The organism is Pseudomonas sp. GXM4 (assembly GCF_008923895.1).
Classification (GTDB): domain Bacteria; phylum Pseudomonadota; class Gammaproteobacteria; order Pseudomonadales; family Pseudomonadaceae; genus Aquipseudomonas; species Aquipseudomonas atacamensis.
Map to the genome: position 1 here is coordinate 56,783 of NZ_WBRZ01000001.1, position 45,117 is coordinate 101,899.

Sequence of the window (45,117 nt, forward strand, 5' to 3'; positions counted from 1 at the left end):
AGATTCCATTCTGTTGGCTCATGGCGTCAGTACCCCACAAATGAATGTCCTACAAACGCACTTACGATTATTCACGCATCGTGCACAACGCCTTCACCTTATCGCTATTGATAGAGAATCAGCGGCAAAAATAAGCTGTTGACATACCGCACACATATTCATGCTTAGCCCGGAAAAGAGCCCATTCAATGAATAAGCCAAGAACGCTCTACCAGAAACACATCGACAGCCACACTGTTTGTGTTCTCGATGATCAGGGCCATGTCCTTTTATACATTGACCGCCAAGTTGCCAATGAATACACAAGTCCACAGGCTTTTAGCGGTATGCGTGAAGCAGGTCGCCAGGTCTGGCGCCCGAGCGCGACTTTGGCGGTGGTGGACCACGTTAACCCGACTGCTCCAATTCGTACTTCCACAATGCCAGATGCAGGTGGCGCACAGCAGGTCTCTTACTTCGAAGAAAACTGCCGAGACTTCGGAATTGAACTGTTCGATATTCTCGATAAACGTCAGGGTATTGAGCACGTCGTAGCGCCCGAGCAAGGCTTCATACTGCCGGGCATGATCGTTGCTGCCGGTGACAGTCATACCACGACCTATGGTGCATTGGGCGCGTTTGGTTTCGGCATCGGTACCTCCGAAATAGAACACTTGCTGGCATCACAGACACTGGTCTACAAACGCTTGAAGACCATGCGTGTAACGGTGAACGGTTCACTCGCAACCGGCGTCACCTCCAAGGACATCATCATGGCTCTGATCGAAAAGATCGGAGCTTCGGGCGCCACAGGTTACGCAATTGAGTTCGCGGGGCCGACGATCGATGACCTCAGCGTTGAAGCCAGGATGACCATCTGCAACATGGCTGTAGAAGCGGGTGCGAGAGGCGCCTTCATGGCACCGGACGAAAAAGTTTTTGCCTACCTGCAATCCAGGCCCCGCGCACCTCAAGGCGAGATGTGGGAGCAGGCAGTCGCGAAATGGAGAGGACTGCATAGCGACGAAGGTGCTCTGTTTGATTGTGAAGTCACTCTCGATGTTGGTGCGCTGGAACCCATGGTCACCTGGGGGACGAGCCCCGATCAGGCGGCGCCGGTTGGAAGTCGTGTACCAGATCCCGCCAGTCAGACAGACCTCATATTGCGTCAGGGCATGCAACGAGCCTTGGACTACATGGGCCTGGTACCCGGAATGCCGCTCAGCGACGTGATGATCAGCCATGCGTTCATTGGTTCCTGCACCAATGCCAGGATTGAAGACTTGCGTGATGTTGCACGAGTGGTGCGCGGTAAACGAGTCGCTGCCCATGTGCGAGCAATGATCGTCCCGGGATCGACCTTGGTGCGTAGCCAGGCGGAAGAGGAGGGGCTCGCGCAGATTTTCCTGGATGCGGGTTTTGAGTGGCGGCAATCAGGCTGCTCGATGTGCCTGGCCATGAATGATGACGTGCTCGCACCCGGTGACCGGTGTGCATCCAGTACCAATCGCAATTTTGAAGGCCGTCAGGGCGCCGGTGCGCGCACCCATCTGATGAGCCCCGCGATGGTCGCTGCGGCGGCGATTACCGGGCATTTGACTGACGTTCGATCTTTCGCTCTGGAGGCGTGAACATGCAGCCTTTCACCACGGTAATCGGCAGTGCAGCACCGTTTTTGGCTTCCAACATCGACACCGACGTCATCATGCCCAAGCAGTTCCTCAAGGGGATCGATCGCAAGGGGCTGGACCAAGGCCTGTTCTTCGATCTGCGATTCCTTGAGTCCGGCGAACCCAATCCAGCTTTCATTCTCAATCAGCCCGCCTGGAACGATGCCGCTTTTCTAGTAGTCGGGCCAAACTTTGGTTGTGGATCAAGCCGCGAGCATGCCGTCTGGGGCTTGAAGCAAGTCGGTATCAGAGCACTCATTGGCACAAGCTTCGCTGGTATTTTTTATGACAACTGCCAGCGAAATGGCGTGCTGGCCATCCAGGTGTCCGAAGCGCAGCTGAAACAAATTGCAGGCGTTATCAGCAACGCAGCAACAGCGAAGATCAACGTGAATCTGCCAGAACAAACGATCGAATTAGCTGACGGTGCAGTTATTCACTTTGAGATTGATCTATTGCGTAAGCAGTCGCTGTTACTCGGCCTGGATGCCATTGGCACCACGCTTCAGCGTACCGAACAGATTCGCAGCTTTGAAACTCGGTATCTGTCGGAGAATCCCTGGTTGTGAACCAGATGGAAACACCGTGGACGGTAGATCGCATGCTGAGATCTACCGCCAGGGCATCACTCAACCGATAGATGGCGAAAATACTCTTCGAGAAACTCGACACAAACCCTCAATTTCGCCGACTCGCTAAGTCTGGTGGGGTACACAGCCCATACGTTCGCACTTTGAGTGTATTCGTGAAGGACTTGCACCAGTCGTCCTTGTTCCAGCATCGGTTTAACGTCCCACATCGACCGCAACAAGATCCCTCCACCGCTCAATGCCCACTCCAGAACAATCTCACCGTTGTTGGAGGACAAAGGGCCGCTTACGCGCACCGACTCTTCGTGTCCGTCCTTTGTCAGGTTCCAGACGCCGAATGCGTTATTTCGCTCTTTCAGTACCAAGCAATCATGGGTGGTCAGGTCATCTAATGAGTGTGGCATGCCTCGCCGCTCCAGATACTCCGTAGTTGCACACAGCACTCGTCGATTGCTCACAAGTTTTCGGCCCAGGTGCTGACCAGGCAGGTCATCCCCGACACGTATCTCAAGGTCAAACCCTTCGCCGACGATATCGACTACACGATCAAACACGTCCAGACGGATATCGAGTTTCGGGTACGTCTGCGATAGTTTGCAGATCGCTGGTGCTACGTGGTTACGTCCAAAACCGAAGCTGCTGCAAATATGCAGCGACCCTGTAGGTTGATGCCGCGCTTCGGATATTTCACCAAGAAATTCCTGGAGGTCCCCCAGCAGTTTTTCTGCCCATTGCCGGGCTCGTTCGCCGTCGTCGGTCAGCGCAATACGTCTTGTTGTGCGGTGCAGCAGCTTTGTGGCTAGAGTCGACTCAAGTACGGAAATGCGTTTGCTTATGTAGGCAGGTGAATAACCCAACTCTTCAGCGGCATTCGCGAAGCCATTTTTTCGGATAACAGTCAGGAAGACCTTTAAATCTTCCGGCAACGGAAACTGCTCACGATTCGTGTTCATATACCGAATAAAGCCGCCATTTACCTGTAGTGCGGGAATAATAACAGCGATTCAGGTTATCAGCGTTCTATGGCTCTGAGTCTCTATATGCGATACCCACAGCATGATGAAAATACGAAATGAATGAGGATCTGCATGTGGGGGGTGGTCGCAGCGGCGGAGATTTAGTGGGCGAGGCCGGGGGCACGCCGGCGCGGCTTGAGCAGTACGGTGCCTGGAATTGGCCCAGAGCGAGCTGAGCCAAGCACATCAGCATGCCGCGGCGCAGCTAGCCCAGTCTGAAACACGTCACCAGCAACAGCAGCGAGGCATCCGCGAAATGGTGCTCTCCGGCCTGGGTATTTCCCTCTCACCGCAATGGCTATTCACAGCTGACGTCGAACAGGGCAGGGTGAGTACCGTACTCGACAACTATCAGACCAGCGCGCTGCCTGTCAGCGCCGTACTCAGCCGCGAGCGGCGACGTTCAGCGCGGACGATGGCGTTCATCGATTTTCTACGCGAGCAATTGTTGTAGAAGCGCCTTGTGATACGCCGTCCGCTGCTTTCTTCTCCGGGACCCTGAAACTGTCTGATGACAGTCCCAAGTCGATTACTGCCGTATTTTTCCATCTACCAGACATTTGATGCGGCCGAGTATTGGCACGGCAGCACGTGCCGGGAGATCAGCTCATGAGCGTACGCCTGCGGCCTGCTGCAACCGCCGCACCGCGTCTCGGGCCTGGGCGCCGAGTTCGGCCAGGTCGAAGTCAGGCAACTGGTCGTCGTGTACGGTCAACCGGCCACCGACCAGCAAGGCGCGCAAGGTCGGGCGTCCTCCGCCCACCACCGGCCCGATCGCCGGGTCATGCAGGCCGAAGTATCGCGGCTGGTCCAGGCGATAGATCGCCAAGTCGGCCGCCATGCCCACTTGCACGCTGCCCACGGCGTCCAGCCCCAGCACCCGAGCCCCGCCAGACGTACCCCAGCGCACCACGTCTTCCACGGTGGCCGCGCTGGCACCGCCTTCCTCGTCACCGCCGGCATAACGCGGGCGGGCCCGTTCGCCAAGTCTGGCCCGTTGCATCAGCCAGGCGGCGTGGGTTTCGCTGATCATGTCGCAGGCCTCGTTGGAGGCGGCGCCATCCACGCCAATCGACACCGGCATTCCCGCAGCCTCCATGGCCACCACATCGGCAATGCCACTGCCCAGGCGGCCATTGCTTTGCGGGCAATGGGCAATGCCCGTACCGCTGGCCCCGAGCATGTGGATTTCCTCGGCGTCGAGTTTCACCAAATGCGCGAACCACACGTCCGGCCCCAGCCACTCGTGCTCGGCACAGAACGCCACTGGCGACATGCCGTGGCGTTGCTGCACCTCATTTTGATATTCGACGGTTTCGCTCAGATGGCTGTGCAGGCGAATGCCCAGTCGCCGGGCGACCCGGGCGGTTTCGCGCAGGTGTTCGCCAGGCATGGAGTAGGGCGGGCTGGTGGGCGCCATCACCACCCGCCGCCAGGCATCGGCGGCCGGGTCGTGGTAGCGCCGCACCAGACGCTCGACGTCGTCCAGGTATTGCTCCAGGGTCTCCGGCCCGGCCACGGACTTGCCTTCGGCTTGCCGTGCTTGCGTGGCGCCGCCACGGCAGAGGACAAACCGTAGCCCCAGCCGTTCGGCTTCCTCGAACAGCACCTCGGCACTGTCAAAGTCCATGCCCGGCAGGTACAGGTAATGATGGTCTGCGACGGTGGCGCAGCCGGATCGTGCCAATTCGACCAGGCCAATGCGCGCGGCGAGGCGAAAGCTTTGCTCGTCAAACGCGCCGCGATAGCGATAGGGCACGGCACCCAGCCAGGCTCCCAGACTCTGGTCGATACCTGCGGGAATGCCTTTGAGCAGCGACTGAAACAGGTGATGGTGGGTATTGACCCACGCCGGGTAGACCACGCAATCGGTGGCATCCAGCACTCGCTCGCCGGGCTGGGGTTGCAGGGCGCCGATGGCGCTGATGCGGCCGTCGACGATACGGATATCAGGCCCGGCGCGCCGCGCCGCCGCGCCGGACAAACCGGTGAGGATGGCGCTGGCGTTACGTACCAGCCAGCTGTTTTGAAACTTCATGTGAGGCTCCATACGCCGCGCCTGCGGCGAATTCAAAGGGTCAGCCGAGTTCGCTTTCGTGCCAGTTGCGCAGGCTCAACCGGGCCAGCACGGCCATCAGGCTGAATAACGCGACACCGGTCAAGGCGATCAGCAGCAGAGCAGCGAACAGCCTTGGAATATTCAGTTGAAAGCCGGCCTGGAGGATCTGATACGCCAGCCCTGCACCGGTGCCCCCGGTGCCGGCAACGAACTCCGCCACCACCGCGCCGATCAACGCCAGCCCGCTGGCAATGCGCAGCCCCGCAAAAAAACACGGCAGGGCGCTGGGAATGCGCAGGCGCAACAGCACCTGCCAGCGGCTGGCGCGGTTCAGGCGGAACAGATTGAGCAGGCCGGGGTTGACGCTGCGCAAGCCGAGTACGGTGTTGGCGATGATCGGGAAAATCGCCACCAGGGTCGCGCAAATAATCAACGCCAGCGTGGTGTTGCTGCACCAGATGATGATCAGCGGTGCCACGGCCACCACCGGCGTCACCTGCAACAGAATGGCGTAGGGAAACAGGCTGGCTTCCAGCACGCGGCTCTGCACAAACACAAACGCCGCCAGGGTGCCGATAAGCACCGCCAGGGCAAACGAGAAAAAAGTGATCTTCAAGGTCATCCACAACGCACCGAACAGCATCGGGCCATCGCTGACCAGGGTGCGGCCGATATCGACCGGGGAAGGCACCAGATACACCGGCACCTTCCAGGCCACGCATGCCAGTTGCCACAGACCCAGCAACACCGCGCCGAGCAGCAGCGGCGAGACGATGCGCAACACCGTGGGGTGACGTAACCAGGGAGTAAAGGACGGGTTCATGAGCGGGCTCTCAATAAAGTCAGCAAGGATCGCCATTGGCCTCGGCCAGCAGCCGGGACAGGCGTGCGCACTGCGCGATAAAGGCCGGGGAGGTGCGGTAGGCCTCGTCTCGTTCCAAGGGGCCGTCGATTTCGATGTCGGCGATTACTCGGCCCGGGCGCGCACCCATCACCACCACCCGCGATGACAGGTAAACGGCCTCGAAAATGCTGTGAGTGACGAACACCACGGTCAGGTCGCGGCTAGCCCACAGCTGACGCAGGTCGCTGTCGAGCTTGTTGCGGGTGAACTCATCCAGGGCGCCGAAGGGCTCGTCCATCAGCAGCAGATTGGGCTCGGTGGCCAAGGCCCGGGCGATGGACGCGCGCATTTGCATGCCGCCGGACAGTTCCCGCGGGTACACCTGGCTGAAGCGGTCCAAGCCGACAAGAGCAAGGGCAGCGTCGACTTTTGGCTGGCTATGGGCTTTGGGCACATTGGCCAGATCCAGCGGCAGGCGCACGTTGTCGCTGACCTTCGCCCAAGGCATCAGGGTCGCCTCCTGGAACACCATCGCCAGGCTTTGCCCTTGGGTCGGGCTGGCCGGGCTGTCCTTGCCCCACCAACGCACGTGGCCGGCGGAGGGTTTTTCGAGGCCGGCAAACATTTTCAGCAGAGTGCTCTTGCCGCAGCCCGAAGGGCCGAGCAATGAAACGAACTCGCCGCGCTGAATGGCCAGCTTCACCCGGCTCAAGGCCTGGGTGCCGTTGCTGTAGGTTTTTTCCACCTGATTGGCGAACAGTGGCGTTTGCACGCCGACGCTGTCGCCCCGTGGCAACGCCTGTGGCAGGGCGTTGGCCCCAGTTATGGTTTGCATCAACATAGCGCTCTCCCCTTGGGTCATGAGCGTCCGGTAAAGCCCCGGCACACCGGGGCGCTGACTTCAATGGCTGAGGAACACTTCACTTTCACCGTGAGCTTCGAGCAGGCCCAGCAATTGCCGGCGAATCACCAGGCCAGGCTTGTCCGACGGCATGTGCAGTTCCACTCGCCGGCGGGTGTCGACACAGGCGTCGTAATCGGTGGCTTCGAGGATGTCGCGGTCTTCGGCGGTGATCGCTGCGTCCCAGTCGATCAGTTCCTGGGTCGAGCATTGCTCTTCGCTGTCATTGCGGTACAGCCACTGGACCAGCATCAGTCGCCCGTCTTCCATGGGTGTCGCGCAGTTGTAGATGATGTGGTGGATGCCGCTGTCCGGGTACATGCAGCCAAAGCGCCGGGAGAAGGGCAGGTAATAGCGGTTGATCAAATGGCGCTGGGTGATCGGCTCGCGAGTGCCGGTGATGCGATAGCTTTCCTCAGGATTGCGGATCGGCACACGGGTCTCCGCCTCGAAGCCGTAGTCGGTTTCGCGAAACTCGTAGCCCGCCGGCGCGGGCTGGTCGAAAAGGCCGAAATTGGCTTTGTGGACGAAGGAAAAATGCGAGTTGTCAAAGGAGTTTTCCATGACCCGCAGCGGGCTGGTTTTCCACTCTTCATAAAACTGGAAGATGCGCCGGTAGCCCGGGGCGCCATCCTCGGGAAACTCAGGGATTGGTTGCAGAGGATCGTCGAGGGCAACCCAGGCGTAGCCGTATTTTTCCTGGCAGTGAAAGGCCTGGACCGAGGCGCCCGGCGGAATCATGCCAGCGGGGTTTTGCGGGATCTTCACGCAGGTGCCGGTGCAGTCGTATTCCCAGCCGTGATAGCCGCAGGCGATGTTGCCGTCCTCGCTGACAAAACCTTTCGAGAGCTTGGCGGTGCGGTGACAGCAACGGTCGCGCATGGCCACCGGGGTGCCGTCGGGGCGCTTCCACAGCACCAGCGCCTCACCGAGTAAAGTGAAGGGCTGCGGGCCGGCATCCAGCGCGGTCATGGGCAGCAGGGCATACCAGAAACGGCGCAATACGGGTTGTTTGGTGACCAACATAACAAGTGTCCTCACGGTATTCGTTCAGCCGGCTCTTGGGCTCGGGCTCTGGGTTCAGCAGTCTTGCAATCAGGCTCAGCGGCTGGCGGACTGTTCGGCGCCAGGCAGTACCTTCAAGTCCTCGACGAAGCGCGTGGTGTAGGCCTTCTGCCAAGGCGCATCGGCACCGAGCAGGCCGGCGTCGACCATGAAATTGCGCGTGGCCTGCCAGCGCGCATCGCTCATCACGCCGATGCCTTGGGTGGCGGCATCACCGCCGGTGACCAGGCGATATTGCTTGAGCGTCGACAAGCCCCAGGCGAGCAATTCATCGCTCATGTTCGGGTTGTCGGCCTTGATCAGGCGGTTGGCGCTCGGGTTGTCGAGGTAGCGCTTCCAGCCCTCCATCGAGGCGCGAACAAAGCGCTGGACCCGATCCGGATGTTGATCGATCACATCCTGGCGAGTGGCCAGGGTCGAGCCGTAGGGCGGGTAACCGGCGTCGGCAAACAGGAAGAAGTTGGCTTTCTCCCCGGCCTTCAACGCCTGGAACAACTCGGAGCTGGCATAGGCCTGCTGCGTGGTGTTGGCGTTCGCGAGGAAGGGTTGCAGGTTGAAGGTGTAGGGGCGGGCCTGGCTGTCCTTCAGCTGATATTTGCCCTTGAGCCACGGCCACCAGGTTTGCTGGCCGGAGGTGGACACCAGCACCTGTTTGTTCTGCAACGCATCCAGGCCGCTCACATCGGCATGGGTCAGCAGACCCTGAGGATCACCTTGAAAGGGTGCGGCCACGGCCACCACCGGCAGGCCTTGCTCCACACTTTTGAGAATCTGCAAGTCGTAGTTGACGATGAAATCGGCCTGCTTGTTGAGCAGCAGCTGCATGCCATTGACCTGCGGCCCACCCATGCGGATGGTCACGTCCAGGCCTTCTTTTTCATACAGTCCATCCGCCAGGGCTTGGTAGAAACCGCCCTGTTCGGCTTGGGCATACCAGGAAGTAAGCAGCACCACCTTGTCATTGGCCAAAGCCAGTGGAGACGCGATCAGGGCGGCGGGCACAAGCGCCATGGCCAGTAGCGAGCGAAGCGGTTGACCCAAGGCAAAGCGAATTTTCATGATGTGTTCTCCACAACGATTCGAAAACCGCCGCGCGCCAATCGGCACGCCAGCGAGGGACCGATTGGAGAGAACAAGGAGAGAGGGCGTATATGCGTAGTTACACGGCTGACACTTCTCTCTTGCCCGGGCGATGGCGCCGCGTTCAAGCATCCAATCGGACGTACGCCCACAGGGAGGGGCGCAAGAGCAATGCCCGGTGCCATCGCTGGCACTGACCGCTTCTACTCGAAAGTGGTAATAGCCAAAAGTGTGCCAAGCCGTCGCAGGCCCGCCCTCACAGGATCCGGCGGGCGAGGCAATCAGCAGGAGGTGGGCAGGCGATTCGCAACGGTGCGAATTCAAGTGGGCGCGCCTCAATCTGGTGCGCAACAGATGGCTGCAAAGTATTCAGTTTTACAAGGGATTGTGCTGAATGTGGGTTTAAGATTGTATTCGCTCAGTTGGCACAACCCCTGCTTAGTCCGGAATCGAGTAGAAGCGGTCAGCACAGAGGGCTCTCAACAGAACCCGAGGTGCAGGGCATTGCTCTGGCGGCATTACGCCGCGCACCCGGCAAGGGTCGCCCCTCGTTAATTTGAGGGCCAGAGCAGCTGCTTGATCCGCAGCTCGGGCATGCCTTGCCGGTGATATCCGCCAATCACCTGACAAGGGCAGCCCATGAAAGCATCGCGTACTCCATTACATGCACCTTCACTGCTGCGTCGCAGCCTGGCGCCGCTGTTAGCTCTGGCCAGCGCCGGCGCCGAAGCTGGCCCTCTGTTGTGGAACGACAACAGCTTGAGCTACCTCTACGGCGAGCATTTCAAAGTCGACGGCACTGGCGACGATACTCAGCAAACGCTCAGCTTCGAACACGCCAGCGGCTGGACGTGGGGCGATATCTTCATGTTCGTCGACAACAAATGGTCCAGCGGACTCTCGGGTGCCGACGGCCATTCCTACTACGGTGAATTCTCCCCACGGCTGTCGCTGGGCAAAATCAGTGACCGCTCCCTGAGCTATGCCATCGTCAAGGACGTCCTCATCGCCGCCACCTACGAGCGCGGTGAAAACCGCAATCGCAAATACCTGCTGGGTCCTGCTGTAGACCTCATGCTTCCAGGCTTCGATCGCTTTTCCCTGAATACCTACTACCGCAAACCCGACGGCATCACCGGTAAGGCCTCAGGTCAATGGCAGATCAACCCGACCTGGTCCATGACCCTCCCGGTGGGTCGCTCCGACATTCTTTTCGACGGCTATCTGGAGTGGTACGTCAACGACGTCGGCAGCAAAGGCACCTCCAACTATGTGGCCAGGAGCTTTCACTTCAACCCACAAGTCAAATACGACGTGGGCAAGGCGCTGGGGCAACAGCAAAAACGTTTTTATGCGGGACTTGAGTGGGATTACTGGTCGAATAAATACGGGATTGAAGACACGAGCGGATTCCCTACCGACCAGAACGCGTTGAGTCTCTTGCTCAAGGTGCATTTTTGACGGGGGCCGATCGCCCATTGCAAAAAGCGGCCTTGACGCACCACCTCGGCAAACTGGCGAAATCGGTGTTCATCGCCGCTACTCCTGCGCTGCCAGCGCCTCAATCAATTCCTGGGTGGTGACGATTGAGTGAGCGAAAGTCGGCCCGTTCAACTCGTGGGCGGCGTGCATCATTTCCGCACGGAATGCGGCGGTCGCATCGCGCACCAGCGTGACGTGGTAGCCCAATTCCGAGGCGTAGCGGGCGGGCGCTTCGATGCAGGTGTTGGCGAGCAGGCCGACGATGATCACGTGGGTGATGCCTTTCTGCTTCAGGCGAAAATCAAGGTCGGTATTGGCAAAGCCGCTGGAGCCCCAATGTTCCTGCACGACGATGTCGCCGTCCTTCGGCGCGAAATCGGGATGCCATTCGCCGCCCCATTCACCGCGTGCGAAGTGGTGCATGTGCATGATTTTGCACTGGGTCGGTGTTGGATGATCCCAGCCTTCGTAGTCGCCATGTTCCCAACGGTGGTGCGGCACGATGACCACCGGAATGTTCTGCGCTCGTACGGCGCGATCCAGGGCTCGCAGGTTGTCGAGCAGCCCGACCTGTTCGGCAATCGGCTTGATCAAGGGGAAGACCTTGCCGTTTTCCGAGAGAAAATCGTTGTACGGGTCGACCAGCAGGTAAGCGGTGCGGTTCAGCGGATAAGGGGCGTTCGACATGACGATGTACTCCACGCAAGTTGAGTGACCGATGCCGTGGGCTCGCCCGGGCATCGTGCTGGTAAATCGCTTTGTCAGGCTACGGCGGACTCTCGTGCCACTTGCCTGAGAATTTGTTCGTACTCCTTGACGGATAGCGATCCGGACACCAACTGACGACCGTTCAGTACCATGGCCGGGACCGAGTTGATCCCGCGTTCAAGGTAAAAACTCTCAAGTTCACGGACTTCGAGAGCGAACGCCTCGCTGGCCAGAATCTCGCGGGCGCGGGTGGTTGAAAGTCCCGCTTCACCGGCCAGGCGCACCAGTGTTTCGTGGTCGCTGGGGTTCTCCCCATTGGTGAAATAAGCCTCGATCAGGATTTTCTTCAGCGCGACCTGGCGGCCTTCCTGCACGGCCCAGAGCAGAAGGCGATGGGCATCGAAGGTGTTGTAGAAATGACTGCGCTTGTCCAGGTCGAACTGAAAACCGATGGCTTTGCCACGCGCAACGATCATTTCATTGCGCGAGGCGACTTCTTCGGCGCTGCGCGCGTATTTGCGCATCATGTGCTTGATGGCGTGCTCGCCCTCGGCCGGCATGTCCGGGTTCAGTTCGAAGGGCTTGAAGGTCAGCTCCACGGCAACTTCGCCGGCAACGTTCGCGATTGCTTGTTCCAGCGCCGTGGCGCCGAGTGCGCACCAGGGGCACACCACATCCGACACAAAGTCGATACGGACGGCAAAGGTCATTTCTTCGACTCCGTCAATTGTTGGCGGTACTCAGTGGTGGTAATTCCGGCATAGCCCCAGTTATCGGTGTCGACCTCTTCAATGACGATATGGGTGAGGTGCGGGTCCTTGTTGAGGACTGTTTGCATGGTTTTGGTGATCTCGGCGATGACTTGAGATTTCTGTTCTTTGGTAACGCCGTCGCGAGTGATACGAACGCTGATGAAAGGCATGGGATAAGTCTCCAGTTGGCGCCCCATCGACATGATGAGGGGAGCATTGGGATGGACTTTAGAGTGTTGCGTTCAGGGGATAAATCAGGGGCGGAGAACATCACTTATAACGCGGTGTAATCAATACAACGGGGGGCTTTGCAGAAGGTAAATCGCCCTCCCTGGCTGCAGGCGCGGGGAGGGCGAATGCTACGGCGGGAGGAATCAGTTTTGCGCTTTGCTCATGCGGGTAAATAGCTCGGTGGGTACTTTTTTGCCGTTGGAAAGGTACTGGTTGGTTCTGAACTTGTAGACCTCACCTTCCGAAAGAAAACCATCGTGGTTGGTGTCCATCGCTTTGAATTCTTCACCGCCCTGAGGTGCCACAGTCAGCAGTTCTTTTTGAGAGACGAGGCCATCATGGTCGGTGTCTGTGCGAGCGAAAGAGTCGTCCCCACATTTGCCTTCACCGCACTTGCCTTCGGCAGTAGCGGACTTGTCGCTGGCTTCGCTGGCCCCGCATTTGCCTTCGCCACACTTGCCTTCGCCGGTTTTATCGGCCGATGCCAGTTGGTAGCCTTGGGGCAATGGCTCAACAGCAAAAGCGGCAGACGATGCCAGGCTCATGCCACCGGCTAAAGCAATTGCGGCCAGGCCAAGACTGGTTTTGTTCGACATTGGTTTACGGTACATAGTGCTTCTCCAGATGCGTTGCGCGGCCAGGCCGCGGTTCATGCCAAAGGGCGGATAGACCCTCAAGGAAGTTCGAGGCGAAAGGCGCAAGCGTCTTTCACTTCGATACAGCGTCCTTGTTCGGGTAGGCCTATTTAGCGGGAGTCATGTATCGGCGATGTATCGGCGAGCGGAGCATTTGTAAGCCAGTCCCAAGACTTAGCGTTTGGGTACATAGAGATACAAAAACTGACCTCAGCCTTTGCGCGTCAGTCAGGACAACAGCTTTAAAACGGGTGTCGCGGCTACGCCGACGGCAGCTTGCTCATGCAGCTGGCGCAGCAGCACCAGTGCGTCAGCAACGAAGCCAGTCACGTCTGTTGCACCAGCCTCCGCAGCCAAAGCGTGCAACTGCGCTCGACCATCCATGTCAGGAAACTGCTCGATCCGCTGCAACAAACGGAACGCGAGAGGGCTGACCTGGGAGAATTGCACTTGGCCACTCGGCACACGGCTGATCAGCAGCAACGTCGGTTGTTCTGGCGGTTCAGAAGGCAGGTAGCCTGGCCCAAGACGATGTACGGCCCAGGTGTAAGCCAGCGGCCAGACGAGCGGGGAAAGCCTGAGGGGACGATCGAGTAAATGCGCCGCATCACTGGGCTTTAAAGGCGCAGCGTCCAACTGTTGCAGCGCCATCTCCACCCACTCGTAATGAGCCAATTCAGGCAAGAACGGGTACCAGGGGTGTTCGTGGCCGGGCGAGTCTTCCAGGCTCGCTACGAAGTCTACAAACTCACGGGCAATTTCTCCGAAGCGTGGCGTTTGCGCGCGGTAATCACGCAAAAAACGTCGTACCAGTGCACGCCAACCGTCATCACCCAGCACGGCAACCAGCACCGGAAACGTCCCACCCAGCAACCCCAACAGATTGTTCAACACCAGGTTGAGATAGACCTGTGCTCTCTCGGGATTCATCTGCGCAGGCGGCGCATAACTGTCCGGGTCACGCAGGTACCGGGTCAGCGCGAGCTGCTGACTGTGCAAACTTGAAGGGGAGTCAGCCATCGACGGTCACCCGCACCAAAGCATTGGCGTCGCGTTGCAAGCGCCTGATGGTGTTCAGCTCAGCCACCAGTTCGTCGTAGGACGGAAAGTTGAAATCGCGCTCCAGCAGGGTTGGCTTCACGCCGAAAAGGTCATAAGCCTGTCCCAGCAATGACCAGACTACCGGTTTGACCGACGCCCCATGGGTGTCGATGATCAGGTCCTCGGCTTCGTCATGATGCCCAGCCACATGCATGGCGACTACGCGTTCGGGTTCCAGGCCGGCGAGGAAAACCGCTGGATCGAAGCGGTGGTTCACTGAGTTGACGTACACATTGTTTACGTCGAGCAACAGGTCGCAATCGGCCTCGCGGAGCACTGCATTGGTGAACGTCAGTTCGTCCATGTCCTGATGAGCAGCGGCGTAGTAAGAGACGTTTTCTACAGCAAGACGACGACCGAGAATGTCCTGTGCACGGCGGATGCGCGCCGCAACGTGATGAACGGCCTCCTCAGTGAATGGCAACGGCAGCAGATCGTATAAATGGCCATCGTCACTGCAGTAACTCAGGTGTTCGCTATAGAACGGCACGTTGAAACGATCGAGAAACCCGCGGACTTGCTCAAGAAAAGGTTCGTCCAGCGGTGCACTGCCACCCAGCGAAAGTGACAGGCCATGGCATGACAGCGGATAGCGTTCAGCTAGCAACTGCAGGGCCGCTCCATGCGCGCCGCCGATGCCGATCCAGTTCTCTGGAGCAACCTCTAGAAAATCGAAATCACCGACCGGAGCGTCACGAAGCGTGTTGAGCAGCGCACGGCGCAACCCGAGCCCGACGGTCGCCGCAGGGGGAAGCTGTGGATCTAAATGCGTTGATGATGAAGTGTTCGTTTGCATGAGCTCAATACTCCGATTCGACGTCTGAAACCCCCGATCCACAGCACCTCCACGGTCACCGTTGGCAGCCGAGGGTGTGAATCGGGCGATTGAAACCCGCCACGGTTCTGCTCAAACGAGGTTGATAACCACGTTGATGTTGTTCCGCGTCGCTTTGGAGTACGGGCATGTCTGGTGTGCGGTGTCGATCAGCTCTTGAGCGACGTGGCGATCCAGCCTGGGAAGGGAGACGTTGAGGCGAGCCTGGAGGAAATACGCACCATCGGTTGTGCCTAGATCGACTTCGGCGTCGACCGCAAGGTCAACCGGGAGGTTGACTTTCAGCTTGCTCGCCGCAAGCCCCATCGCGCCGATAAAACAGGCCGACCAACCTGCGGCGAACAACTGCTCTGGGTTGGTACCGGCGCCAGAGGTGCCAGGCGACGACAGTTTTATATCCAGTCGGCCGTCGTCACTGACGGCGGTGCCATTGCGACCACCCGAGGAGGTATGGACTTTGCCGGTGTACAGCACTTTATCAATATGGGACATGGTGAAACTCCTGATTACTAGTGGGGTTGAGAGCGATAACCTTGGTGACGCGATAGCACTCAGCGCGCATTCAAACGCTTGAGATACCGACCGATGAATGTATCCAGGCTCAGCTTGCCGGCGCCTGTGAATACCAGTGGCAGAAGTGCGACGAGATAGATCAACGGCAGCTTGAAATTGCCGTAGCCTTTGTTGCTGATGGAGTACCCCATAGCCAGTTCACTCAACGTTGACCACTCTGCTGGCCAGTGAACTGCGGCAGTTGCCACGACGGTGACCACTATGAGGATCAGTGCCGAAAGACGTGTTCCCAGGCCTACAAGCAAAGCAATGGAACAGAGCAGTTCTGCCCACATGGATAACTGCCAATTGAACGTAGCCGGCAGATGATTAAAGGGAAAAGGAAAGGCCCCTTGAATGCTCGGGAACCAGTTCTCACCGTTCCACTTTTCCCATCCCGCTTCAAAAAACTCCCAGGCCAGAAACACGCGCAGGCTCAAAGGGGCGATCCAGTCTCCAGCGCGATCAAGATTAAGGTGCAGCCGATTCAAGACCGATGACGCGTTTGTTTGCATGTGTTTAATCCTCCGACTTGTCGTCAAGAAAGTGGAAGCAGTACAGGTGCTTCCAATGACAGGTGTCAGGCACAGGAGCACTGCGCTGGCCGTGAGCGCAGTTCATCTTGTTGGTGTATCTCGCTTGTGTCTGAGGGGGCGGGAAGATCAATGTTGTGTAACGCGTTTGCGTCCGTACACACTTGGATACAGAGCGATACCTGTCGAAGGCGCTATTTTGGAGTTGGGATATACGATCGGCTGCGTTCTGCCGGTGACTGGCAGGAGGATTTCACAGGGCGAATGAAAGTCGCAGATGTGGGGGGCGAGGGCGTCGAAATTACTGTTGAATGAGGGGGCACGCCAGGTGCCCACCTTATCTGTCTGGAACCGCCTAAGGTGTCAAGCGCATCTCCCGCAGCCTGTCGAACACGTCGAAAAATGCCTGATCACTCGCCTGGTAGGCAGTGAAGCCCATCAGGCGGCTTTTCGACATATCCGTGACCACTTCGATGGGCCGGCCAAGGTCGGCATCGGTATGCCATGGGGAAATCAGACGCCCAATGTCGGAATCTTTCAAACCGTGCTCGGCGACTATCTTCGTCCATACGGCTTGATCGTCCGCCATCTGCTTCTCTAGAGGCGAGGGTGACGCAGGATAGTCAGCAGCAGGCAGGTCGAAGTATTCGGCAATTCGGCTCCACATCCATTTCCAGCGGAATACATCGCCATTGGTGATATTGAATGCCTGATTTGCCGCAGCCGGCGTGGTGGCCGCCCACAGTTGTTGTTTCGCCAACTGCCGCGCATCCGTCATATCGGTGAGGCTGTCCCACTGCACTCTGGATCCGGGAAACACAAACGGGCGATTGGTGTGTTTGCAAATCGAGGCATAGACGGCGAGGGTGGTTGCCATGTTCATCGCATTGCCCACGGCCACCCCGGTGACGGTATGCGGGCGATGCACGCTCCAGGTGAAGCCGTCCTTTTCAGCTGCGGCGAAGAGTTCGTCTTCCTGAGCGTAATAGAAATTCTCGACATCCAGACGACCCTGTTCTTCGCGAAACGGTGTCTGCGGCAGGCTGCCTTTACCATAGGCTTCGAACGGGCCGAGGTAGTGCTTCAGGCCAGTAACCAGTGCTACGTGTTTGACGCTTTTGGCTGGGCGAATGGCGGCGAGGACGTTGCGCACCATGGCGGCATTGACGCGAATGTTTTCGGCCTCCGTGGCTTGCCGCGACCATGTGGTAATGAACACATGCGTGGGTTTCACATCCCTCAGCGCCTGTTCCAGAGAAGCAGGATCCTGAAGGTCTGCCGCGACAGGGATCACGCCTTGCGCTGGTGATGGATGCCTCGACAGCGCGGCGACCTGCCACTGGTTGTCGATGAGTAACTGGGTGATGGCGCTGCCGACAATGCCGCTGGCGCCCACGACTAGAGCTGTCTGGGTCATAGGTTTCTCCTGGATTTGAGTTTGGGAGTCCGTCTGAGCAGCAGAGGTTCAACCTGAAAATCCGTTAGAGTGCGCGCTACTCCCCGTTAAAGCCTGTGAGAAAAATGACTCGTCCGCTGTTTGTCGCTCTGGATGGCCCCAAAGGCGTCGGCAAAACCTCGCTGTTGGAGGCCATCACTGAAGTCCTGAGGGCAGACAACCAGAAAGTCATCCGACTGTGCGAGAAAAAAAGCGACCCTTTCAGGGGCGAGACAATGCATCTGGTGAATCGACTCGTCCGACATCCCGACCGGAATCTGGAGCTGGAAGTTTGCCAACGCCTGGCTGATAGCCGCAGTTGGATTTCCCGAAACGTGCTGACCAAACAACCCGCCGATAGCATCATCCTGATCGATCGCTGGTACCCGTCCGATGCCGCGTTTCGCCGGATAGTACCTTTCGCTGAAATCCTGCAATTGAACATTGACCGCAACGTACAGGTGCCGGACCTGCATGTTGGGGTGGTGACGACGGCGGAGATTTCGTGGGAGAGGGCAGGTTCACGCCGGCGTGGCTTGAGCAGTACTGTGCTTCGCGGTCTGGAGGAGCATGTCGCTTGTACTGAGGCGTTTGAGGTGGCCGCTGCCGATCAGGGTTGGTTTTTGTGTCGGAATGAGGGAACGATCGAGGAGGCGACGGGGCGGGTGGTAGGGGAGATTAATCGGGTGATTAGACGCCTCCATGTCGGAAGTGTCAGTCCGCCATGCTGAGCGGCGCGGATCGGATCTAAAACCGCTCTCCTGTCACTTGATCGCACGCTCGACGGCGTTGAGGATCGGTTCGCCGCGAGATAGGTCGGGCCTGGTAGGAGGTGACGTTTCCTGGTTCTGGATCGCAGTAACCGTAGCGATTTCAGGCGGGGGGATCCAGCAGGGAAATCAGGCGCGGCTCGATGCTGTCGGGTTGTATCTCGAGAATTGCCAGCGTGACCGGCAGTTTGAAACGCCGAGGGCCGGCGCTACCAGGGTTCACGTATAGACGATCGCCGCGCCATTCTATGCGCGGTTTGTGGGAATGGCCGGTGATGATGAGCTTTATGTCTGGATCTAGATCGGCGGGGACGTCGGCGATGTCGTGGATAAGGAGAGTGTGCCAGCCGTTGAGAGTGCAGGTCAGGAAGTCGGGGAGGTCTTTGGCCCATGGGCTGCTGAGATCATTGTTGCCGCGCACGGCGTGGACGGGAGCAATTTCGGACAGTTGGGCGAGGATGTCCGGGTTGCCGATGTCGCCGGCGTGGATGATCAGGTCACAGCCTTGGAGCGCGCTGATGGCTTCGGTGCGGAGGAGATTGTGAGTGTCGGATATTAGGGCGGTTTTCATGGGTCAAATCTCCGTGGACGTTTCGGGTAGGAGTGACTGTTTTCGACCCAAAGCTGACCTTCAGATGGGTAAATTTTTTTCATCTCGTGAATGGCATTTTCAAGGACTTTGCGATCCCAGCTAAAATTTTTATGCATTTTTCAGAAACAACGAGCGGTGGTTCGTTGTTCGAACGCTACTCCAGCCTCGTTGTGATCGACATAATCCAGAACTATTTCACCACCATTCTCTAAACCTGCCTGAGCTAATGCATGGTTTTCCGGTACAGGGCCGAGCTGGTCGTATGCAATGGACATCAGCGTCGAAATCTCCTCAAGTGCCTCAACGAAATCGGCCCTCAAGTCGTTGTTAAGGTGGCTCATAACAAACATCCCTTCGATTATGGTGACCTGCGTTCCGTTCCCGTCTTGTCGATTGTTGCCAAAGACCTGGTCTTTGCACACGCGCCTTGATCGGCTCGATCTGTGTGAGTCGTTTGCCAAACATCCGACTGCAGCAAATTTCCTGCTTCGGTGGGTCAGCTTCCCCAGTTCCAAACATGGCGTAACGGCCAGCTCACGAGCAGCATTCTCGATCACCACGCTGAATTTCTGGTGAAGCATCCATGGATCGGCTTTCGCCAAGTCCATGGCGGTCTTGATGCCCATTGTTTCCAGATGAGCCTTCATGCGCTTGCCCATGCCCCAGACTTAGCCGACTTCGTTGTTGCGCAGCGTCCAGTCGTAGCGATTGCCGCATTAGGAGTGGTGGATCTGATATCTAAAGCCTGAGCCATTCACATACATGATTTAACATAATATACATTACACGTAACAAGATATTACGACGTTCGCGTGTAGTCCATGGGATTCGAATCGCTTGTCACGCAACAGCTTCGTTCTTTCCTCAATCTGGCCTCGAATCCTCACCTCGATCCTGTCGATGACCCGATATATGCGCTTGGCGAAATCCCACTAACGCGAACGTTACTGGGATTTCCATTCTTTGGAATGGGTTAGACCGCTTTATGAGGATCTACAAGTCCTCAGTTGGCAGTACACTAACAATTGGGTTGTAAACCTTCCGCTGTACGTTCCTTTTCTCTTCAATCAGTATGTTTCGTCGTATCAGCTGTTCAGGCGTCAATTGCTTCAATTGCTCTGGAGTCAGTTCTATAAGTTCGGCATCGCTGAAGTCTGTCATGGTCGATTCTCTATCAGGGAATGGGATTCGTCACACAACACCTATCATTCGATCCTTGAGGCTTTTTTAAAACTGTAAGAAGTAACAGTTTCTTATGCTCTTTTGCTTTAACCGAAATTACCTGAACGCATAACTCTAAAAAAATTGGCTTAGGTTCTGATTACGCTGGCAAGCCATCTCGATATTCTTAGATGTTTTTGTTAGCTCAACTAAACGGTCATTTAGTGTAGTTAACGTATTTTCGAAGACGATCGATGCACTTACCCCGCTCCATCAGAAGTCTATCGTCGCCGACAGCAGATACGCTCGCGGCGTAGAAAGCGTCAACCCCGGCTCACTATCATCCGAAGCACCCGCCGAGCTCCAATAGCGTTTATCCAGCACGTTTTCGACATTGGCGCGCAAGGTGATCGTCTTCTTGTCCAGCTTGAAAGCATAGCGTGTACCTACGTCGAACCGCTCCCAGGAGTCGATTTCCTTGTCGTTCGCCTGATCCAGATACTGCGAACTCGAATAGATTCCACGACTGGTCAGTGTCAAACCCTGCACAGTCGGTACGTCCCACTCCGCGCCGAGATTGACGTTGTATTTCGGTGTCGCAGGCGCACGGTTGCCGTCGAATGTGCCGTTGGTGGTGTGGGTCAGTTCGCTGTCGATGTACATTACCCCGCCGAGCAACCGGAAGCCTTTGAGCGGTTCGCCAAACACGCTCAGTTCTACGCCGTTGTTTTCGCGTTTGCCGTTCGGGCCGAAGACTCGTGTGGTCGCATTGGTTTCGTAGGCAGGTTGTTTGATGCGGAACACCGCTGCCGTCAGCGCGTATGAGCCGGCGTCGTACTTGGCGCCGACTTCGACCTGGCGGCTGATGAATGGCGGGAAGATTTCGTCTTCGTTGATAGATGTCGATGGCGCGATCTTGCCTTGGCTCAGACCTTCCATGTAGTTGGCGTACAGCGAAAGTTTGTCCGTCGCCTTGAACAGAATCCCGCCCGACGGCGAGACCTTTTCTTCATCGTAGGCCGTGTCGCCCTTGATGCCGTCGCTCCAGTCATCGACTTTGACCCGCTGCCAGCGCGCCCCCAAAGTCAGCAGCAGTCGATCATCGAAGAAACCGAGCGTGTCGGACAAGGCCACGCCGCTGAAGCGATTTTCGGTGTAGACCTTGGCGTCATTGCGGGTCGGCGTGCCGGGTCTGGCTATTTCCACCGGGTCGTAGAGATTGCTGCGCCCGGCCGCGTAACGGGCGCCGCCGTTTTCGAAGTCCATATAAAAGTAATTGGCCGCCAGGTTCACTTCATGGCTGACCGGTCCGGTCTGGAACCAGTTACGAACGCCAGCGGTAGCGGTACGAACGTTCTCGTCGCGAGTGAAGTCGCGCGGCTGAACGCTGAAATCACCGGCGTCGTTGCTCACCGAAACTGCATGGCGCAAGAAGTCATGATTGCTTTTGCGTGCGCCGACGCCGCCATACAGCATGACCGAGTCGCTGACATCGAACTCGCCGTTGAGCGTGCCGAAAGTGTCTTCGGTTCGCGCCCGGCTCCAGGGTTGCGCATAGTTATCGCGCACATCATTGGCGTTCGGCACCTTGGTATTGGCCGCGACTTGCACGCGTTCCTGCGGTGCGTCGGTGTCGCGTTCGGTGTGGCCAATATCGGTGGAAAGTCGCAAGCGTTCACCACGGAAATCCAGACCAAGGACCGCCATGTCGCGATCGACACTCTGATGATCCCATTCGGTATCACCGGACTGTTTGACCCCGTTGAAGCGCAGACCGAATTGGTTTTCGTCACCAAAACGCCGTCCGACATCCACCGCGCCGCCGACTTGATTGTTCGAGGCGTAATTGGCTGTCAGCGAGGTGATCGGCTTGTCGGTCGCGCGTTTCGGCACGACGTTGATCCCCCCTCCTACACTGCCCCGTGGCGAAATCCCGTTGATCAATTGGCTCGGGCCTTTGAGGATGTCGACGCGATCGGCCATTTCCATGTCGATGGTGTACGTCGGCAGGATTCCGTAGAGGCCATTGTAGGAAACGTCGCTGTTGAACAAGCTGAAACCACGAATGGTGAATTGCTCATAGCGGCCACCGGCCGGGTTGGTGGCGCGTACCGAAGGGTCGGTACTGATCAGATCGCCGAGCGTGCGCGCCTGTTGGTTTTTCACCGCTTCGCGGGTGTAGGTGGTCATGCTGAACGGGGTTTCCATGAAATCCCTGGAACCCAACAGCCCTTGCGAGCCCCGCCGCCCGACCTGACCGCCGGCGAATACATCGGCATCCGCTGAACCGCTCGCGCCGAGTATGGATGTCGGCGCAAGTTGCAAGGTGCTGCCTTGCGCTGCGGGCACCAGCGTATAAGCCTGATCGCCGACCGGTTGCAGCTGCAAACCGGAACCCAGCAACAACCGGCTGAACCCCTCCTCCACGCCATATTCACCGGACAAACCATTGCTGTTGCGGCCGCTGACCAGTGCCGGATCCACCGAAAGATTGACGCCGGCCAGACCGGCGAAGCGCGTCAGCGCTGTACTCAGACTACCGGCCGGCACCTGATAACTGCGGCGACTGCCATCGTCGGCCCAGCTCGATTGGATCAACACGGGGCTGGCACTCAGGCTCAGCAAAAGGCTCAACTGCAACAACGGACGCAAACGACCTGGAAATACTGCGGGCATTGGAAGAAGCTCTCGATTTTGTTCACTTGCCTGGAATGACCAGCGAGGCGAAAAAAAGGGACAGGCTTCAGCCGGTTTTTTCTGCGCGCGGTACCAGTGACACCCAAAATCGCGTTCGCGTATGCACATCAACGGGCAAACTGGCTGCCAGCAGTGCCAGCACTTGATCGGTATCGTCGAGGCGAAAGCTGCCAGTGACGCGTAGCGATTCCAGCGCCGGGTCCCAGCGCAGCACGCCCGAGCGGTAGCGACTCAGCTCGCGGAGGAAATTACCCAGTGGCTGGTTCTGCGCCATCAGCACGCCATCGCGCCAACCGGGCATCAACGCATCGAACGCCGTCACCGCCCCGGCGCCCGAAGCTTGCAGGCTGACTTGCTGGCCTTGCTGCAATACCAGCGTCGGGCCGTGCAGTGGCTGCAATTGCACCGAACCACGGAGCACGCAGACCTGGCAATCGCGCGCATTGAGACGCACCGAGATGTCGCTGTGATTGACGATCATCCGCCCATAAGGCGCGTTGACGATAAAAGCCGAATCGCCCGCCACGTTGAGCGCCATTTCACCACGAATGAGTGTCAGCTGACGTGCAGGCAGATCGACATTCACCGCGCTGTCGGTGTTGAGTTGCAATGAAGAATCCTGGGCCAACTGCACTTTGCGCCGCTCGCCAGTGCTGGTGTGCAAATCGGCACGCCAGACCTCCAGCGGCAGCTCGCGTCCGATCAACCACACCGCCGGCACCAGCGCCGCTACGCCCAGGGCACGCTTGAGTGCCGCGCGCCGCGCCGGATCCGGCCGATCCAGGGTGGCCATGGCCAGTGTCGGCGGCAAACCTGCAAAGCGCTGACGCAGTTGCTGGATTTTCTGCCAAGCGTTCTCGTGGCGACTGTCACTGGCGCGCCAATGCTGCAATCGGGCGTGATCTTCATCACTGGCGCCGCCGGATTCGAGCAAGGCCAGCCATTGCGCCGCCGCCCTCGCCACTTCCCGCGTTTCATCGCTGGGGGCAACGCGCATCACAGCTCCACCAGCAAGCAATGCTCGTACGCCTGGGCCATGTAGCGTTTTACCGTGCGCTCGGAAACCTGCAAGCGCTCGGCGATCTCGCGGTAGCCGAGGCCCTCGAGTTGACTCCAAAGAAATGCCCGACGCACCGCACGCGGCAAGCCATCTAGCAATTCATCCAGCGCCTGCAAGGTTTCCAGCAGCAACCAGCGCTGTTCCGGCGACGGTGCGCACGCTTCCGGCAATTGCGCCAAGGCGTCGAGGTAGGCTTTTTCCAGATGGCGTCGCGTGTAGAAATTGCTCAGCAGCCGTTTGCCGACGGTGAGCAGATACGCGCGCGGCTCGCGCAATTCAGCCAGTGGCGGCGCGTTGCACAAGACACGCAGGAAGGTGTCTTGGCTGAGGTCCGCCGCATCCCACGCATTGCCCATGCGCCGGCGCAGCCAGGTTTCCAGCCAGCCACGGTGCTCGCGATACAACTGTTGCAGGCTCTGCTCCGACGGTGATGTGGCTTCAATCATCTCAAGAGACCCTGCGCGAAGGTAGATTCAAATGAGACTGATTCTATTTAACTTCTTCGGGGACACAAAGCCTTTTTGTTGCTTAGCGCTTGAGCGTCTCGCTCGGCAGCTCCTTGAACAGCGCGCGGTAACTGCTGGAAAACCGCCCCAGATGCCAGAACGACCAGCGCATCGCCACTTCGGCAACGGTGGTTTCGCTAGGCCTGCGCTTGAGCAATTCACGGTGCGCACTGTTCAACCGCCTCAGGCGCAACCAGTGGCTCGGGGTCATCCCGGTGTAGGCCTTGAAAGCCTGTTGCAACTGGCGCAGGGGTACGCCGGCAACGTGAGAAAGTTCGAGCAGATTGACCGTGTCTTCCGGCGAATCAGCCGCCCACTCCCCTACTCTTTTGATGATTTGGCGTTCGTTGTTGCGCCGCTGCAATCCGCTGCGATCGAGGCTGGTGTGAGCGTTATCAAGGATGAACAGGCAGTCCTCAAGCAACTGTTGAGTCAGGCGATCTTTATCAAGTAGATCAGCAGCTTGCGACAACTTCGTGAGAATCGAGCTTAACCAGCCGCTGAACAAAGCGTTCTGTCCGCAGTTCAGCGGCGCCATGAACAAACCTTCGAGTTTCGCCACTTGCAAACCGTGCTCGCGGACAAAATCCGGACCGAACACCACAGCGATTTCCCGGTAGTTCTCCGGGGTGATCCAGATGTTGCGGCTCTCTTCGTTGAGCAGATACAGCGCGTTGTCGCTGCGATCAAAACAGAACGCCAGAGCCCCGGATGGCGCACTGAAATTCTGCTCGACCCGGGTGTTCATCTGTTCTTCGTAAACCTCGACGCCCTGCAGATCGAGATAGCGAATCTGCCCGGCGAAATGTCCCGGCGACATCTGCTGGTAATGCTGGACCCAGCCCGGTGTGGCGCGGATTTGCTCGGCCACGTCGGCGGTGTTGAACGCTTGTACCTGGAGCGGATTGCACGTTGTCATGGGGTGACCTTGCGCACTCTTTTGGTGCGCTTTGGTGCTGCTGAAAGTGGATAGATGGAATCGCAAGCCGCGCCCAAGATAGTCGCCAACGCGCCACAGGGGAAGGGGCGGAAGATGAAACCCGCCCTCCCCGGCGTCTACAAAACCAATAACGAGGTCTTTATGAACGCCCCTTTCGATCAGCTGTTCACCTGGCTGAAAGATCACAAGATTACCGAAGTCGAATGCGTGGTCAGCGACCTGACCGGCATCGCCCGCGGCAAGATTGCACCGACCAACAAGTTCCTGCATGAGCGCGGTATGCGCCTGCCGGAGAGCGTGCTGCTGCAAACGGTAACCGGGGATTTTGTCGACGACGACATCTACTACGACCTGCTCGACCCGGCCGACATCGACATGGTCTGCAAGCCGGTTTCCGACGCTGTCTACGTCATTCCGTGGGCAATCGAGCCGACTGCCATCGTCATCCACGACACCTTCGACAAGTTCGGCAACCCAATCGAACTGTCGCCGCGCAACGTGCTGAAGAAAGTCCTGCAGCTCTACACCGACAAGGGCTGGAAGCCGATTGTCGCGCCGGAAATGGAGTTCTACCTGACCCAGCGTTGTGAAGATCCGGACCTGCCGCTCAAAGCACCGCTTGGCCGTTCGGGCCGTGCGGAAAGCGGTCGCCAGTCATTCTCGATCGATGCCGCCAACGAATTCGATCCGCTGTTCGAAGACGTCTACGACTGGTGCGAACTGCAAGGCCTGGACCTCGACACGCTGATCCACGAAGACGGCCCGGCGCAGATGGAAATCAACTTCCGCCACGGCGATGCGCTGGATCTGGCCGACCAGATCACCGTGTTCAAGCGCACCCTGCGCGAGGCGGCGCTCAAGCACAATGTCACTGCGACGTTCATGGCCAAGCCGATCGGCGACGAGCCTGGCAGCGCCATGCACCTGCACCAGAGCGTGGTCGAGATCGCGACGGGCCAGCCGATCTTCGCCGATGCCGAGGGCAACATGAGCGAGCTGTTCCGTCATCACATCGGTGGCTTGCAGAAATACATCCCGAAAGTCCTGCCGATGTTCGCACCGAACGTCAATTCGTTCCGCCGCTTCCTGCCGGACACCTCGGCGCCGGTCAACGTCGAATGGGGCGAAGAGAACCGCACGGTCGGCCTGCGAGTGCCGACATCGGGGCCTGAATCGATGCGCGTGGAAAACCGCTTGCCCGGCGCCGACGCCAACCCGTATCTGGCGATTGCCGCAAGCCTGCTGTGCGGCTACATCGGCATGGTCGAGAAGATCGAGCCGAGCGCGGCGGTCGAAGGCCGGGCCTATGAACGGCGCAACCTGCGCCTGCCCATCACCATCGAAGAGGCCCTGACGCAGATGGAAGACTGCCCGAAAGTCGCCGAATACCTGGGCAGCAAATTCGTCCGCGGTTACGTCGCGGTCAAACGCGCCGAGCATGAAAACTTCAAGCGCGTGATCAGCTCGTGGGAGCGTGAGTTCCTGCTGCTCAGCGTCTGAACGCGCAGCTGTCCCTGTGGGAGTTGTGCAGCGCCTGAGAATTTGATCGTTCCCACGCTCCCGCGTGGGAATGCATCCCGGGACGCTCTGCGTCCCATCCAAAGCCGAACGCGGAGCGTCCGTTGCGGCATTCCCACGCAGAGCGTGGGAGCGATCATTACAAGAAGAGGTGTCGAAATGCGTCTATTGAAATCCGTACTCCCGGTCGCACTGAGCGTGCTGTTCAGTGCCGTAGCCCACGCCGAGCCCCAAGTCAGCGTCTACAACTGGACCGACTACATCGGCGAAACCACCCTCGCCGACTTCCAGAGCAAGACCGGGATCAAGGTGATCTACGACGTCTTCGATTCCAACGAAACCCTTGAAGGCAAACTCCTCGCCGGTCGCACCGGATACGACGTGGTAGTGCCGTCCAACCACTTCCTCGCCCGTCAGGTAAAGGCCGGCGCGTTCGTGAAACTCGATCGCTCGCAGTTACCAAACTGGAAGAACCTTGACCCGAAACTGCTTGAATTGCTCGAGAAAAATGATCCTGGCAATGAGCACTCGGTGCCCTATCTGTGGGGCACCAACGGCATCGGTTACAACGTCGACAAGGTCAAGCAAGTGCTCGGCATCGACCACATCGATTCCTGGGCCGTGCTGTTCGAACCCGAGAATCTGAAGAAGCTGAGCCAGTGCGGTGTGTCGATGATGGACTCCGCTGACGAAGTCTTCCCGGCCATCCTCAACTACATGGGCATGGACCCGCGCAGTGAAAACCCTGAAGACTACAAAAAGGCCGAAGCCAAGCTGCTGAGCATCCGCCCGTACATCACCTATTTCCATTCTTCCAAATACGTGTCGGACCTGGCCAATGGCGACATCTGCGTCGCGTTCGGTTACTCCGGCGATGTGTTCCAGGCGGCCAACCGCGCCAAGGAAGCCAAGAACGGTGTGAATATCGCTTACGCCATCCCCAAGGAAGGCGCCAACCTGTGGTTCGATCTGCTGGCGATCCCAGCCGACGCGAGCAACGCCAAAGAGGCGCACGCCTTCATCAACTACCTGCTAGATCCGCAAGTGATCGCCAAAGTCAGCGCCACCGTCGGCTACGCCAATCCGAACCCGGCGGCCAAGCCGTTCATGGATCAGGAACTGGTCAACAACCCTGAGGTTTACCCGCCGCAGTCGGTGCTCGACAAACTCTACATTTCCTCGACCCCGCCCCAGGCGATCATGCGTCTGATGACCCGGTCGTGGAGCAAAGTGAAGTCGAACAAATGAATCAGCACAGCGCACAACACGCCCGGTCCTGGTACGCAGCTTCTGCACGGACGAGCACGCCCTACCCTGCGCTGGATGGTGATTTGCTTGCCGACGTCTGCGTAATCGGTGGCGGCTTCACTGGCGTCAACACCGCGATTGAGCTGGCCCAGCGTGGTCTGTCGGTGGTGTTGCTCGAGGCGCGACGTATCGGCTGGGGCGCCAGCGGTCGCAACGGTGGTCAGCTGATTCGCGGTATCGGCCATGAAGTCGAGGGTTTCGCCCGTTACGTTGGCCAGGACGGCGTGCGCTATCTGCAGCGCGCCGGCATCGATTCGGTGGATCTGGTGCGCCAGCGCATCACTGAAAACGCCATCGACTGTGATCTGCGCTGGGGCTTTTGCGAACTGGCCAACACCGCCGCGCAATTCGCCGCGTTCAAGCAGGAACAGGCCAGTCTCGCCGAACTCGACTATGCCCACGAAACCAGGCTGGTCGGGCCGGAGCAGATCCGTCAGCAAGTGGTCGACGCCGGAGTGTACGCCGGCGGATTGATCGACATGGGTTCGGGCCATTTGCATCCGCTGGATCTGGTCCAGGGCGAAGCGCGTCTCGCCGCGTCGCTGGGCGTGCGTATCTTCGAGCAAAGTCCGGTGCTGGAAATCCTCCATGGCCCGACCGTCGAGGTGCGTTGCGCCACGGGTTCAGTGCGCGCCGGCAGCCTGGTGCTCGGCTGCAACGCGCATCTGGATGACCTCGAGCCGAAACTCAGCGGCAAGGTGCTGCCCGCCGGCAGTTACATCATCGCCACCGAGCCGCTAGACGAAAGCCGCGCCGCGCTGTTGATTCCACAGAACCTGGCGCTGTGCGATCAAAAAGTCGGGCTGGACTATTACCGACTCTCGGCTGATCGACGGTTGCTGTTTGGCGGCGCTTGTCATTATTCCGGGCGCGATCCGGCGGACATCGCCGCCTACATGCGGCCGAAAATGCTCAAGGTGTTCCCGCAACTGGCCGACGTGCACATCGACTACCAATGGGGCGGCAAGATTGGCATTACCGCCAACCGTTTTCCTCAGGTTGGCCGGCTCAAGCAGCACCCGAACGTGTTTTACGCGCAGGGCTATTCCGGTCATGGCCTCAACGTCACCCATTGGTGCGCGAAGTTGTTGGGCGAAGCCATTCATGCCGGGCACAGCCAGGGCATGGACGTGTTCAGCGGCGTGCCGCACATGACCTTCCCCGGTGGCCCGGCCTTGCGTTCGCCGCTGCTGGCGCTGGGCATGTTCTGGTATCGCCTGCGCGAAATGCTCGGTTAACAGGCGCTTACACTGATCGTTCCCACGCTCTGCGTGGGAATGCAGCCCGGGACGCTCCGCGTCCCACACTCGATGAAAAGATCGCAGGCTTCGGCAGCTCCTGGACTGCAATCGCGTCCCACGCCAGCTATACACATTTGCTCTATCGCCAAGCACTTCTATATTGATGAAGTGCTTTTGCGTTCCTGACGCTCAGTGCCCGATTAATTGAGGAGGACATGGATGAAGTCGTCAGCCAGCGATGAGCCGCGAGCACCCGGTCAAGCGCCGATCAAAACCCGCCGTTTCGCGATTTCACTGGTATGGATCGTGCCGATTGTCGCGGTGCTGGTCGGCATTTCGCTGGTGATTCACAACATCCTTCAGGAAGGCCCGGTCATCACCGTTACCTTCAAGACCGGCGATGGCCTGACCGCGAACAAGACCGAAGTCCGGTACCGCAACGTGGTCATCGGCCATGTCTCCGAAGTCGAACTGGCCAGCGACCATAGACACGTCAACGCCACGATCAAATTGGCCAAGCAGGCCGAAGCCTTCACCCGCGAGGATTCGCAGTTCTGGGTCGTGCGTCCACGCATCGGCGCCGGCGGGGTCTCGGGCATCGATACGCTGCTGTCGGGGGATTACATCGGCGCCGACATTGGTCAGGCCAATACCCGCTCAAAAAACTTCAAAGGTCTGGAGAACCCGCCGCCGATCACCTACGGCGAACCGGGCAAACGCTTTACGCTGCACACCGCAGACCTTGGCTCGCTGGACATCGGCTCCCCCGTTTATTACCGCAAGATTCCGGTTGGCCAGGTCGTGTCCTACGCGCTGGACCCGGACGGCAAAGGCGTCAACATCGAAGTGTTCGTGCATTCGCCCAACGATGCCTACGTCACCGAAAACACCCGCTTCTGGAACGCCAGTGGCATCGACATCAATGTCGGCGCCAACGGCTTTGCGGTGAAAACCGAATCGCTGTCGACCCTGCTGGTGGGCGGCATCGCTTTCCGCGCCCCGGACTACAGCCCCGACGATAAGCCGGCCAGCGACGACAAGAGTTTCGAGCTGTTTGCCAACCAGACCGCCGCCCTCGCCCCGCCCGACGGCAAGGCGCAATACCTGGCGCTGCGGTTTGATCAGGCGTTGCGCGGCCTCAAGGTGGATGCGCCTGTCGAGTTTCTCGGTATCGAAATCGGCCGGGTGGTGGCGGTCAATCTCGACTTTGACGAGGTCAAGCGCACCTTTCCGGTGAATGTCGGCATCGTCATTTATCCGCAGCGACTCGGCCGTGCCCACGCGAAGATTCTCAAGACCTACCATGGCGACGAAAACGACGAGGCCACCGGCGCGCGCCTGATCGGCACGTTCATTGAAAATGGCCTGCGCGCCCAGGCCCGCAATGGCAACCTGCTCACCGGTCAGTTGTATATCTCGCTGGATTTCTACCCCAAAGCGCCGAAAGTCGCGTTCGACCCTAAGGCACGGCCGGTCACCATTCCGACCGTCCCTGGCAGCCTCGAACAGTTGCAGGAAAAACTCGAGGCGATGGTCAACAAGATCAACGCATTGCCGGTTGAACGCATCGCCAGCAACCTCGACGGCAATCTGGTCGAGCTGCGCAAGGGCCTGAAGCAGTTCAACGCCAGGACTCTGCCGGGTGTACAGAGCACCCTCGCCGATGTCAGCAAGACCTTGCAGTCGGCCAATTCGACCCTCGCCGAGGATTCGCCGCAACGTGAGCAACTCACCGAGACCCTCGACGAACTCGGGCGCATGTCGCGCTCGTTGCGAGAGCTGTCGGATTACCTCGGTCGCCACCCTGAGTCGCTGATTCGCGGGCGTCCCGACAACGCCGCGCCGCTGGACCTCAAAGGACCGCCACGCAACTGAGCACAGGAGCTGAATCCATGGCTTTACCGTTGAAGATCACCGTGCTCGCTGCCTTCGTGCTGCTGACTGCGTGCCGTAGCGACCCGATCAGCTTTCACACACTGACCCCGGCGCAACCGGGTGCCAGCCGCAACGGTGCCGACATCGCCATTGAAAGCATCAGCGTGCCGCCACAGGTCGATCGCGCGCAGATTGTGATCCGCCAGGGCAATAGTGGCGTGGCGATTCTGGAAACCGATTGGTGGAGCGCCACCCTTGCCGATGAGTTGCGCGGCGCGCTGATCGATCAATTGAGCAGCGGTGTCGGCCAGCAGCGCGCCTCGGTGCGTATCGACGTGCAGCGCTTCGATTCGATTCCCGGCCAGTACGCCTTGATCGACGTGAAATGGCGAGTGCGCCCGCTGGGTGCTGAAGACGCGGCGCTACTGACCTGTCGCTCGGTGTTGCAGACGCCTTCAGGGCCAAGCATCGAAGAGCTGGTGACTGCGCAACAGAACAACGTCAAACGGCTTGCTGCACAAATCACTCAGGCTGCGACGGCCGCGCGCAATTGCCCTTCATCGGGCTAATCGCGTCACAAATCGAAGCGATCCACTGCCCGCCGGCGCTCGTTGTCATCGCGCACATCGTAGTTGGCGGTCGTCTGGATATTGCTGTGATGCGCGAGTTTCTGCGCGATCGACAGGTCGTGCTCTTCGATCACCCGGGTGATGAATGAACGCCGAAAATCGTGAGGCATGATTTTCACCCCGACCTGCGTACCGCGCTGGCGGGCGATGTAATAGATCGCGTGTTTGGTAATGCGCTCGCGGGTGATGTGGCTGCCCCGGCGAATGCGGTTGAACAGGAATGCATCGTCGCTCTCGCCTTCCTTGAGCTGTGAACGACGCAGTTCCAGCCAGGCGTCGAGCTTGGCAAAGGCCCAGGCCGGCGCGTACTTGATCAGCTGTTTGTTGCCCTTGCCGGTGACGGTCAGGCTGCGTTCGTTGAAGTCGACCTGACTCAGATCCAGATCCACCGATTCCGACTTGCGCATGCCGGTGCCGTACAGCAGCGCTATCACCGCCGCATCACGCAAGCCCTGCGGGCGCGGGTCGGCAGCGCAGACTTCCATCAGTTCGTGAATCAGCGTGCGCTTGAGGTTGCGCCCCTGGGACAGCCGTGTGCCGGCTATGCCCTTGACCGAACGCATCTTCAACAGGTGATCCTGGCTGATCAGGCTCATGCGCCACGCCTCGTTCATCACCCCGCGCACGGCGTTGACGTACAGCGAAGAGGTGTTCGGTGCATAACCGTCGGCACGCAAAGCGGCGACCAGCGCCACCACGTCTTCCGGTTGCAGGCCGTGCCACGGGATTTCTTCGATATCGACGTCTTCGAAACCGAGGCGGTCAGCGGCATCTTGCAGCACATAGCGCATGGTCAACTGGCTGGAAGGTGCCAGTCGCGCCAGGTAAACGGTCAGCGGATTGCTGGTGGACGGTGCAGGTTGGGTACTCGACAAATCACTCAAACGAAACGGCCTTGAAATAAAAAACGATTCAACAAAAACAATAAATGCATGAAATGAAACGCAAAAAAACGGCGTGACTCAATGACAGGGGTTGCCGCGAAAGGCCGACAACCTGCCGTTCGAGGCCGTAAAAGTCAATCGGGCATTCCCCGAACGGTCTGTTTGCGGCTTTATCTGCACGGTAGGCGAACTGAAACATCGCGCTCTTATGTTCAATGCAGGGACTGCGAACAGGAGTGCGGCATGAAGATCACGGTGTTTGGCAGTGGTTACGTCGGTCTGGTGCAAGCGGCGGTGCTGGCCGAGGTCGGTCACGACGTGGTGTGCATGGATGTCGACGCGCAGAAGATCGAGCAGTTACGCCAGGGCCACGTCAGTATTTTCGAGCCGGGGCTGGCTAGCCTGGTGCGTGAGGGCCTGGATTCGCAGCGCCTGCAATTCACCACTGATGAGCGGTTTGCGGTGTTGCATGGGCGGGTTGCGTTCATCGCGGTGGGCACGCCGTCACGCGAGGACGGCTCGGCGGACCTGCGCTACGTGTTGTCGGTCGGCGACGCGATTGCCCGGCATCGCCAGCAGCCGTTGATCGTGGTGGAAAAATCCACGGTGCCGGTGGGCACGGGTGACGCTTTGCGCAGCCACATCGAAAAGGCCCTGATCAAGATTGGCCGCCTGCTGCAGTTTGATATCGTCTCCAACCCGGAATTTCTCAAGGAAGGTTCAGCGGTTGCTGATTGCCGGCGGCCGGATCGTATCGTCATCGGTTGCGAAGGCGCGGAAGTGCGCGATGTGATGCGCGATCTGTACGCGCCATTCAACCGCAACCATGACCGCATCCTGTTCATGGACCTGCGCAGCGCCGAGCTGACCAAATACGCCGCCAACTGCATGCTGGCGACCAAGATCAGTTTCATCAACCAGATCGCCGAACTCGCCGAGCACCTCGGCGCGGACATCGAATCAGTGCGCCAGGGCATCGGTGCCGATACGCGGATTGGCTATCACTTTATCTATCCGGGTTGCGGCTACGGCGGTTCGTGTTTTCCCAAAGACATGCGCGCCTTGATTCACAGTGCCGAACAGGCGCATTGCTCCAGTGATCTGCTGCAAGCGGTTGAGGCGATCAACCAGCGGCAGAAGCACAAGCTGTTTGAACGCATCAACGCGTTCTACCGGGGCGATTTGCGCGGCAGGACCTTTGCCCTGTGGGGCCTGGCGTTCAAACCCAACACCGACGACATGCGCGACGCACCGAGCCGGGTTCTGCTCGAAGATTTATGGGCTGCCGGGGCCAGCGTGCGCGCGTTTGATCCGGAAGCCATGGTGGAAACCCAGAATCTCTATCCAAACGAATCAAAACTGATGCTGATGGGCACGCCGGAATCGGTACTGGCCGGCGCCGATGCGCTGATCATCTGCACTGAATGGCAACAGTTCAAGGCCCCGGATTTCGAGCTGATCAAACAGCGCCTCAACAGCCCGGTGATCTTTGACGGCCGCAACCTGTACGACGCCGAGCGCCTGGCGCGCAATGGTTTCCAGTATTTCCCGATAGGGCGCGGTGAATCGTGCAAGTTGCCGATCACCTTGCGGCAGTGGCCGGCGGCTTCGGATGTGGCTTGAACTGGCCCGCCGGTGGCCAGTGATGGCAGTGGACAGCACACAGACCGTGTGGGAGCTGGCTTGCCAGCGATGACGGAATACCAGCCGATTCAAATGTTGCCTGACACACCGCAATCGCTGGCAAGCCAGCTCCCACAGGGACAATGTGCATGGGGCGATGGAGGTTGACCGGTGGCAGCTGCCCAGAGAGGATGGCGTTCGCCAGCCATTCCGAATAAGGACATTCCCCTTCCGTGGCCATGTATTCGCCGTTCATTCGCCGGTTGATGATCAGCTCGCTGACCGTGGTCATCAGCCGCGCCCTGGTCAGCCCGTTGCTGACACTGTTCCTGAGCAACAAGCTTGGCCTCAATCCGCAGGATGTCGGCTTGCTGCTCGGCATCGCCGTGTTCAGCGCCACGCTGCTGTCGCTGTACGGCGGCTACATCATCGACAGGCTGGACAAGCGCCAGTTGCTGATTGTGGCCATGCTTTCAAGCGGTATCGGCCTGATCCTGCTGACCTTCGCGCAGAACCTGTATCTGGTCACCCTGGTGCTGATCATCAGCGAAACCGCGTCGGCGCTGTTCCTCATCGGCTCCAAGGCTATCCTCAGTGAAAACCTGCCGGTGGGCCAGCGGGTCAAGGCGTTTTCCCTGAATTACACGCTGACCAATATTGGCTACGCCGTCGGCCCGATGATTGGCGTGGTGATTGCCGGGGTGCAGCCGTCCGCGCCGTTCATCGTTGCCGGTGCGATCGCCATTGGCAGTATTTTTCTGCTGCTCGGCGCGACCCGGGATGCCAGTCCGATAACTTCCGGCACTGCGCCACAAAGTTTCCTCAACACGCTGATGATCCTGAAAAACGACCGCACCATGGTGCTGTTCACCCTTGGCTGCCTGCTCAGCACGTTGGTGCACGGACGCTTCACCCTGTACCTGTCGCAATACCTGCTGGTCACCCACACCCAGCAACAGACCCTGGACACCATGGCCGCCCTGCTCGCCTGCAACGCAATCACGGTGATCCTCCTGCAATACCAGGTCGGTCGCTGGCTCAGCCGCGAACACCTGCGTCACTGGATTGCTGGCGGCACTGCGCTGTTCATCGTCGGGTTGATTGGTTTCAGTCTGGCGGACAGCCTGCTCGGCTGGTGCGTGGCGATGTACATCTTCACCTTGGGAGAGATGATCATTTACCCGGCAGACTTCCTCTTCGTCGATACCCTCGCCCCGGAGACACTGCGCGGCAGCTACTACGGCGCGCAGAACCTGGCGGCACTCGGCGGTGGGGCGAGCCCGGTGCTGTGCGGGTTTCTGCTGATGCACACGCCGGCGCCGAGCATGTTCTACGCCCTGAGCGGCTTGGCGGCGCTGGGCGGTTATCTATGCTTCGTCAGCGCGCGGCGCACCCGTTCAATGCAAAAATAGTGCACTAAAACTGCATTTATATGAATTTGTCAGCATCGATTTTGATCGGCAAACTACGCGCGTTCCTCCCCCAATGTTGGAACGCTTCGAGGGCTTTCCGGATATGCCGGACAAGTCCTTTTTTTTGCCCCGGATTTTGTAAAGGATCAGTTCTACATGCTTGCTCGCTGGTTGCCCGCTGCCATCAACACCCGCCCCACTGAATGGAGCCGTGCCGCGATCGGCATGGGCCTGGGCACGCTGTTCAGTGTGTGGATGTGCGCGCAGGTGTTCGGCCATGACGTTGCGTTTCACCTGGTCGGCCCGCTCGGCGCTTCGGCGGTGCTGCTGTTCGCCGTGTCCTCCGGCGCCCTCGCCCAGCCATGGTCGATTCTCGGCGGCTACCTGTGTGCTGGCGTGGTCGCCTTGCTGGTGGCCCATGTGCTGGGCCGTACGCTGGGCAGCGCCTGCCTTGCTGCCGGCATGGCGGTGATTCTCATGTGCTGGCTGCGTTGCCTGCACCCACCGGCCGGCGCCTTGGCGTTGACGCTGGTGCTGGCCGACCCGGCAACCATCGCCATGGACTGGAAAGCCATGGAGCCGGTGATGCTCGGCGCCCTGTGCATGCTCGTCAGCGCGCTGGCCTATAACAACCTGACCCGCATCCGCTATCCGAAGCGCGCTGCTGACCCGGCACCGCCAGTGGTCCCGGTCGACCGCCAGGCGATCACCGCCGAAGACCTCAAGCTTGCGCTGGCCGACATGGAAGCCTTCATCGACGTCACCCCCGAAGACCTCGAACGCCTGATCCACGCCAGCGAACTGCACGCCAAGCGCCGCAGCATTACCGAAACGTTCAGATGATCCCTTTGTAGGAGCTGACGAGTTCAACGAGGTTGCGATCTGTTGATTTCAAAAAACAAGATCAAAAGATCGCAGCCTCGTTGCACTCGTCAGCTCCTACACGGAAAGCGGCGCTAGGAGAAAAACGCAGATTCCCCCTGCACATATCCCCGTTGTACACGACAAATTTGCACTGTTACGATCCGCTAACGCCCGCGCGCGGGCTTTTCAAATAAAGACAATAAAAGCAGGGAGTTACAGATGACAGCTCAGGCTTCATCCCGGCGGACCCCGTCCATGGATGCCATACCAAACGACGTGCTGGCCGAGGTGCGCAATCATATCGGCCACCTGACCCTCAACCGCCCTGCGGGCCTTAATGCAATCACCCTGGACATGGTTCGTCTGCTGCAACAGCAGCTCGATGCCTGGGCGTCTGACGCCGATGTGCACGCCGTGGTATTGCGCGGTGCCGGCGAAAAGGCTTTCTGCGCCGGCGGCGATATTCGTTCGCTGTACGACAGCTACAAGAGCGGCGACACGCTGCACGAAGATTTCTTCGTCGAGGAATACGCCCTCGACCTGACGATTCATCACTACCGCAAACCGGTGCTGGCCCTGATGGACGGTTTTGTCCTCGGCGGCGGCATGGGCCTGGTGCAAGGCGCCGATCTGCGCGTGGTCACCGAGAAGAGCCGACTGGCGATGCCGGAAGTGGCCATCGGTTATTTCCCCGACGTCGGCGGCAGTTATTTCCTGCCACGCATTCCCGGTGAACTGGGGATTTATCTGGGCGTCAGCGGCGTGCAGATTCGCGCTGCCGATGCGCTGTACTGCGGCCTCGCCGACTGGTATCTGGACAGCAGCAAACTGGGCCTGCTCGACGAGAAACTCGATCAGATGGAGTGGCAGGACACGCCGCTCAAGTCGCTGCAGAACCTGCTGGCCAAGCACGCTGTACAAACCCTGCCGGATGCCCCACTTGAGGCGCTGCGCCCGGCCATCGACCACTTCTTTGCCTTGCCGGACGTGCCGAGCATGATCGAGCAATTGCGCGCCGTCACCGTCGCCGACAGCCACGAATGGGCGGTCACCACGGCGGATCTGCTGGAAACCCGCTCGCCGCTGGCCATGGCCGTGACCCTCGAAATGCTCCGTCGCGGCAGGCACCTGAGTCTGGAGAATTGCTTTGCGCTGGAGCTGCATCTGGACGGCCAGTGGTTTGCCCGTGGCGACCTGATCGAAGGCGTGCGCGCCCTGTTGATCGACAAGGACAAGTCACCGCGCTGGAACCCGCCGACCGTTGCCGAGCTGGACGCTGCGCAGGTGGCGAGTTTCTTCCATGGTTTTGATGAGAGCGGGAGCTGAGTCATGCACGATCTCGAACTGACTGAAGAACAAGTGATGATCCGCGACATGGCCCGGGATTTTGCCCGTGGCGAAATCGCGCCCCACGCCCAGGCCTGGGAAAAGGCCGGCTGGATCGACGACGCGCTGGTGGCGAAGATGGGCGAGCTGGGCCTGCTCGGCATGGTCGTGCCAGAGGAATGGGGCGGCACCTACGTCGATTACGTCGCCTATGCGCTGGCGGTTGAGGAAATCTCTGCCGGCGATGGCGCGACCGGCGCGTTCATGAGCATTCACAACTCGGTGGGTTGTGGCCCGGTGCTCAACTACGGCAGCGACGAACAGAAACAGACCTGGCTGGCCGATCTGGCCAGTGGGCAGACCATCGGTTGCTTCTGTCTGACCGAACCCCAGGCCGGCTCCGAAGCACACAACCTGCGCACCCGCGCCGAACTGCGCGACGGCCAATGGGTGATCAACGGCGCCAAGCAATTCGTCAGCAATGGAAAGCGGGCAAAACTGGCGATCGTCTTCGCGGTGACCGACCCGGATCTTGGCAAGAAAGGCCTTTCGGCGTTTCTGGTGCCGACCGACACACCGGGTTTCATCGTCGATCGCACCGAACACAAAATGGGCATCCGCGCCTCCGACACCTGCGCGGTGACATTGAACAACTGCAGCATCCCCGAGGCCAATCTGCTCGGCGAGCGCGGCAAAGGTCTGGCGATTGCCCTGTCCAACCTTGAAGGCGGACGCATTGGCATCGCCGCGCAGGCATTGGGCATCGCTCGGGCAGCGTTTGAAGCGGCGCTGGCCTACTCGAAAGACCGGGTGCAATTCGACAAGCCGATCATCGAGCACCAGAGCATCGCCAATCTGCTGGCTGACATGCACATGCAAATCAACGCCGCACGGTTGCTGATCCTCCATGCGGCGCGGCTGAGGACGGCGGGCAAACCATGCTTGTCCGAGGCTTCGCAGGCCAAGCTGTTTGCTTCGGAAATGGCCGAGAAGGTCTGTTCGTCGGCGATCCAGATCCATGGCGGCTATGGCTATCTGGAGGATTACCCGGTCGAGAAGTACTACCGCGATGCGCGGATTACCCAGATTTATGAAGGATCGAGCGAGATACAGCGGATGGTGATTGCGCGGGATTTGAAGAACTACCAGTTGTAATGGCGTTGGCCCTTCCCCTCACCCCAGCCCTCTCCCCAGGGAGAGGGAGCCGACCGAGTCGGTTACGGATTCAGCGGCAACCTTTTAGGTCGGCGTAATTCGCCCATATCACGCGGTCAGTCCCCTCTCCCTGGGGAGAGGGCTAGGGTGAGGGACTTTTGAAGCTCACACACTATTTGCCTTGGAATGCAGCCTCACGCTTGGCAATAAACGCCGCCATCCCTTCCTTCTGATCCTGCGTCGCAAACGCGGCATGGAACACCCGCCGCTCAAAGCGCACGCCCTCAGTCAGGTTGACCTCGAACGCCCGGTTCACACTTTCCTTGATCATCATCGCAATCGGCAGTGACTTGCCAGCGATCACCGCTGCGACTTTCAGCGCTTCATCAAGCAGCTCATCGCTCGGCACGATACGCGCGACGATGCCGCAACGCTCGGCTTCTACCGCGTCGATCATGCGCCCGCTCAGGCACATTTCCATGGCTTTGGCTTTGCCGACGGCGCGGGTCAGGCGCTGGGTGCCGCCCATGCCCGGCAGCACGCCGAGGTTGATTTCCGGCTGGCCGAATCTGGCGTTGTCGCCCGCCAGGATGAAGTCGCACATCAGCGCCAGTTCACAACCGCCGCCCAGGGCGAAGCCGTTGACCGCTGCGATGATCGGCTTGCGTCGGTTGGCAACGCGATCGCTGTCGCTGAACAGGTCGTCCATGTAGATCTGCGGATAGGTCAGCTCAGCCATTTCCTTGATGTCGGCGCCAGCGGCGAAAGCTTTTTTCGAACCAGTGAGGACGATGCAGCCAATGTGCGCATCGGCTTCCAGCGTATCGAGGGCGTGGTTCACTTCGCTGACCAGTTGCGCGTTCAGCGCGTTCAGCGCCTGTGGCCGGTTGAGGGTGATCAGGCCGACGCGGTCGCGGGTTTCCAGCAGAATCGTTTCGTAAGTCATGTAGAAAATTCCTTGTCAGAGATTGCGCGAAATGACCATGCGCTGAATGTCGCTGGTGCCTTCGTAAATCTGGCAGACGCGCACGTCGCGGTAGATGCGTTCCAGCGGAAAGTCGTTGAGGTAACCGTAACCGCCGAGGGTTTGCAAGGCCATGGAACAGACCTTCTCGGCCATTTCCGAGGCGAACAGCTTGGCCATCGACGCCTCGACCAGCGCCGGTTGGCCGCTGTCACGCAAGGCTGCGGCGTAATGCACCATCTGCCGGGCGACGGCAATTTGCGTGGCCATGTCCGCCAGGCGAAACGCCACGGCCTGATGCTCGATGATCGGCTTGCCGAAGGTGTCACGCTCGCGGGCGTAGTCACGGGCGGCTTCGAATGCGGCGCGGGCCATGCCGACGGCTTGCGCGGCGATACCGACGCGGCCGCCTTCGAGGTTGGCCAAGGCAATCTTGTAGCCCTCGCCCTCCTCGCCCAGCCGATTGGCGACCGGCACTTTCACATCTTCGAAGAGGATCTGGCAGGTGTCGGAGGCGTGCTGGCCGAGTTTGTCTTCGACCCGCGCGACTTTGTAGCCCGGCGAGTCGGTCGGCACGATAAACGCGCTGATCCCGCGCTTGCCGGCGCTCGGGTCGGTCACGGCAAACACGATCACGATGCCGGCGTTCTGCCCGGAGGTGATGAACTGTTTGCAGCCGTTGAGCACGTAGTGATCGCCTTCCAGGCGGGCGCGGGTTTTCAGGCTGCTGGCATCGGAACCGGCCTGCGGTTCGGTCAGCGCGAACGCGCCGAGCATGGCGCCGCTGGCCAATGGTTTGAGGAAGCGCTCGCGCTGGTCGTCATTGCCGAACTTGAGAATCGGCACGCAGCCGACCGAGTTGTGCACGCTCATGATCGTCGAGCAGGCACCGTCGCCGGCGGCGATTTCTTCCAGGGCCATGGCGTACGCGAGGTAGCCAGTGTCACAGCCGCCCCACTGCTCCGGCACGAGCATGCCGAAGAAGCCCAGCTCAGCCATCTCGGCGATGGCTTCCTTGGGGAAACGGTGTTCGCGGTCCCACTCGGCGGCGAACGGCTTGAGCCGCTCCTCGGCAAACTGCCGGGCCATGTCGCGGATCTGGGTCTGGTCTTCGTTGGGGATCATGGTGATTCCTTAATTCTTCCAAACAACCACATAACCTGTGGGAGCTGGCTTGCCAGCGATGAGGCCGTCACATCCAACATTGATGGTGACTGATCCATTGCCATCGCGGGCAAGCCCGCTCCCACAAGGTCAACTGTCAACCTCAATAGACGCATTCCACAGCCATGGCCGTGGCCTCTCCGCCGCCAATGCAGATCGCTGCAATGCCGCGCTTGAGCTGTTTCTGCCGCAGCGCCGCGAGCAATGTCACCAGAATCCGCGCCCCCGACGCACCGATCGGATGCCCCAGCGCGCAGGCGCCGCCGTGCACGTTGAGCTTGTCGTGGGGAATCTCCAGGTGCGTCATCGCGGCCATGCCGACCACGGCAAACGCTTCGTTCACTTCAAACAGATCCACTTGATCCAGCGCCCAACCGGTCTTCTTCACCAGTTTCTTGATCGCGCCAATCGGTGCGGTGGGAAACAAGCCAGGGGTATCCGCGAACGCAGCGTGGCCATGAATCACCGCCAGTGGCTTGAGGCCCAGTTGCTGCGCGTGGGACTGACGCATCAGCACCAGCGCCGCCGCGCCGTCGGAAATCGAGCTGGAGTTGGCTGCGGTGACCGTGCCGCCGTCGCGGAACGCCGGTTTCAGCGAGGCAACCTTGTCGAGTTTGGCTTTTGGCGGCTGTTCATCGTTGCTGATCACCACCCGCTCTTTACCGACAGTCACCGTCAGCGGGACGATTTCGTCCTTGAAGCTGCCGTCCTTGATCGCCTGTTGCGCGCGGGTGGTCGAGGTAATCGCGAAAGCGTCCTGCGCCTCGCGGCTGAAGCTGTTGGCCTCGGCGCAATCTTCGGCGAAGGTGCCCATCAGGCGGCCCTTGTCGTAGGCGTCTTCGAGGCCGTCGAGGAACATCGAATCGAGCACGCGGCCATGGCCCATGCGATAGCCGGCGCGGGCGCGATCGAGCAGGTACGGCGAGTTGGACATGCTTTCCATGCCGCCGGCAATCACCACATCGGCACTGCCGGCAAGCAGCATGTCGTGGGCCATGATGGTGGTCTGCATGCCCGAGCCGCACATCTTGTTCACCGTGGTGCAGCGTGTCGATTTATCCAGCCCGGCACCCAGCGCAGCCTGACGTGCCGGCGCCTGGCCAAGGCCGGCGGGCAGTACGCAACCGAACAGCACTTCATCAACCGCGTCGCTGGCGACACCGGCGCGTTCGACCGCAGCCTTGATCGCCGCCGCGCCGAGTTGCGGTGCGCTGAGGCTTTTCAGTTCACCTTGAAAACCGCCCATCGGCGTGCGGACGGCGCTGACGATAACAATCGGATCATTGGACATAGTCATGACTAATCCTCCTTACTTGGCGGCCATGCGCAAGGCGCCGTCGAGACGGATCACCTCGCCGTTGAGCATGCTGTTTTCGATGATGTGGCGCACCAGCGCGGCGTATTCGGCGGGCTTGCCCAGACGCGGCGGGAATGGCACGCCGGCGGCGAGCGAGTCGCGCACTTCCGGGGTCATGCCAGCCATCATCGGCGTTTCGAAAATGCCCGGTGCGATGGTCATCACGCGGATGCCGAAGCGCGCCAGCTCGCGGGCGGCCGGCAGGGTCAGGCTGGCGATCGCGCCTTTCGAAGCCGAGTACGCAGCCTGGCCAATCTGGCCGTCGAACGCTGCGACCGAGGCGGTGTTGATGATTACTCCGCGCTCACCGTCAGCGTTGGCTTCGCTCTCGGCGATCGCCGCCGCAGCCAGACGCAGCATGTTGAAACTGCCGATCAGGTTAACGTTGATCACTTGCGCGAAGCTGCTGAGTGCGTGCGGGCCGTTCTTGCCAAGGATCTTCTCGCCACGCACGATGCCGGCGCAGTTGATCAGGCCGTTGAGGCTGCCAAATGCGGCAACGGTCGCCTGCACAGCGGCTTCGGCGGCGGCTTCATTGCTGATGTCGGCAACCACACTTTGCGCACCGAGGCGCTGGGCCTGCGCGGCGACGGCTTCGGCGTTCATGTCGACCAGCATGACTTTGGCGCCGGCACTGACCAGCAATTCAGCGCTGGCGGCACCGAGGCCTGACGCGCCACCGGTGACGATAAAAACCTTGTTCTCGATCTGCATGACGGTGTTTCCTTGGATTCAAGCTGAAACGTTGTGCGCCGCGGCCTCTTGAGCCTTGGCGATTTCCTGGTTGCGCAAGATAAAGCGCTGCAATTTGCCACTCGGGGTTTTGGGCAATTCGCTGACAAATTCGATTTCACGCGGGTACGAATGCGCGGCCAGACGCTTGCGCACATGTTGGCGCAGTTCTTCGGCCAACTCCGGCGCGGCGCGGTACTGCGCGCTCAGCACGACAAAGGCTTTGACCAGTTCGGTGCGTTCCGGGTCGGGTTTGCCGACGACCGCCGCCTCGACCACGGCCGGGTGTTCGATCAGGGCACTTTCCACGTCGAACGGGCCGACGCGGTAGCCCGAAGTGGTAATCACATCATCACTGCGGCCGACGAAGCTGATGCTGCCGTCCGGGTTCCACTCCACGGTGTCGCCGCTTAGATAGTAGTTGCCGACGAAAGCCTTGGTCGGCGCGCCTTCGTAGCCGCCGAACCAGCACATCGGCGACTGCGGGCGGTCGATGGCAAGAATGCCCGGCTGACCGACGCCGAGTTCGTTGTATTGCTCATCGAGCACGACGATGCGATGGCCCGGCGAAGCGAAACCAGCGGCGCCGACATGCACCGGGTGCTCGAGGCCGTGGTGGTTGCACAGCACCATGCCCAGTTCGGTCTGGCCGTAATGATCGTGAATGACCACCTCGAGGTTGTCAGCGAACCAGCGGATCACTTCCGGGTTCAGCGGCTCACCGGCGCTGCTGACGATGCGCAGTTTGCCCTTGATCGATCTGGCGAACTCCTCGCCACCGGCAATCAGCAAACGATAGGCAGTGGGCGAGCCGGTGAGATTGGTGATGGCGTATTTGTTGATCACCCGGCAGGTGCTTTCGAGGGCGAACGGGCCATCGTAAAAGGTAATCGGGTGGCCCAGCGCCAACGGCCCGGTCACGCCGAAATAGATGCCATAGGCCCAGCCCGGATCGGCGACGTTCCAGAATGCGTCTTCGGGGCGCAGGTCCACCGCATCACGGGTGTAGCTCTGGAAAGCGACGATGGCTTTGAGCGGCACTGACAGTGCCTTCGCCGGCCCCGTGGTGCCCGAGGTGAACATCAGCAGGAACGGGTCTTCGCCGGTCAGTAACACCGGTTCGCAAACATTGGAATGGTTGGCCAGCTCAGCCCAGAAACTGAAATCACCGCGAACAATGCCCTGACCTTTGGCGCCGGCCACGGTGACGACGGTCGGGCAGGCGCTGACTTCACTGAGCTTGGGACGATTGACCGCATCGGTGACCACGACTTTCGCCCCGGAACTGTTCAAGCGATGTTCGAGGGCTTTGGGGCCGAACGCGGTGAATAGCGGCTGATACACCGCGCCGATGCGCCAGGTGGCGAGCACGGTGATGAGTAATTCGACGTTGCGCGGCAGCAGGCCGGCGACCTTGTCGCCCTTCTGCACGCCCTGGGCGAGGAGGAAATTGGCGAAACGCGCGGCTTTGTCTTGCAGATCAGTGAAGGTGTAAGTCGCACTTGAGCCGTCGCGACCTTCCCAGAACAACGCAATGCGCCCGGGCAAGGCATGGCGGTCGCAACATTCGATGCAGGCGTTGAGTGCCGCCAGCGTGCCGCTGAGCGACGCATCGACGGTGTGCTGATAATCGAACTGTTCGGTGGCAGACAAGTAATCGCGCATTGCCAGAATCCCTCGGTGTTTTTATTAGGCTGGGAACCGTAAACAACACAGGGATAGTCGCGCCGCGCGGGGCTTGGGGCAATGGTCAAAGTTATCAAAGTGGCTGACTGGTTTGGCCAAGAGGTTGGGGCCGCATCCCCTGTAGGAGCTGACGAGTGCAACGAGGCTGCGATCTTTTGATCTTGATTTTTACCATCAAGTACAAG

At 59.5% G+C, this 45,117-nt stretch carries 41 protein-coding genes and 2 pseudogenes; 15 read left to right on the forward strand and 28 right to left on the reverse strand.

Going from position 1 to position 45,117, the window contains the following annotated elements; all coding sequences use genetic code 11:
• Positions 1–188: 188 nt before the first annotated feature.
• Entirely contained in the window at positions 189–1,610 is a 1,422-nt protein-coding gene (gene leuC / locus F8N49_RS00270; RefSeq protein ID WP_122746212.1) for a 3-isopropylmalate dehydratase large subunit, read from the forward strand.
• Between the two features lie 2 nt (positions 1,611–1,612).
• Positions 1,613–2,218: a 3-isopropylmalate dehydratase small subunit gene (gene leuD, locus F8N49_RS00275; RefSeq protein WP_110645312.1), complete on the forward strand. Its 606-nt coding sequence runs from the start codon at positions 1,613–1,615 to the stop codon at positions 2,216–2,218.
• 56 nt (positions 2,219–2,274) lie between these two features.
• On the opposite strand, the gene F8N49_RS00280 is transcribed toward leuD, so the two are convergent.
• Positions 2,275–3,192, reverse strand: a complete 918-nt coding sequence (locus F8N49_RS00280) for a LysR substrate-binding domain-containing protein (RefSeq protein ID WP_122746213.1) — start codon at positions 3,190–3,192, stop codon at positions 2,275–2,277.
• Between the two features lie 284 nt (positions 3,193–3,476).
• On the opposite strand from F8N49_RS00280, the pseudogene F8N49_RS00285 reads away from it, so the two are divergent.
• Positions 3,477–3,709 (forward strand): annotated as a pseudogene (locus F8N49_RS00285) (LysR substrate-binding domain-containing protein); the annotation flags it as partial.
• Positions 3,710–3,862: 153 nt separating this feature from the next.
• Here F8N49_RS00285 and F8N49_RS00290 read toward each other — a convergent pair.
• The 5 genes from F8N49_RS00290 to F8N49_RS00310 all read right to left on the reverse strand — a co-directional run bounded on the left by F8N49_RS00290 (position 3,863) and on the right by F8N49_RS00310 (position 9,183).
• A complete protein-coding gene (locus F8N49_RS00290) occupies positions 3,863–5,293 on the reverse strand; it encodes an amidohydrolase family protein (protein ID WP_151550557.1) in 1,431 nt (476 codons plus the stop codon).
• A 40-nt stretch (positions 5,294–5,333) separates the two neighbouring features.
• A complete protein-coding gene (locus tag F8N49_RS00295) occupies positions 5,334–6,062 on the reverse strand; it encodes an ABC transporter permease (RefSeq protein ID WP_177433956.1) in 729 nt (242 codons plus the stop codon).
• A gap of 94 nt (positions 6,063–6,156) precedes the next feature.
• Positions 6,157–6,999: an ABC transporter ATP-binding protein gene (locus F8N49_RS00300; protein ID WP_151550559.1), complete on the reverse strand. Its 843-nt coding sequence runs from the start codon at positions 6,997–6,999 to the stop codon at positions 6,157–6,159.
• Between the two features lie 60 nt (positions 7,000–7,059).
• Positions 7,060–8,085, reverse strand: a complete 1,026-nt coding sequence (locus tag F8N49_RS00305; RefSeq protein WP_016774747.1) for an aromatic ring-hydroxylating dioxygenase subunit alpha — start codon at positions 8,083–8,085, stop codon at positions 7,060–7,062.
• A gap of 75 nt (positions 8,086–8,160) precedes the next feature.
• Positions 8,161–9,183 carry an ABC transporter substrate-binding protein gene (locus F8N49_RS00310; protein ID WP_151550560.1) on the reverse strand — a complete coding sequence of 341 codons (1,023 nt, stop codon included), beginning with the start codon at positions 9,181–9,183 and terminating at the stop codon, positions 8,161–8,163.
• A 699-nt stretch (positions 9,184–9,882) separates the two neighbouring features.
• On the opposite strand from F8N49_RS00310, the gene F8N49_RS00315 reads away from it, so the two are divergent.
• A complete protein-coding gene (locus F8N49_RS00315) occupies positions 9,883–10,665 on the forward strand; it encodes an outer membrane protein OmpK (protein ID WP_372240998.1) in 783 nt (260 codons plus the stop codon).
• A 78-nt stretch (positions 10,666–10,743) separates the two neighbouring features.
• On the opposite strand, the gene F8N49_RS00320 is transcribed toward F8N49_RS00315, so the two are convergent.
• From F8N49_RS00320 to F8N49_RS00360, 9 genes are all read right to left on the reverse strand, one after another.
• Positions 10,744–11,373, reverse strand: a complete 630-nt coding sequence (locus tag F8N49_RS00320) for an isochorismatase family cysteine hydrolase (protein WP_151550562.1) — start codon at positions 11,371–11,373, stop codon at positions 10,744–10,746.
• A gap of 74 nt (positions 11,374–11,447) precedes the next feature.
• On the reverse strand, positions 11,448–12,104 hold the full coding sequence (locus F8N49_RS00325) for a DsbA family oxidoreductase (RefSeq protein WP_151550563.1): 657 nt from the start codon (positions 12,102–12,104) through the stop codon (positions 11,448–11,450).
• Entirely contained in the window at positions 12,101–12,316 is a 216-nt protein-coding gene (locus tag F8N49_RS00330) for a 4-oxalocrotonate tautomerase family protein (RefSeq protein WP_016774741.1), read from the reverse strand. The genes F8N49_RS00325 and F8N49_RS00330 overlap by 4 nt, the downstream gene beginning before the upstream one ends.
• A gap of 204 nt (positions 12,317–12,520) precedes the next feature.
• Complete coding sequence (locus F8N49_RS00335) at positions 12,521–12,988, reverse strand: hypothetical protein (protein WP_122746221.1); 468 nt, start codon at positions 12,986–12,988, stop codon at positions 12,521–12,523.
• Between the two features lie 252 nt (positions 12,989–13,240).
• A complete protein-coding gene (locus F8N49_RS00340) occupies positions 13,241–14,032 on the reverse strand; it encodes a DUF2063 domain-containing protein (RefSeq protein WP_122750393.1) in 792 nt (263 codons plus the stop codon).
• A complete protein-coding gene (locus tag F8N49_RS00345; protein ID WP_151550564.1) occupies positions 14,025–14,909 on the reverse strand; it encodes a DUF692 domain-containing protein in 885 nt (294 codons plus the stop codon). The genes F8N49_RS00340 and F8N49_RS00345 overlap by 8 nt, the downstream gene beginning before the upstream one ends.
• Positions 14,910–15,020: 111 nt before the next feature.
• The gene (locus F8N49_RS00350; RefSeq protein ID WP_151550565.1) at positions 15,021–15,440 is read right to left on the reverse strand and encodes an organic hydroperoxide resistance protein; all 420 of its coding nucleotides are present in this window, start codon (positions 15,438–15,440) and stop codon (positions 15,021–15,023) included.
• Between the two features lie 59 nt (positions 15,441–15,499).
• A complete protein-coding gene (locus F8N49_RS00355) occupies positions 15,500–16,015 on the reverse strand; it encodes a DoxX family protein (protein ID WP_122746225.1) in 516 nt (171 codons plus the stop codon).
• Positions 16,016–16,388: 373 nt separating this feature from the next.
• A complete protein-coding gene (locus F8N49_RS00360) occupies positions 16,389–17,450 on the reverse strand; it encodes an SDR family oxidoreductase (RefSeq protein ID WP_151550566.1) in 1,062 nt (353 codons plus the stop codon).
• A 104-nt stretch (positions 17,451–17,554) separates the two neighbouring features.
• Between F8N49_RS00360 and F8N49_RS00365 the strand changes: the two genes are divergently transcribed.
• Positions 17,555–18,199 carry a dTMP kinase gene (locus F8N49_RS00365; protein ID WP_151550567.1) on the forward strand — a complete coding sequence of 215 codons (645 nt, stop codon included), beginning with the start codon at positions 17,555–17,557 and terminating at the stop codon, positions 18,197–18,199.
• A 142-nt stretch (positions 18,200–18,341) separates the two neighbouring features.
• On the opposite strand, the gene F8N49_RS00370 is transcribed toward F8N49_RS00365, so the two are convergent.
• The 7 genes and pseudogenes from F8N49_RS00370 to F8N49_RS00400 all read right to left on the reverse strand — a co-directional run bounded on the left by F8N49_RS00370 (position 18,342) and on the right by F8N49_RS00400 (position 25,173).
• Positions 18,342–18,809: a metallophosphoesterase family protein gene (locus F8N49_RS00370; protein ID WP_151550568.1), complete on the reverse strand. Its 468-nt coding sequence runs from the start codon at positions 18,807–18,809 to the stop codon at positions 18,342–18,344.
• 140 nt (positions 18,810–18,949) lie between these two features.
• Positions 18,950–19,171, reverse strand: coding sequence for a hypothetical protein (locus tag F8N49_RS00375; RefSeq protein ID WP_256675368.1), 222 nt, complete (start codon positions 19,169–19,171; stop codon positions 18,950–18,952).
• Positions 19,172–19,247: 76 nt separating this feature from the next.
• Positions 19,248–19,531 (reverse strand): annotated as a pseudogene (locus tag F8N49_RS00380) (DNA polymerase V subunit UmuC); the annotation flags it as partial.
• Positions 19,532–20,264: 733 nt separating this feature from the next.
• The gene (locus F8N49_RS00385) at positions 20,265–22,667 is read right to left on the reverse strand and encodes a TonB-dependent receptor (protein ID WP_151550569.1); all 2,403 of its coding nucleotides are present in this window, start codon (positions 22,665–22,667) and stop codon (positions 20,265–20,267) included.
• A 67-nt stretch (positions 22,668–22,734) separates the two neighbouring features.
• On the reverse strand, positions 22,735–23,685 hold the full coding sequence (locus tag F8N49_RS00390; RefSeq protein ID WP_151550570.1) for a FecR domain-containing protein: 951 nt from the start codon (positions 23,683–23,685) through the stop codon (positions 22,735–22,737).
• A complete protein-coding gene (locus tag F8N49_RS00395; protein ID WP_071172436.1) occupies positions 23,685–24,194 on the reverse strand; it encodes a sigma-70 family RNA polymerase sigma factor in 510 nt (169 codons plus the stop codon). The genes F8N49_RS00390 and F8N49_RS00395 overlap by 1 nt, the downstream gene beginning before the upstream one ends.
• Before the next feature lie 82 nt (positions 24,195–24,276).
• Positions 24,277–25,173, reverse strand: a complete 897-nt coding sequence (locus tag F8N49_RS00400; protein WP_151550571.1) for a helix-turn-helix domain-containing protein — start codon at positions 25,171–25,173, stop codon at positions 24,277–24,279.
• A gap of 162 nt (positions 25,174–25,335) precedes the next feature.
• On the opposite strand from F8N49_RS00400, the gene F8N49_RS00405 reads away from it, so the two are divergent.
• The 5 genes from F8N49_RS00405 (at position 25,336) to F8N49_RS00425 (ending at position 31,705) form a co-directional block, all read left to right on the forward strand.
• Positions 25,336–26,694, forward strand: a complete 1,359-nt coding sequence (locus F8N49_RS00405; RefSeq protein ID WP_041480368.1) for a glutamine synthetase family protein — start codon at positions 25,336–25,338, stop codon at positions 26,692–26,694.
• 177 nt (positions 26,695–26,871) lie between these two features.
• Positions 26,872–27,960, forward strand: coding sequence for a polyamine ABC transporter substrate-binding protein (locus F8N49_RS00410; RefSeq protein ID WP_151550572.1), 1,089 nt, complete (start codon positions 26,872–26,874; stop codon positions 27,958–27,960).
• The gene (locus F8N49_RS00415; RefSeq protein WP_151550573.1) at positions 27,957–29,258 is read left to right on the forward strand and encodes an FAD-binding oxidoreductase; all 1,302 of its coding nucleotides are present in this window, start codon (positions 27,957–27,959) and stop codon (positions 29,256–29,258) included. The genes F8N49_RS00410 and F8N49_RS00415 overlap by 4 nt, the downstream gene beginning before the upstream one ends.
• A gap of 222 nt (positions 29,259–29,480) precedes the next feature.
• Positions 29,481–31,136 carry an intermembrane transport protein PqiB gene (locus F8N49_RS00420; RefSeq protein ID WP_151550574.1) on the forward strand — a complete coding sequence of 552 codons (1,656 nt, stop codon included), beginning with the start codon at positions 29,481–29,483 and terminating at the stop codon, positions 31,134–31,136.
• A 17-nt stretch (positions 31,137–31,153) separates the two neighbouring features.
• The gene (locus F8N49_RS00425; protein WP_024012957.1) at positions 31,154–31,705 is read left to right on the forward strand and encodes a membrane integrity-associated transporter subunit PqiC; all 552 of its coding nucleotides are present in this window, start codon (positions 31,154–31,156) and stop codon (positions 31,703–31,705) included.
• 5 nt (positions 31,706–31,710) lie between these two features.
• Here F8N49_RS00425 and xerC read toward each other — a convergent pair whose 3' ends face one another.
• Positions 31,711–32,649 carry a tyrosine recombinase XerC gene (gene xerC, locus F8N49_RS00430; RefSeq protein ID WP_186569674.1) on the reverse strand — a complete coding sequence of 313 codons (939 nt, stop codon included), beginning with the start codon at positions 32,647–32,649 and terminating at the stop codon, positions 31,711–31,713.
• A gap of 243 nt (positions 32,650–32,892) precedes the next feature.
• Here xerC and F8N49_RS00435 point away from each other — a divergent pair, with 243 nt between their 5' ends.
• From F8N49_RS00435 to F8N49_RS00455, 5 genes are all read left to right on the forward strand, one after another.
• Complete coding sequence (locus tag F8N49_RS00435; RefSeq protein WP_151550575.1) at positions 32,893–34,272, forward strand: UDP-glucose/GDP-mannose dehydrogenase family protein; 1,380 nt, start codon at positions 32,893–32,895, stop codon at positions 34,270–34,272.
• Between the two features lie 233 nt (positions 34,273–34,505).
• Positions 34,506–35,684, forward strand: a complete 1,179-nt coding sequence (locus tag F8N49_RS00440) for an MFS transporter (protein ID WP_122746283.1) — start codon at positions 34,506–34,508, stop codon at positions 35,682–35,684.
• 156 nt (positions 35,685–35,840) lie between these two features.
• Complete coding sequence (locus F8N49_RS00445; RefSeq protein ID WP_041480375.1) at positions 35,841–36,527, forward strand: HPP family protein; 687 nt, start codon at positions 35,841–35,843, stop codon at positions 36,525–36,527.
• Between the two features lie 240 nt (positions 36,528–36,767).
• Positions 36,768–37,874, forward strand: coding sequence for an enoyl-CoA hydratase/isomerase family protein (locus F8N49_RS00450; RefSeq protein ID WP_122746284.1), 1,107 nt, complete (start codon positions 36,768–36,770; stop codon positions 37,872–37,874).
• Positions 37,875–37,877: 3 nt separating this feature from the next.
• Entirely contained in the window at positions 37,878–39,029 is a 1,152-nt protein-coding gene (locus F8N49_RS00455; RefSeq protein WP_041480377.1) for an acyl-CoA dehydrogenase family protein, read from the forward strand.
• A 172-nt stretch (positions 39,030–39,201) separates the two neighbouring features.
• Here F8N49_RS00455 and F8N49_RS00460 read toward each other — a convergent pair whose 3' ends face one another.
• The 5 genes from F8N49_RS00460 to F8N49_RS00480 all read right to left on the reverse strand — a co-directional run bounded on the left by F8N49_RS00460 (position 39,202) and on the right by F8N49_RS00480 (position 44,911).
• Positions 39,202–39,975, reverse strand: coding sequence for an enoyl-CoA hydratase (locus F8N49_RS00460; RefSeq protein WP_024012950.1), 774 nt, complete (start codon positions 39,973–39,975; stop codon positions 39,202–39,204).
• Positions 39,976–39,990: 15 nt separating this feature from the next.
• Positions 39,991–41,118: an acyl-CoA dehydrogenase gene (locus F8N49_RS00465; RefSeq protein ID WP_151550576.1), complete on the reverse strand. Its 1,128-nt coding sequence runs from the start codon at positions 41,116–41,118 to the stop codon at positions 39,991–39,993.
• A gap of 142 nt (positions 41,119–41,260) precedes the next feature.
• Positions 41,261–42,454 (reverse strand): acetyl-CoA C-acyltransferase, encoded by a 1,194-nt coding sequence (locus tag F8N49_RS00470; RefSeq protein ID WP_151550577.1) that lies wholly within the window; start codon positions 42,452–42,454, stop codon positions 41,261–41,263.
• Positions 42,455–42,466: 12 nt separating this feature from the next.
• Entirely contained in the window at positions 42,467–43,228 is a 762-nt protein-coding gene (locus tag F8N49_RS00475; protein WP_041480381.1) for an SDR family NAD(P)-dependent oxidoreductase, read from the reverse strand.
• A gap of 18 nt (positions 43,229–43,246) precedes the next feature.
• Positions 43,247–44,911 (reverse strand): AMP-binding protein, encoded by a 1,665-nt coding sequence (locus tag F8N49_RS00480; protein ID WP_151550578.1) that lies wholly within the window; start codon positions 44,909–44,911, stop codon positions 43,247–43,249.
• Between the last annotated feature and the right edge of the window lie 206 nt (positions 44,912–45,117).

What these genes read in the sequence shown, in the direction of transcription:
- F8N49_RS00325 (WP_151550563.1), bottom strand. Translation starts at nt 12,104, where the DNA reads ATGACCTTTGCCGTCCGTATCGACTTTGTGTCGGATGTGGTGTGCCCC.
- F8N49_RS00405 (WP_041480368.1), top strand. Translation starts at nt 25,336, where the DNA reads ATGAACGCCCCTTTCGATCAGCTGTTCACCTGGCTGAAAGATCACAAG.
- F8N49_RS00370 (WP_151550568.1), bottom strand. Translation starts at nt 18,809, where the DNA reads ATGAAAACCGCCCTAATATCCGACACTCACAATCTCCTCCGCACCGAA.
- leuC (WP_122746212.1), top strand. Translation starts at nt 189, where the DNA reads ATGAATAAGCCAAGAACGCTCTACCAGAAACACATCGACAGCCACACT.
- F8N49_RS00390 (WP_151550570.1), bottom strand. Translation starts at nt 23,685, where the DNA reads ATGCGCGTTGCCCCCAGCGATGAAACGCGGGAAGTGGCGAGGGCGGCG.
- F8N49_RS00385 (WP_151550569.1), bottom strand. Translation starts at nt 22,667, where the DNA reads ATGCCCGCAGTATTTCCAGGTCGTTTGCGTCCGTTGTTGCAGTTGAGC.
- F8N49_RS00435 (WP_151550575.1), top strand. Translation starts at nt 32,893, where the DNA reads ATGAAGATCACGGTGTTTGGCAGTGGTTACGTCGGTCTGGTGCAAGCG.
- F8N49_RS00410 (WP_151550572.1), top strand. Translation starts at nt 26,872, where the DNA reads ATGCGTCTATTGAAATCCGTACTCCCGGTCGCACTGAGCGTGCTGTTC.
- F8N49_RS00415 (WP_151550573.1), top strand. Translation starts at nt 27,957, where the DNA reads ATGAATCAGCACAGCGCACAACACGCCCGGTCCTGGTACGCAGCTTCT.
- F8N49_RS00340 (WP_122750393.1), bottom strand. Translation starts at nt 14,032, where the DNA reads ATGGCTGACTCCCCTTCAAGTTTGCACAGTCAGCAGCTCGCGCTGACC.
- F8N49_RS00365 (WP_151550567.1), top strand. Translation starts at nt 17,555, where the DNA reads ATGACTCGTCCGCTGTTTGTCGCTCTGGATGGCCCCAAAGGCGTCGGC.
- F8N49_RS00375 (WP_256675368.1), bottom strand. Translation starts at nt 19,171, where the DNA reads ATGAGCCACCTTAACAACGACTTGAGGGCCGATTTCGTTGAGGCACTT.
- F8N49_RS00345 (WP_151550564.1), bottom strand. Translation starts at nt 14,909, where the DNA reads ATGCAAACGAACACTTCATCATCAACGCATTTAGATCCACAGCTTCCC.
- F8N49_RS00330 (WP_016774741.1), bottom strand. Translation starts at nt 12,316, where the DNA reads ATGCCTTTCATCAGCGTTCGTATCACTCGCGACGGCGTTACCAAAGAA.
- F8N49_RS00455 (WP_041480377.1), top strand. Translation starts at nt 37,878, where the DNA reads ATGCACGATCTCGAACTGACTGAAGAACAAGTGATGATCCGCGACATG.
- F8N49_RS00310 (WP_151550560.1), bottom strand. Translation starts at nt 9,183, where the DNA reads ATGAAAATTCGCTTTGCCTTGGGTCAACCGCTTCGCTCGCTACTGGCC.
- F8N49_RS00335 (WP_122746221.1), bottom strand. Translation starts at nt 12,988, where the DNA reads ATGTACCGTAAACCAATGTCGAACAAAACCAGTCTTGGCCTGGCCGCA.
- F8N49_RS00350 (WP_151550565.1), bottom strand. Translation starts at nt 15,440, where the DNA reads ATGTCCCATATTGATAAAGTGCTGTACACCGGCAAAGTCCATACCTCC.
- F8N49_RS00445 (WP_041480375.1), top strand. Translation starts at nt 35,841, where the DNA reads ATGCTTGCTCGCTGGTTGCCCGCTGCCATCAACACCCGCCCCACTGAA.
- F8N49_RS00465 (WP_151550576.1), bottom strand. Translation starts at nt 41,118, where the DNA reads ATGATCCCCAACGAAGACCAGACCCAGATCCGCGACATGGCCCGGCAG.
- F8N49_RS00450 (WP_122746284.1), top strand. Translation starts at nt 36,768, where the DNA reads ATGACAGCTCAGGCTTCATCCCGGCGGACCCCGTCCATGGATGCCATA.
- F8N49_RS00300 (WP_151550559.1), bottom strand. Translation starts at nt 6,999, where the DNA reads ATGTTGATGCAAACCATAACTGGGGCCAACGCCCTGCCACAGGCGTTG.
- F8N49_RS00290 (WP_151550557.1), bottom strand. Translation starts at nt 5,293, where the DNA reads ATGAAGTTTCAAAACAGCTGGCTGGTACGTAACGCCAGCGCCATCCTC.
- F8N49_RS00470 (WP_151550577.1), bottom strand. Translation starts at nt 42,454, where the DNA reads ATGACTATGTCCAATGATCCGATTGTTATCGTCAGCGCCGTCCGCACG.
- F8N49_RS00320 (WP_151550562.1), bottom strand. Translation starts at nt 11,373, where the DNA reads ATGTCGAACGCCCCTTATCCGCTGAACCGCACCGCTTACCTGCTGGTC.
- F8N49_RS00360 (WP_151550566.1), bottom strand. Translation starts at nt 17,450, where the DNA reads ATGACCCAGACAGCTCTAGTCGTGGGCGCCAGCGGCATTGTCGGCAGC.
- F8N49_RS00400 (WP_151550571.1), bottom strand. Translation starts at nt 25,173, where the DNA reads ATGACAACGTGCAATCCGCTCCAGGTACAAGCGTTCAACACCGCCGAC.
- F8N49_RS00280 (WP_122746213.1), bottom strand. Translation starts at nt 3,192, where the DNA reads ATGAACACGAATCGTGAGCAGTTTCCGTTGCCGGAAGATTTAAAGGTC.
- F8N49_RS00305 (WP_016774747.1), bottom strand. Translation starts at nt 8,085, where the DNA reads ATGTTGGTCACCAAACAACCCGTATTGCGCCGTTTCTGGTATGCCCTG.
- F8N49_RS00480 (WP_151550578.1), bottom strand. Translation starts at nt 44,911, where the DNA reads ATGCGCGATTACTTGTCTGCCACCGAACAGTTCGATTATCAGCACACC.
- F8N49_RS00460 (WP_024012950.1), bottom strand. Translation starts at nt 39,975, where the DNA reads ATGACTTACGAAACGATTCTGCTGGAAACCCGCGACCGCGTCGGCCTG.
- leuD (WP_110645312.1), top strand. Translation starts at nt 1,613, where the DNA reads ATGCAGCCTTTCACCACGGTAATCGGCAGTGCAGCACCGTTTTTGGCT.
- F8N49_RS00355 (WP_122746225.1), bottom strand. Translation starts at nt 16,015, where the DNA reads ATGCAAACAAACGCGTCATCGGTCTTGAATCGGCTGCACCTTAATCTT.
- F8N49_RS00420 (WP_151550574.1), top strand. Translation starts at nt 29,481, where the DNA reads ATGAAGTCGTCAGCCAGCGATGAGCCGCGAGCACCCGGTCAAGCGCCG.
- F8N49_RS00395 (WP_071172436.1), bottom strand. Translation starts at nt 24,194, where the DNA reads ATGATTGAAGCCACATCACCGTCGGAGCAGAGCCTGCAACAGTTGTAT.
- F8N49_RS00425 (WP_024012957.1), top strand. Translation starts at nt 31,154, where the DNA reads ATGGCTTTACCGTTGAAGATCACCGTGCTCGCTGCCTTCGTGCTGCTG.
- F8N49_RS00475 (WP_041480381.1), bottom strand. Translation starts at nt 43,228, where the DNA reads ATGCAGATCGAGAACAAGGTTTTTATCGTCACCGGTGGCGCGTCAGGC.